Source organism: Agarivorans sp. 2_MG-2023, assembly GCF_030548085.1.
In the GTDB taxonomy this organism is placed as follows: Bacteria; Pseudomonadota; Gammaproteobacteria; order Enterobacterales; family Celerinatantimonadaceae; genus Agarivorans.
This window is the reverse complement of the sequence record NZ_JAUORQ010000014.1, coordinates 56807-107708: the sequence shown is the minus strand read 5'-3', so window position 1 is coordinate 107708 and position 50902 is coordinate 56807. Positions and strand designations below refer to the sequence as shown.

The 50902-nt window shown below is 44.4% G+C and carries 54 protein-coding genes; 34 read left to right on the top strand and 20 right to left on the bottom strand.

Annotated elements, in window-relative coordinates; translation table 11 throughout:
• The first annotated feature begins 86 nt into the window (after window positions 1–86).
• The 3 genes from Q4549_RS18780 (at window position 87) to Q4549_RS18770 (ending at window position 1389) form a co-directional block, all read left to right on the top strand.
• Window positions 87–467: a hypothetical protein gene (locus Q4549_RS18780; RefSeq protein ID WP_303553863.1), complete on the top strand. Its 381-nt coding sequence runs from the start codon at window positions 87–89 to the stop codon at window positions 465–467.
• Window positions 468–584: 117 nt separating this feature from the next.
• Window positions 585–965 carry a hypothetical protein gene (locus Q4549_RS18775; protein ID WP_303553864.1) on the top strand — a complete coding sequence of 127 codons (381 nt, stop codon included), beginning with the start codon at window positions 585–587 and terminating at the stop codon, window positions 963–965.
• 133 nt (window positions 966–1098) lie between these two features.
• The gene (locus Q4549_RS18770) at window positions 1099–1389 is read left to right on the top strand and encodes a hypothetical protein (RefSeq protein WP_303553865.1); all 291 of its coding nucleotides are present in this window, start codon (window positions 1099–1101) and stop codon (window positions 1387–1389) included.
• A 110-nt stretch (window positions 1390–1499) separates the two neighbouring features.
• Here Q4549_RS18770 and Q4549_RS18765 read toward each other — a convergent pair whose 3' ends face one another.
• Window positions 1500–2696, bottom strand: coding sequence for an IS4 family transposase (locus Q4549_RS18765; RefSeq protein WP_303553866.1), 1197 nt, complete (start codon window positions 2694–2696; stop codon window positions 1500–1502).
• 147 nt (window positions 2697–2843) lie between these two features.
• Between Q4549_RS18765 and Q4549_RS18760 the strand changes: the two genes are divergently transcribed.
• The 3 genes from Q4549_RS18760 to Q4549_RS18750 all read left to right on the top strand — a co-directional run bounded on the left by Q4549_RS18760 (window position 2844) and on the right by Q4549_RS18750 (window position 4006).
• Complete coding sequence (locus Q4549_RS18760; RefSeq protein ID WP_303553867.1) at window positions 2844–3092, top strand: hypothetical protein; 249 nt, start codon at window positions 2844–2846, stop codon at window positions 3090–3092.
• A 104-nt stretch (window positions 3093–3196) separates the two neighbouring features.
• Window positions 3197–3574 carry a hypothetical protein gene (locus Q4549_RS18755; RefSeq protein ID WP_303553868.1) on the top strand — a complete coding sequence of 126 codons (378 nt, stop codon included), beginning with the start codon at window positions 3197–3199 and terminating at the stop codon, window positions 3572–3574.
• Window positions 3575–3667: 93 nt separating this feature from the next.
• The gene (locus Q4549_RS18750) at window positions 3668–4006 is read left to right on the top strand and encodes a hypothetical protein (protein WP_303553869.1); all 339 of its coding nucleotides are present in this window, start codon (window positions 3668–3670) and stop codon (window positions 4004–4006) included.
• A 180-nt stretch (window positions 4007–4186) separates the two neighbouring features.
• On the opposite strand, the gene Q4549_RS18745 is transcribed toward Q4549_RS18750, so the two are convergent.
• Window positions 4187–4363, bottom strand: a complete 177-nt coding sequence (locus Q4549_RS18745) for a hypothetical protein (RefSeq protein WP_303516336.1) — start codon at window positions 4361–4363, stop codon at window positions 4187–4189.
• Window positions 4364–4691: 328 nt separating this feature from the next.
• On the opposite strand from Q4549_RS18745, the gene Q4549_RS18740 reads away from it, so the two are divergent.
• Entirely contained in the window at window positions 4692–5252 is a 561-nt protein-coding gene (locus tag Q4549_RS18740; protein ID WP_303553927.1) for a DUF1287 domain-containing protein, read from the top strand.
• A 17-nt stretch (window positions 5253–5269) separates the two neighbouring features.
• On the opposite strand, the gene Q4549_RS18735 is transcribed toward Q4549_RS18740, so the two are convergent.
• A complete protein-coding gene (locus Q4549_RS18735; protein WP_303553870.1) occupies window positions 5270–6166 on the bottom strand; it encodes a LysR family transcriptional regulator in 897 nt (298 codons plus the stop codon).
• 106 nt (window positions 6167–6272) lie between these two features.
• Here Q4549_RS18735 and Q4549_RS18730 point away from each other — a divergent pair, with 106 nt between their 5' ends.
• Entirely contained in the window at window positions 6273–6842 is a 570-nt protein-coding gene (locus Q4549_RS18730) for an NADPH-dependent FMN reductase (protein WP_137672355.1), read from the top strand.
• 69 nt (window positions 6843–6911) lie between these two features.
• On the opposite strand, the gene Q4549_RS18725 is transcribed toward Q4549_RS18730, so the two are convergent.
• The 3 genes from Q4549_RS18725 to Q4549_RS18715 all read right to left on the bottom strand — a co-directional run bounded on the left by Q4549_RS18725 (window position 6912) and on the right by Q4549_RS18715 (window position 9785).
• The gene (locus tag Q4549_RS18725; RefSeq protein ID WP_303553871.1) at window positions 6912–7667 is read right to left on the bottom strand and encodes an isocitrate lyase/phosphoenolpyruvate mutase family protein; all 756 of its coding nucleotides are present in this window, start codon (window positions 7665–7667) and stop codon (window positions 6912–6914) included.
• Window positions 7668–7751: 84 nt separating this feature from the next.
• Window positions 7752–8552 (bottom strand): ABC transporter permease, encoded by an 801-nt coding sequence (locus Q4549_RS18720; RefSeq protein WP_303553872.1) that lies wholly within the window; start codon window positions 8550–8552, stop codon window positions 7752–7754.
• A gap of 108 nt (window positions 8553–8660) precedes the next feature.
• Window positions 8661–9785, bottom strand: a complete 1125-nt coding sequence (locus Q4549_RS18715) for a GGDEF domain-containing protein (RefSeq protein ID WP_137672353.1) — start codon at window positions 9783–9785, stop codon at window positions 8661–8663.
• Between the two features lie 289 nt (window positions 9786–10074).
• Between Q4549_RS18715 and Q4549_RS18710 the strand changes: the two genes are divergently transcribed.
• Window positions 10075–10722 (top strand): YceH family protein, encoded by a 648-nt coding sequence (locus Q4549_RS18710; RefSeq protein WP_303516324.1) that lies wholly within the window; start codon window positions 10075–10077, stop codon window positions 10720–10722.
• Window positions 10723–10779: 57 nt separating this feature from the next.
• Here the strand turns inward: Q4549_RS18710 and Q4549_RS18705 are convergent, their stop codons facing one another.
• Window positions 10780–11922: an HlyD family secretion protein gene (locus Q4549_RS18705; protein WP_303516322.1), complete on the bottom strand. Its 1143-nt coding sequence runs from the start codon at window positions 11920–11922 to the stop codon at window positions 10780–10782.
• The gene (locus tag Q4549_RS18700; RefSeq protein ID WP_303516320.1) at window positions 11922–12308 is read right to left on the bottom strand and encodes a DUF3302 domain-containing protein; all 387 of its coding nucleotides are present in this window, start codon (window positions 12306–12308) and stop codon (window positions 11922–11924) included. Before Q4549_RS18700 ends, Q4549_RS18705 begins: the two co-directional genes overlap by 1 nt.
• A 183-nt stretch (window positions 12309–12491) precedes the next feature.
• Between Q4549_RS18700 and Q4549_RS18695 the strand changes: the two genes are divergently transcribed.
• Window positions 12492–13418, top strand: coding sequence for an exo-alpha-sialidase (locus Q4549_RS18695; protein WP_303553873.1), 927 nt, complete (start codon window positions 12492–12494; stop codon window positions 13416–13418).
• Window positions 13419–13477: 59 nt separating this feature from the next.
• On the opposite strand, the gene Q4549_RS18690 is transcribed toward Q4549_RS18695, so the two are convergent.
• The 4 genes from Q4549_RS18690 to Q4549_RS18675 all read right to left on the bottom strand — a co-directional run bounded on the left by Q4549_RS18690 (window position 13478) and on the right by Q4549_RS18675 (window position 16623).
• Window positions 13478–14482: a DUF2860 domain-containing protein gene (locus Q4549_RS18690; protein WP_303553874.1), complete on the bottom strand. Its 1005-nt coding sequence runs from the start codon at window positions 14480–14482 to the stop codon at window positions 13478–13480.
• A gap of 278 nt (window positions 14483–14760) precedes the next feature.
• Window positions 14761–15219: an aspartate carbamoyltransferase regulatory subunit gene (gene pyrI, locus Q4549_RS18685; RefSeq protein WP_137674851.1), complete on the bottom strand. Its 459-nt coding sequence runs from the start codon at window positions 15217–15219 to the stop codon at window positions 14761–14763.
• Window positions 15219–16151 carry an aspartate carbamoyltransferase gene (gene pyrB, locus Q4549_RS18680; RefSeq protein WP_303516311.1) on the bottom strand — a complete coding sequence of 311 codons (933 nt, stop codon included), beginning with the start codon at window positions 16149–16151 and terminating at the stop codon, window positions 15219–15221. The genes pyrI and pyrB overlap by 1 nt, the downstream gene beginning before the upstream one ends.
• A 112-nt stretch (window positions 16152–16263) precedes the next feature.
• On the bottom strand, window positions 16264–16623 hold the full coding sequence (locus tag Q4549_RS18675; protein WP_137674849.1) for a TraR/DksA family transcriptional regulator: 360 nt from the start codon (window positions 16621–16623) through the stop codon (window positions 16264–16266).
• A 318-nt stretch (window positions 16624–16941) separates the two neighbouring features.
• On the opposite strand from Q4549_RS18675, the gene Q4549_RS18670 reads away from it, so the two are divergent.
• Entirely contained in the window at window positions 16942–18024 is a 1083-nt protein-coding gene (locus tag Q4549_RS18670) for an extracellular solute-binding protein (protein ID WP_137674857.1), read from the top strand.
• Window positions 18025–18089: 65 nt separating this feature from the next.
• Here the strand turns inward: Q4549_RS18670 and pckA are convergent, their stop codons facing one another.
• The 3 genes from pckA to hslR form a co-directional block, all read right to left on the bottom strand.
• The gene (gene pckA, locus Q4549_RS18665) at window positions 18090–19715 is read right to left on the bottom strand and encodes a phosphoenolpyruvate carboxykinase (ATP) (RefSeq protein WP_137674848.1); all 1626 of its coding nucleotides are present in this window, start codon (window positions 19713–19715) and stop codon (window positions 18090–18092) included.
• 179 nt (window positions 19716–19894) lie between these two features.
• Window positions 19895–20776, bottom strand: coding sequence for an Hsp33 family molecular chaperone HslO (gene hslO, locus Q4549_RS18660; RefSeq protein WP_137674847.1), 882 nt, complete (start codon window positions 20774–20776; stop codon window positions 19895–19897).
• 12 nt (window positions 20777–20788) lie between these two features.
• The gene (hslR, locus tag Q4549_RS18655; protein WP_137674846.1) at window positions 20789–21184 is read right to left on the bottom strand and encodes a ribosome-associated heat shock protein Hsp15; all 396 of its coding nucleotides are present in this window, start codon (window positions 21182–21184) and stop codon (window positions 20789–20791) included.
• Between the two features lie 318 nt (window positions 21185–21502).
• On the opposite strand from hslR, the gene gspC reads away from it, so the two are divergent.
• The 12 genes from gspC to Q4549_RS18595 all read left to right on the top strand — a co-directional run bounded on the left by gspC (window position 21503) and on the right by Q4549_RS18595 (window position 32767).
• Window positions 21503–22327: a type II secretion system protein GspC gene (gene gspC, locus Q4549_RS18650; protein ID WP_303516306.1), complete on the top strand. Its 825-nt coding sequence runs from the start codon at window positions 21503–21505 to the stop codon at window positions 22325–22327.
• An 88-nt stretch (window positions 22328–22415) separates the two neighbouring features.
• A complete protein-coding gene (gspD, locus tag Q4549_RS18645; RefSeq protein WP_303553928.1) occupies window positions 22416–24458 on the top strand; it encodes a type II secretion system secretin GspD in 2043 nt (680 codons plus the stop codon).
• A 65-nt stretch (window positions 24459–24523) separates the two neighbouring features.
• Entirely contained in the window at window positions 24524–25996 is a 1473-nt protein-coding gene (gene gspE / locus Q4549_RS18640) for a type II secretion system ATPase GspE (RefSeq protein ID WP_161985205.1), read from the top strand.
• Between the two features lie 8 nt (window positions 25997–26004).
• Window positions 26005–27222, top strand: a complete 1218-nt coding sequence (gene gspF / locus Q4549_RS18635) for a type II secretion system inner membrane protein GspF (RefSeq protein ID WP_137674842.1) — start codon at window positions 26005–26007, stop codon at window positions 27220–27222.
• A 28-nt stretch (window positions 27223–27250) separates the two neighbouring features.
• Entirely contained in the window at window positions 27251–27691 is a 441-nt protein-coding gene (gene gspG, locus Q4549_RS18630; RefSeq protein WP_303553875.1) for a type II secretion system major pseudopilin GspG, read from the top strand.
• Between the two features lies 1 nt (window position 27692).
• A complete protein-coding gene (gene gspH / locus Q4549_RS18625; protein ID WP_303516302.1) occupies window positions 27693–28286 on the top strand; it encodes a type II secretion system minor pseudopilin GspH in 594 nt (197 codons plus the stop codon).
• Window positions 28279–28641, top strand: a complete 363-nt coding sequence (gene gspI, locus Q4549_RS18620; protein WP_137674839.1) for a type II secretion system minor pseudopilin GspI — start codon at window positions 28279–28281, stop codon at window positions 28639–28641. The genes gspH and gspI overlap by 8 nt, the downstream gene beginning before the upstream one ends.
• Window positions 28641–29360 (top strand): type II secretion system minor pseudopilin GspJ, encoded by a 720-nt coding sequence (gene gspJ, locus Q4549_RS18615; protein ID WP_303516299.1) that lies wholly within the window; start codon window positions 28641–28643, stop codon window positions 29358–29360. Before gspI ends, gspJ begins: the two co-directional genes overlap by 1 nt.
• Window positions 29360–30349 carry a type II secretion system minor pseudopilin GspK gene (gspK, locus tag Q4549_RS18610; protein WP_303516298.1) on the top strand — a complete coding sequence of 330 codons (990 nt, stop codon included), beginning with the start codon at window positions 29360–29362 and terminating at the stop codon, window positions 30347–30349. Before gspJ ends, gspK begins: the two co-directional genes overlap by 1 nt.
• Complete coding sequence (gene gspL, locus Q4549_RS18605; protein WP_303553876.1) at window positions 30346–31548, top strand: type II secretion system protein GspL; 1203 nt, start codon at window positions 30346–30348, stop codon at window positions 31546–31548. The genes gspK and gspL overlap by 4 nt, the downstream gene beginning before the upstream one ends.
• Window positions 31545–32015, top strand: coding sequence for a type II secretion system protein M (locus Q4549_RS18600; RefSeq protein ID WP_303553877.1), 471 nt, complete (start codon window positions 31545–31547; stop codon window positions 32013–32015). Before gspL ends, Q4549_RS18600 begins: the two co-directional genes overlap by 4 nt.
• Window positions 32012–32767 (top strand): type II secretion system protein N, encoded by a 756-nt coding sequence (locus tag Q4549_RS18595; protein WP_303553878.1) that lies wholly within the window; start codon window positions 32012–32014, stop codon window positions 32765–32767. Before Q4549_RS18600 ends, Q4549_RS18595 begins: the two co-directional genes overlap by 4 nt.
• A 36-nt stretch (window positions 32768–32803) precedes the next feature.
• On the opposite strand, the gene yrfG is transcribed toward Q4549_RS18595, so the two are convergent.
• Window positions 32804–33466: a GMP/IMP nucleotidase gene (yrfG, locus tag Q4549_RS18590; RefSeq protein WP_303553879.1), complete on the bottom strand. Its 663-nt coding sequence runs from the start codon at window positions 33464–33466 to the stop codon at window positions 32804–32806.
• Between the two features lie 75 nt (window positions 33467–33541).
• Here yrfG and nudE point away from each other — a divergent pair, with 75 nt between their 5' ends.
• From nudE to Q4549_RS18575, 3 genes are all read left to right on the top strand, one after another.
• The gene (nudE, locus tag Q4549_RS18585; RefSeq protein WP_303553880.1) at window positions 33542–34105 is read left to right on the top strand and encodes an ADP compounds hydrolase NudE; all 564 of its coding nucleotides are present in this window, start codon (window positions 33542–33544) and stop codon (window positions 34103–34105) included.
• A 4-nt stretch (window positions 34106–34109) separates the two neighbouring features.
• Window positions 34110–34925 carry a 3'(2'),5'-bisphosphate nucleotidase CysQ gene (gene cysQ, locus Q4549_RS18580; RefSeq protein ID WP_303516289.1) on the top strand — a complete coding sequence of 272 codons (816 nt, stop codon included), beginning with the start codon at window positions 34110–34112 and terminating at the stop codon, window positions 34923–34925.
• 136 nt (window positions 34926–35061) lie between these two features.
• Window positions 35062–35469, top strand: coding sequence for a cytochrome c5 family protein (locus tag Q4549_RS18575; protein ID WP_137674830.1), 408 nt, complete (start codon window positions 35062–35064; stop codon window positions 35467–35469).
• Between the two features lie 91 nt (window positions 35470–35560).
• On the opposite strand, the gene ylqF is transcribed toward Q4549_RS18575, so the two are convergent.
• Complete coding sequence (gene ylqF, locus Q4549_RS18570) at window positions 35561–36505, bottom strand: ribosome biogenesis GTPase YlqF (RefSeq protein WP_303553929.1); 945 nt, start codon at window positions 36503–36505, stop codon at window positions 35561–35563.
• A gap of 233 nt (window positions 36506–36738) precedes the next feature.
• On the opposite strand from ylqF, the gene Q4549_RS18565 reads away from it, so the two are divergent.
• From Q4549_RS18565 to Q4549_RS18540, 6 genes are all read left to right on the top strand, one after another.
• A complete protein-coding gene (locus tag Q4549_RS18565; protein ID WP_303553881.1) occupies window positions 36739–37437 on the top strand; it encodes a hypothetical protein in 699 nt (232 codons plus the stop codon).
• Between the two features lie 128 nt (window positions 37438–37565).
• Window positions 37566–38690 (top strand): M14-type cytosolic carboxypeptidase, encoded by a 1125-nt coding sequence (locus tag Q4549_RS18560; protein WP_303553882.1) that lies wholly within the window; start codon window positions 37566–37568, stop codon window positions 38688–38690.
• Between the two features lie 121 nt (window positions 38691–38811).
• The gene (locus Q4549_RS18555) at window positions 38812–39759 is read left to right on the top strand and encodes a LysR family transcriptional regulator (RefSeq protein ID WP_303553883.1); all 948 of its coding nucleotides are present in this window, start codon (window positions 38812–38814) and stop codon (window positions 39757–39759) included.
• A gap of 308 nt (window positions 39760–40067) precedes the next feature.
• Window positions 40068–40703 (top strand): hypothetical protein, encoded by a 636-nt coding sequence (locus Q4549_RS18550; protein WP_303553884.1) that lies wholly within the window; start codon window positions 40068–40070, stop codon window positions 40701–40703.
• A gap of 67 nt (window positions 40704–40770) precedes the next feature.
• On the top strand, window positions 40771–41442 hold the full coding sequence (locus Q4549_RS18545) for a hypothetical protein (RefSeq protein WP_303553885.1): 672 nt from the start codon (window positions 40771–40773) through the stop codon (window positions 41440–41442).
• 392 nt (window positions 41443–41834) lie between these two features.
• Complete coding sequence (locus Q4549_RS18540) at window positions 41835–42605, top strand: PEP-CTERM sorting domain-containing protein (protein WP_303553886.1); 771 nt, start codon at window positions 41835–41837, stop codon at window positions 42603–42605.
• Window positions 42606–42658: 53 nt separating this feature from the next.
• Here Q4549_RS18540 and gltS read toward each other — a convergent pair whose 3' ends face one another.
• From gltS to Q4549_RS18525, 3 genes are all read right to left on the bottom strand, one after another.
• A complete protein-coding gene (gene gltS / locus Q4549_RS18535) occupies window positions 42659–43882 on the bottom strand; it encodes a sodium/glutamate symporter (protein WP_303553887.1) in 1224 nt (407 codons plus the stop codon).
• A 198-nt stretch (window positions 43883–44080) separates the two neighbouring features.
• The gene (gene gorA / locus Q4549_RS18530; RefSeq protein WP_303553888.1) at window positions 44081–45430 is read right to left on the bottom strand and encodes a glutathione-disulfide reductase; all 1350 of its coding nucleotides are present in this window, start codon (window positions 45428–45430) and stop codon (window positions 44081–44083) included.
• A gap of 60 nt (window positions 45431–45490) precedes the next feature.
• Entirely contained in the window at window positions 45491–47494 is a 2004-nt protein-coding gene (locus Q4549_RS18525; RefSeq protein ID WP_137674824.1) for an ATP-binding protein, read from the bottom strand.
• A gap of 188 nt (window positions 47495–47682) precedes the next feature.
• Between Q4549_RS18525 and prlC the strand changes: the two genes are divergently transcribed.
• Both prlC and Q4549_RS18515 read left to right on the top strand, forming a co-directional pair.
• Window positions 47683–49716 (top strand): oligopeptidase A, encoded by a 2034-nt coding sequence (gene prlC, locus Q4549_RS18520; protein ID WP_303553889.1) that lies wholly within the window; start codon window positions 47683–47685, stop codon window positions 49714–49716.
• Window positions 49717–49781: 65 nt separating this feature from the next.
• On the top strand, window positions 49782–50864 hold the full coding sequence (locus Q4549_RS18515) for a mechanosensitive ion channel family protein (protein ID WP_303516274.1): 1083 nt from the start codon (window positions 49782–49784) through the stop codon (window positions 50862–50864).
• Window positions 50865–50902: the final 38 nt, after the last annotated feature.

Sequence of the window (50902 nt, the reverse complement as noted above, 5' to 3'; positions counted from 1 at the left end):
ACTAAAACAGTGGGTTAAGTTTCGCTTCGCTACACATTATAACCCACTATTTTAGTCCGCTTAGTGCGGCGTTATGTGAAAATCGTATGGAAGTAACTAATCCAACAATTGATGAAGTAAAAGTCTGGGCTTACTCAAAGGACGACTGGCCCCATGATGAGTGGGATTTGTTTCTATCATGGACTAGAGAAATCGACCTTTTTATAGAATTAGCTACAGATTATAAGTGCCCGAAGCAGGATTTTTTCTTACACATGCTCTATTACATAGTTGGCTCTACCTATGGAGAGCCAGCCAAATCTGACAAAGTCGAACGGATTAAGGGTTACTCTGATAAAGGGGTGGGTATTAAACACGGTGCAATTAGGTTGTGGCGTAAAAATGTCGATGACTTACTTAATAATAAAGTTAGTTACAGCTACGACAACTGGAGGGGTGGTGTCTTTGCCGAGTATAAGTTCACATAACAAGGCCAGTAAATCTGACCTCCGTAAACTGTCTTCTTTTTTGCAAAAACACGCAAAAAAGCAGCCAATTCACTCCGGCAGTTTCTGGCGGCGTTAGCCACACATAAAAGTATGAGCATGAATTCACTAAGAGAACAATTGATAGCGTCATTACATTCAGACAAAGAAGCAGAGAGTTTCTTTACAGAGCGCTTGAATGATTCAAAGTTGCTTTTAGAGCTATGTAATATTTGTGCTCCTCATGACGAGTACTCTAATGACCCAAGAATGGCAGCAGCGTATTACATATCTCAATATCCTGCGGAGCTACTGGCTGAGGTAATCCCGCTTCTCTTGGTTCTGGTTACATTACCATCGTGCGGCGGCGAAGATATGAATGGAAATATCGCCAGTCACCTGTTGGCGGCAATAAATAAGAGTAAGCACCTATATTCGGCAAAAATCTATCAAAATCTTGGCGAAATCGCCCAGGAGTATGGAGTTGAGGTCAATGGCTAACAAGGCCATCAACCATCGCCACTTCGTGGCTGGACAGTCAAAGCGCTGCTTCTTTTGTGCATTTGCTTCGCAAATTTTCGCATAAAAGCTTCATCACTTTGCCTGCCGGTTATGGCAGCGTTATACGTAATTTATGAATAATCTCAGCTCTAAGCAGAAAGCCTTCTATAAAAAGGTTGCCGAAATACTATGGGAAAAGTGGGATCCTATTGGTGTGAATGATGGCGATAATGAGTGGGATGATGAGTATGATAGTTATGTTCCGCACATATTCCGCTTAGCCATTGAAGATAACGATGCTTTTCGAATCGCAGCTTCACTAACTTCTTCTGTTGAGCAAAACATAGGGCTAGGCCCCGATAAAGAGCATGACCGAAAAGTTGCAGAGCTTATCGTGAAAGCAAAAATAGAAATGTTGGGATAATGCAAACGTATAACAAGCGCATGTTGCATCAACCACTGCGTGGATTGGACGGTTTTTCCGCTCGTGCCTCGCTACAAAACCGCCGCAAATGCGGGCGCTGGAGGATCCCCTCATAAATCTTTCAGTCCCGCAGAGTGAGTCAACCAGCGAAACTCGTTAATTGCCCAGCGTATTCGCTGCTCTGGTATGTCGAAGTCAGGCCGTCTTCGCACTTCTTTGCCTAGCCTCACGATTGATAGTACCGCCCGTTTTCGAATGGTATTTGCCTGAAAGTGTCGTTGCCAACCGATATGCTGAGCAACCAGCCCTAACCACCATAAAGTGATTTCAGCCAGCATCGCTATCAGCAGTAGCACGTCATACCTGCGCGGACAGCGCGACCGGCTATGGCGCAAGCCAAAGCCGTATTGGGGGCTTTTTAAGTCTCTAAAGGTTTCTTCTATTTGCATCCGTTTGGCGTATAACTTAGTCACTTGTACCGCGTTAAATAATTCAGGGGGTAAATTGCTGGCCAGTACCCAAGGCTCTTTGGCTGAGCGGTGATACAGCTTCTTGGCCGAATGATTATTGCCTGAGCGGCGTGAACGTTTATCTTTGCGTTGTTTATCCTTAGATTTAAACACATATAAGTGACAAGGCATGGGTTTCTTGCGGGCTATTTGTACTGCACCGATATAACGCGCTTTGTTGTTCGCTGACGCATAAAGGGTTTTAGTAAGCGCCCATTGTTCACTGAGCTGATAACAGACCTCACCACGTAGCCTACCCAGCCAATACCAACCGTAAGAGGCCACTTCTCTAAACCACGTGTTTCGGTATCCCGCATCGGTAACTATCAGCGGTGTACAGCCTTTGGGCAACACCTTCGCAAGTTCAGATAGAAACTGATTGTGACTGCGTGGAGCATTGTAATCTTTGAACTCGAAGGTGCGTTCGTACAGGGTGATAGAACGGCCCTTTATTGAAACAGAAGCTCGCAATGTCATCATCCGTAATTGCTCACGAACATCAGCCCAATCAACCAAGACCACTGGCATGGGGTTAGCGCCGCAAATCTGCCGAGCATGCCACTGGTATATCGCTAAACGTTCACTATTTAAATGGTGATTACCGAGCAAACGGTCGATACGTTTAATGCAGTGTTTGGGTGAGGTACGGCTGGTGATATTCCGCCCTAGCTCGGTGAGAGACAATTTATCGCCATCCAATAATGATGTGGTTGCAACCATCAGGGAGTTAAGGCGTTTTTTGTGAATATTAGGGCATAGCTCAATAAGCATTTGGTGTAGAATTTGAATTTCGCGCATCCCGACTGCCTCCGTGCAGGGTTAGATAGAAAAGGTTTTTGGCGAAATTAATTAGATCAAACCACGGGGTGCGCGTCTACTTATATGAATTCTCAGAGGATTATGAGGGGATTCGCTAGAGCGGGGCGTTAAGTTTCTAGGTTAATCATGGAATTTGAATATAAAAATTTAAATGGAGAGGTTTCGGAGGCAGCGTTCTCTGAATTAGTCGTTGTTGCCGAAGGTCCTATTAAACTGGATAGTGGCTGGCAATCCGATCGCGTTAACTATTTAAAATCTCTATCCATTTATATCGAGTTCCAGTCTGGTCCAGAAAACCCTCCAGGGGTTGTGCCAAGTAGAGCCATTGAAGTCACAAAAGAATATGTTAAACAATCTTATGGTATAAGTTTATAAATATGCATTTTATTATCAATCAAAACTTAACAAGTCAAAGCAGCAACGCCACTTCGTGGCTGGACGCGCTAACGCGCGCCGCTGTTTGAGGCGTTATGTTTCTTATGAAATCATGTACTCATAAAATAAGTTTTGTCGCCAATATCTTTTGTAGTGAAGCGATCCCTGCAAAGTGTTCTATTTGTGGTTGTAAAGTGATCAGGATTCACAATAACGTTGTGGATATCCTCAAAGGTATATTTGCATTCGGAGGTGTGTTACTGGTTGCACTATTATTCATCTTTATCGAATATGCAGGTGTAATAATATTTACAGGCGTTGCCTTATCCTTTTTGGCATATTGCAGGGGGATTGCTAAATCTCCTTTGGTAGTCTTTTCTCGCGAAGAACAATTAGAAAATAAACAGCGTTCTAAAAAACAATTGATTGGCTTGGTTATCTTTGTCATTGTTGCAATAAGTGCTGTGGTATCAGAAACATAACAAGCCATTCAAGCGGGAATTTGTAGTTGATCCGATTCAGTAGACACTCCATTAAAACAAGTTCAGGCGTTTAACTTCACCATAAGGTAGCCAATGAGACTTACTATCATAATATTCAGTATCGTGTTTATTTCGCTACAAACCGCTACGTCTATTCTATGGGTGCAAACTAAGGCTATTGAACAGTTTCGCAGTGCTTTTTTAGCTTTTTACAGCAGTGGTATTCCTATGTGGAGTGATTTAGCATTTTCGTTGGGTGGTTGGTGGTTTTTGCCGTCTTTTATTGCTTTGGCTTTTTTAGTTTTTGGCTCTATTTTTAATAAAACGTACTCCGTTACCATTCTCGCGTTGGTTATTTCAGGCCTTTCTTTTTTTGGAATGCTTTATGCGATGTACCCTGTTGATTTAATGCTAACTGATGTGATGTTCTAAAGGCTTTGTTGGTTTATCTGGCCGTGGTGGTTTACACAAGCTGAGTGTGTCACTGGTCTACTAGATTCCGCGGTAATTTTTTTGCTGAAATAAGGTAACCGTAGCCAGGTAAATAGCTAAGCGTTGAGTACGCGCCATATTGAGCGGTTCTACTTGGTTCTGTTGCTGGCTTAATAAATGTTACCTAGATAGTAATTCTATTAGCTCGTTTTCGGTTGCGGGAATACTTTGCAGCTCAATACCTGCTGGTGAACCACCTTTAAGCATGTAGGCGTTAGTGCTGCAGTGGTCGTAATGAAACCATTGGCCGTCTATGCATACGTTGGTGTAGCAACGTGGATCTTGTATTAATTCCATCTTAATTCCCTTACTGAAATTGTTAACACAGCTTTAACATAAACCATGTTGCTAGAAATTAAATATGATCTACATCAATTCAGCCTGCGAGCTACCTCTAAGGTGTAGTGAATTATTGTTTAAAGAGTGAGCTGGATCTGCTCGTGCACTAAATAGTAACAACGCGCTTGGCCATTTTAGGCCAACCAGCCAATGAATAGTGTTTACCCGCGGTTTCGCTGAGAAGGGGCTAATGATCATCTTCTGCTTATTGTTTATTATGTTTATTAATTTTGGCGAGTTTAAAGAGTAAATAATGAAAAAAGTTTGGTGGTTTTTGGCTGTGGCAATGTCGCTACAGGCTATGGGGCAGCCTTTTCCGCAAGATTTAGTTGAGGCCGCTTTAGCACGTACCGAACATACCGTTATTTACGATGGCTCCTATGTAGCGCTGGATTACCCAAACGGCGACGTACCTAAGCATCTGGGCGTATGCACTGATGTAGTGATTCGCTCTTATCGAGCAATAGGGGCAGATTTACAAGTATTGGTACACGAAGATATGCGCGACCACTTTAGCCTTTACCCCTCGCAGCGAATTTGGGGCTTGAGTGGCACCGATAGGAATATTGATCATCGTCGGGTACCTAATCTACAGGTGTTTTTTGCTCGCCATGGCGAGTCGTTCGCGCGTAGCCAGCAAGCTAGCGATTACCAAGCCGGTGATATAGTCACCTGGATGCTACCGGGCAATTTGCCACATATTGGTATTGTGAGTGACCAGTTATCAGCCGCTGGAGTGCCTAAAATAGTGCACAACATTGGTTTGGGGCCTCAACTAGAAGACATGCTATTTAGCTACCAAATTACTGGCCATTATCGGTATCAACCCAGTGAAAGTAACCAGTAGTATTCGCCACATTCTGGCTAATTGGCGTTTGTTAAGGTACTAAAACGTTGCTTTAAAAACTGAGTAAAGGCCTGTACTTTACTGGTGCGGTGGGTGTCTACGTGAGTACTGAGCCATTGAGGTATCGCCCACTGTGCAGGGGGAGAAATAAGTGGTTCTAGTTCTGGATGCAATTGCGCTAAGCGACAAGACAAAGGCGCTGCGCCAAAGCCTGCCTTTATAGCAGGAACAAAGGCATTAAAGTCATTCACCTTCAAAGCAATTTGCTGCGGTTCGACTTGGCTATTCAACCAATGAATAAAGCTAATTTGCGAATAAGGCTCGATGGTTGAGATAAACTTATGACCAACCACCTGCTCTAGTGACGCAATTTTCCCGTACCGTTTTACATAGTCTTTAGAGCCATACAAAGTGACGGGTATTTCCCCCAGGCTTTGCACCACATAATCAAGATCTTTAGGTTTTTTACCTGGACGAATGCTTACATGGGCTTCGCCATGTTCCAGTTTTAAAATGCGACTGTCGGCCGCATATTCCAGTTTTATTTGCGGGTACAGTGCTTGAAACTCGGCCAATATTGGCAACAAAATATCTGCCATATTGTTCACGGTGGTGAGCGCCAAAGTCCCCGACAGTTGGTTGTCGGTGCCTGCTAACTTACCTAACAAGCGGCTAAAGTCGTTTTGCGTACTTTCCGCGGCTTGGGTTAGCATTATGCCGGATTCGGTTGGCTGATAACCGCGAGCATGGCGATGAAACAAGCGGGTGCCTAGCCGCTCTTCTAAGGCATTAATTCTGCGCAGTACCGTACTGTGGTGAACATCCAAGGCTTCTGCCGCGGCTGTAAGTGTGCCTAGCTTAGCCACTTGGTAAGCAATATGGATGTCGTTCCAATCATTCTTATGTGCATTCATGCACAGAAGTGTTGCACGTATGTTGTTTTTCTTCAAATTTGCTTATGCAACAATGTCCTCAAATCGACAATAACTTCATCTAGAAGGCAATGCTGAGGAGCATAAAATGACTAAATTAATCGCACTTGCAGGTAGCTTACGCGCTCAATCATTTAACAAGAACTTAGTAAAAATTGCCGCCCAAGGCGCCGAGGAAGCTGGCGCAGAAGTACGCTACGTTGATTTAGCCGATTTTGCTATTCCACTTTACTCAGAAGATTTAGAAGCCGAAGGCACACCGGCATCGGTAAATGATTTAAAGCACTTATTCGCCCAAGCCGATGGTATTTTGTTGGCTAGCCCAGAGTACAACGGTTCTATTTCTGGGGTATTAAAAAATGCCTTAGATTGGTTGTCGCGTCCGTCTAAAGACGCTGATATTGGGTCTGCCTTTCAAGGTAAAGTTGCCGGTATTATGGCTACCTCGCCGGGCGGTTTAGGAGGCATTCGTGGCTTAGCCCATACGCGCGATATTTTGTTCAACTTAGGTGTGTTGGTTAGCCCTAAACAAGTGGCGGTAGGCTCGTCTTACCAAGCTTTTAACGCCGAAGGCCAGTTAGCCGATGCAGATATGGAGCAACGGGTAAAAGCGTTAGGGGCTGAAGTGGCTGCAACCGCTAAAAAGTTAGCCAACTAAATCTGCAGGCATTGGCTATTAGTTTTGTTTTCACATGGCTAATAGCGCTGTTTAGTGGAGAGGGCTGGTTTAAAATAAGCTCGCAAAAGATTGCTGTAGCGTAATGCGATTAAGCTGGGTTTTGAGGTGCTGCTGCATATTCTCAAACAAAAAGTTACCCATGCTGATTCGCTTCACTCCCCACGCTTGTAATTGAGTAAAGTCGGCTAGATGCGGCATGCACATAACATTAATGGGTAGTTCACTAAACTCGCAAATGGCTTGTATATCCTCCGCTTTTTCTAGGCAGGGCAGAAAGATACCGTTAGCGCCTGCTGCGGTATAAAGCGCGATGCGTTGTTTAGCTTGTTCGATAGCATCTTGAGTGTTTAACAAAAACACATCACTTCGCACATTAATAAATACATCTATTTTCTGTTGGCTAAGTTGTTGTTTTACATGTGAAATGGTCGCTGAAAACGCATCAGCGTTTAATAAGCTGCGTTGCTGAGTTACCACGCTATCTTCAATATTGATTCCTACTACACCTGCATCACTCAGTCGTTTTATGTTCTCAGCTATTTGCTTTGCTTCGCGGCTATAACCAGATTCGATATCGACAGTGAGAGGAAGTGTTGAATGTTGGCGGATTTGTTTAACTATCGAGTAGAGGCTGTCAAAAGGCATTTGCTCGCCGTCGACAAAACCTTGCGAGGCCGCAATGGCTGCACTTGAGGTTCCAATAGCCTTAAAGCCTAGCTGCTCGGCGAGTTGGGCGCTAGCGACATCCCATACATTGCAAAGTAGTAATGGTGCAGTTTGGTAGTGTAAGTCTTTGAATGTCATAGTTATGCTCCTTGCGGTAAAGCTAAAAGTTACTATGAACACTGACTTAGCCACAACCGAAAACTTAACAAGTATGTTGATTGATTAAGTTGTTGAAGCATTGGTTTTGTTGATACCAAACTTTACCAAGCCCGTTTGGCCAATGGCGACACGAATACTCAAGCTAAGGGTGGTGGCGATAGAAATGCTGAGCATGACAAAAATGGCGATAAGGATCACCAGTTGGTACTTAACAGCCACCATTGGGTCACTACCTGCGAGGATTTGGCCAGTCATCATACCGGGTAGGGTAACCAACCCAACGGTACTCATAGAGGCTAAAACCGGGGCAAATGCTTGTTGCATAGCCGATTGCAAGAAACCTTGGGTGGCTTGTTGGCGGCTAGCACCAAGTGCTAGGTAACCTTGGTACTCACTGGTTTTTTCGTTTAAGGCGCTAAATAGCCGTTGTAAGGCCACAATGTTGCCACTAAGGCTGTTGCCTAAGAGCATTCCGGCTAAAGGAATGAGGTATTGAGCGCTATAGGCTGGGGCGGGTTTGAGTAGCGCCAGTAGCAAAATTACCAGTAGTGGGCTTAAACCCAATATTAAGCCACTTAATACCGGAAAAAATAAGGCTTTGCGTGGTAATTTGGCTTTGCCAATAATGGCGCTGGCCCCTACTAGCAACATGACCGTTAACCATAGTAGGTTTACCCACAGGCTGTTTAGCTCAAAAAGAAATTGCAGATACACACCAAGCAGAGCAAGTTGCAACAGCATGCGCATTAGACTGATGCCAATGTCTTTACCCAAGGCTAAATTAAAGCGCCAGTTAATAAACACTGGAATAAGCAATACTAGGCAAAATAGCCCTAGGGCCGACCAGCTAATGTCTATTGTCATGAGGAATTCCAGCGTTAAAACAAACCATCGAGCAAGCCCTTAGCCCTGCATGCTATTAGTGTAGCGCGGGGCTTTGGTAGAGTCTTGTGCTGATTAAGGTCTAGCGGCTTAACAGGCTTGTTTGCTGGTGCTGTGTTTATACAGTCTTACGCAGTTTTTACCCTCGGCTTTGGCTTGGTATACCGCTTTGTCGGCTGCTTTCATCATGGCTTCGTGGTGTGGCATTTTGGGGCTGCGACTGGCCACGCCAACACTCACACTCACCTGATATTTTTGATGATTTAGTTGCATATTCTCGATGCGTTCGCGAATTGATCCACCTAAGCGATATGCACCTTGCTCGTCGGTATTAGGGCAAATAAGCAAAAACTCATCGCCCCCTAAACGAGCTACAACGTCGTCGTTACGCACCGATTCGCGCAAGGCTCTTGCTAGCAGCATTAATACAGCATCACCAGCATCATGACCGTTGCGGTCGTTAATCTGCTTAAAGTGGTCTGCATCAATCATCATGCAAGCTAAAGGGGTATCGTTAGCCACTGATTGTTTCCATAGCTCCATGAGTTGGATCATGGCATGGCGGCGATTAGGTAAGCCAGTAAGCACGTCGGTATGTGCTAAAGACTGTAAATGCTGGTTGGTTTTTTGCAATGCAAGGGTGCGCTCTTGCACTTTTTGCTCAAGGTTTTGATTTAGCTTTAATAGCTCGTGGTTACGCACACTCACTTGATGAAACAAGCCACGTAACGCGGCAATGAGCGGTTCGGTCGCTAAATCATTGGGTTGCTCTGTTTGGCAGTAGGCGTGCTCTGGGCTATCGCCTTGTTCAATAAAGTGCAGTTGTTTAGCCAATACTTGGTCAATGCCGAGAATGTGGTAAGCCAGCCATTGAATCAAGTAGTCGAGTAGGTGTTTTACTTTGCTTTGTTGGCTGTTGTGGTTGAATTGGCTGAGTTTAGCCACTTCACCTAGAAACTCCTGATGGGCTTTTACATGTGCGCGGCGATGGCGAGCATCTACCTTATGCTGAGCCATTAGCATTTCTTCTTCTTGAAAATGTTCTTTTACGTAGGTATCCAACTCTTGGCTAAGTTGTTGAATAGCACCTTTTGGAGCTTGATTTTCGGTAAGTAAATCGCCAATTTGATTAATAAGATCAATCAAATGCCGATGTTGATCGTCAACAACAGAGATACCTGTTTCAAAGTCTGCAGTCCAACGAAATGATTCCATACTATAGCGTCCAGCAAGTCCCTACTTAAGCGTTTCACGTGGTGGCAATGCGCGTTTAATCGCTCTTGTGGAGCGGACGCCTACCTTAGCGGGTAATCAGACCTGTTAAGCTAATCTACATCAAAAAAACATCAAATAAGAGGCTTTATTAAAAGAAATTTTAACGCTGAAAATTTTGTTTAATTTAGCGTACGAAAATGTGCGAGCAAGAGCTGCTTAAGCAAGCCATTTAACGTATTCTAAATGTCATAATTCTAGCGTAAGCCTAGTTGATAATAAGAGGTGTAGAGTGGAACAAAATTTAAGTGTAGAACAAACGCGAGTGATAGGTGCGTTGTTAGAGAAAGAAACCACCACGCCTGACCAATACCCTCTGTCGTTAAACGCGCTCACCTTAGCGTGTAACCAAAAAAGCAATCGTGAACCGGTAATGGCTTTAAGTGAAGCCGAAGTTCAAGATATTTTGGTGGAGTTACAAGATTTACGAATTGTTACCGAAGCGCCCATGTCGGGGCGAGTAGTCCGTTACCAACACCGTTTTTGTAATACCCAATTTGGCGGCTTACAGCTAAGTGAAGGCGAGCGCGCTATTGTGTGTTTAATGTTTTTACGTGGCCCACAAACCCCCGGCGAACTGCGTACTCGCAGCCAACGCTTAGCTAATTTTGCTAGCGTGCAAGAGGTAGAGCAAAGCTTACAAGCACTTGCTGATCACGAAAGCGGTAAGTTGGTTCTTAAGTTAGAGCGAGAACCCGGTAAACGTGAGTCTCGTTATGCGCATTTATTCTCTGGTGAGCCTTCGTTCGCCGCCGCAGCGCCAAGTGCTGCTAGTGCCGCTGTTGCACCTGTGCAACAAGCTGAACTACAACAGCAAATTGATGAGCTACGCCAAGAGTTGGCTGCTCTCAAACAACGCGTTGTTGAGTTAGAACAATAAAGAAATCTAGTCCCAAAAAAGGCCAGCAATTTGCTGGCCTTTTTTGTTAGCGGGTCATTAATGGAAGGGGAAAATGTAGTTCACCCAACCTTGCATACGTAACAGTACTTTTCGAATCACCGATACATGATGGAAATGTTCGGTATAAATCGCCACTTGGCCGCTGATCCCTATTGGAAAGTCGAAGTCGTCAAAGCGCGGCTCTGGATCAATTATCACTAAACTACGGCTGTGTTTAAACAAGGCATCTGCACCACGCAAGCTGCCATTGGCTTGAAACTCACCCTCGGCAATGGTTGGCATAACTTGGCGAACGGTACCTTTAAACACAATACCTGGTTGAGCGGTAACGATAAACTCGGCCTCGTCACCTGCTTTTAAACGCTTGATAGAGTTTTCCCAAAAAGCCCCTACAAAAATACTTTCTTCTTTAGGAATAAAGGTCATTACTGGGCGCAGCGGCATGGGAACTGCCACCATGCCTTTACGTAAACCTACTTGGGTTACATAGCCGTCGGTAGGGGCGTGCACCACCGTTTGCTCTAGGTCGAATAAGGCTTTATCTAACTGGCTTTGCAAGCGAGCTACATTGGTATTTACCCCGTTTATTTGCGAGTCGTAGGCCAAACGTGCATTGGTTTCATTGGCTTCGGCTACTTGCAGTTGCGCCTCGGCCGCTAAATAAGCTTGTTGGCGGTTTTCTACTTCTAACTCGGTAAAGGGGCTGTTTTTACCGCCTTTTTTGCGGCCTTCGGCATAACGTTGGTAGGCCTTTTGAGTGCGGTCTCGTTCGGCTTTAGCGGCATTGGTGGTGGCTTGTGCGCTGGCCAATTGTGCTAATAGTTGTGGTACTTGTTGTTGCGCTGCTGCAACTTCCGCTTCACGTTGTGCTACTACCGCTTCAAAAGGTTCTGGGTCTAACTTAAACAGTATATCGCCTTCTTTAATCAGCTGATTTGGCACTACCGGTACATCAATAACCTTGCCTCTTACTAGGGGCATAATTGGCACCGAAGTATATATTTGTCTCGCTTGGGCGGTAAACGGATGGTTGTAATTCATTAATATGAGCAGCACCCCAATAATAACAATGCCGCCAAGCACTGCGGTAGGTACTGTCCATTTAGTGAGTGGGATATTGAATATTTTGAACACCGCAATGCAAATGCCGGTGTAAGTGAGAATGAGCAATAAATCCATTATTGATTCTCCTGTTGTTCTAGCTGCTGTACATGTTTGCTAATAATGGCAACTTGCCGTTTTAGCTTGGCCACTTCTGCAGCAAGTTCATCTTCGCGAGATTCTAGTTGTTGTTCTTTTTGCTCTATGGCTTGTTCTTGTTGTTCGAGTTGCTTAAAGCCCCAGCCACGATCTTCTCGATATAAGGTGGCCCATATCCATAAAAAGGGCCAAATAACATGTAAGGTAAACAAGCTTATCCAGCCAGCTACGTGAATGGCGTCTTGATGGGGGTGATTACGGTGTTTAGATATTTCATAGGGAATATCGTGAATGGCGATAATTCCGTAAAACAGCGTGAGGCCAACAAAAAACAGTAGCCCTAAAGCGAAAAAATCCAAAAACATAGTCCCTCCTTGGGATATTTTTGCGATTAACTAAAACTGTTATTCAGCTTAAACGATATTCGTCGATAAAGGTATTAAGTCACGGCGCTTTAACTTGGTGTGCTTGTTAAGTTACTTTGCCATTTAAATCATTAGCTTAAAATTGTCAGCTTAGAGGCTGGATTAATCACTCAGAGGGTGTTTATGAAGTTATGTTCGGTAGAGCGGGTTTGGGATGAAGGGGAACACAATGCCTTTACCGATCTCTGCGAGTTTAAACAGGCCCTGTGGTTATGCTTTCGCGAAGCCGAAGGGCACGTGAGTGATGAAGGCGATATTCGTATTCTTCGTCGAGGCTATGATGAAAACGATTTTAGCTCAGCAGCCTTGATTCACATTGATGGCATAGACCTACGTGACCCAAAGCTAGTGCAAAGCCCCGATGGCCGATTATTATTAACCTGCGCCGGAGTGAATCGTAGCAGCGAAAGGTTTGACCTACAAAGCTTCACCGCGTGGTCTGATGATGGTAGTACCTGGTCTAAACTATGTGCCCAAGGTGATGCCAATATGTGGTTGTGGCGAAGCCGCTATTTAGCCGATGGTGCTTACTCGGTGGCGTATAACTACAGCTTAGATAAAGTGAGCTTATATAAAATGGATGCTGCTGGTGATTACCAAATGCATTTAGACCCGCTATTTAGCCTAGCCCAAAACGGCTTGGCTTATCCTAACGAGCACGACTTGAGTTTGTTAGACGACGGCGCTGCTTTGTGTTTACTGCGTCGTGACAAAGACAGTGGCACCGGCCAGCTAGGTTATGCCAAACCGCCTTATTTGGATTGGCAGTGGCAGGATCTAGGTGTTCCTATTGGTGGGCCAGCCATGCTTAAATTAGACGATGGGCGTTTGTTATGCGCGGTACGTTTATATCAACCGGTGCGTACCAGTTTGTGCTGGTTAGATGCCGACCAAGGAAAGTTGAATGAGGTACAAGTGCTGCCATCTGATGGCGATACTAGTTACCCCGGCTTGGTGCAGCAAGGCAATGCGATATATTGCAGTTACTATTCTAGCCATGAGGATAAAACAGCCATTTATCTGGCCGAATTAGATTTAAGCCAAGATTAGCGCTGACCGCAATGAACAAAAAAAGGCAGCCCTAGGCTGCCTTTTTAATGCTAGTTTGCTTAAAAAGTATAACCGAAACCAAAGGCTGCAATACCACCTTTGCTGTCGTAAAAGGTGATGTTTGAGTCGGTATTGTTATAACCACCTAATACGTTGAACATGGTGTTCTTCCAACCAAAAGGTTCGTTGTAAACGTAAATACCAAACAAGGACACTTTGTCATCTTTTTGGGTTTGATTATCAAACACTGGATTAGCACCAGAAAATTTAGTTTGGCCGTATTCAGCATTTAAGGTGAATACATTAGGGCCAGAGCGGTAAATACTGGTTAAACGTAGAGTGTATTGGTCGAAGTCGTTAGCGTCACCGTCGGCTTTGGCGGTGGTGTAAGCCACCGCAGGTGCTAAGAACCACTTGCGAGACAGCGGAACAAAGGTTTCGGCAATGATACGGTGCAGGTTGGCATTTCGTCTAAGCGAAGCAATTTGAGTGTCAGACAAGTTTAAGGCGGAATTTGTACCACTTTGCTCGTTGTCTACAGTACGTTTTGCGTACACGTATTCAAGCGTTAAGGGGCCATCGGCTATGGCTTCATATCGAACTCGACCACCTTGGTAGTTCTCATCGGTTTTTTGGCGAGCTGCGCCAACCAAATAAGGGTCTGCCCAAGTGTCGTTAAGTAAGGGAAGTTCTGGGAAGTAGGCGGCAGTAATTTTGCTGCGGTCGCTAATTGCGCGGGTATACCCTAATTCGTATTGGAATTGAGCTCGGCCCAAATTCTCGCGGCTGTTACCTAAGAAGAATTGGTTCTTTAGATCTTCGGTGGTGTATTCCACTCGTAATAGCGGATAAACAATTGCCGAGCTAGAGCTCTTACCATTGTTTGTTAAATCATCGGTTATTTGATTGTCGTCATCAGTTGAGAATTGGTTCTGACCGCTAACATAACCCACGTTGAGGTTAATGGTGGCAGACCAACCCGGCTCTTCAGCTAAAGGGCGAGCATCGGCAGTGAAACTAAACAACATACTACAACAGAGCAGCGAGCTTACTCGTTTAAACATTAGTCACATCCTTGTATCGGGGCATTAGAGTTAATTCATCAATGTGGATTAACTCTGTCTACGCGTCAAACCGTTAAATAGATCAGTAATTTGTTACTCTACAATAACTTAAGCTAACAGCTTTGTAACAGCAATATTTGTTGAGCTTGTTATTAGTGTATTAAATATAGATGAACTGCCGTAGCACGTTGGCTTTTTTATTACGGGGTGAGTCACTAAGCGCAACAAACAAAAACAGAGCGGCTGGCGCTCTGTTTATTACGGATGATTAGCGGAGGTTAGTCGAGTTCTGAAAACAAGCCGCGGTCGAAGGTTTTTTCACAGTAATGGCATTTTAACTTAATGTCTTGCTGCTGATGGCGCACATAAAAGTTACTGTCGATAGGCTCGTTATGGCTAATGCAATTGCTATTAGGGCAGGCAAACACACCTTTTACTTGCTCAGGTGTAGAAACATGAAATTTACGTACTACTTCAAAATCTTCAATTAAGTTAATGGTCGCGTTGGGCGCAAACAAGGCTAGCTGATTGGCTTGGTTCTCATCAAATACGGTGTTCTCTACCTTAATTAAGTCTTTTTGCTGCTGCTCGCCGCTTGGCAGGTTAAGCCCTACGGTAATTCGTTCTTGAGCGGCCGATAGTTGGAAAAACTTAAGAATTTTGATGCCTTGACCGGCTGGTACGTGATCAATAACGGTGCCGTGAGCAATGGCTTCTACTTGCAACTTCTTCTTCATTATTGAGCTCCAAATTCGTTAGTCATCACCAAGGCGAGCAGCGCTTGTCGAGCATAAACACCGTTTTCTGCTTGTTCAAAGTAGTAAGCGTAAGGAGTGGTGTCTACATCGGTGGTGATTTCATCCACGCGTGGCAATGGGTGCAAGATTTTTAAGTTGTCTTTCACTTGTTTCAGCATGTCTGCGCGCAAGATGAAGCTTGATTTCATATGCTGGTATTCGGTTTCGTCAAAGCGCTCTTTTTGTACTCGGGTCATATACAAAATATCGAGTTCGTCTACCACTTCTTCAATGCTGTCGTGCAAGCTGTATTTGATTTCACGGGCATTTAATTCTTCAATAATGTAGTCAGGCATCGCCAGCGCTTTGGGCGCAATAAAGTAAAACTCGCAACCAAATAGCGATAAAGCTTGAGTGAGGGAGTGTACAGTGCGGCCATATTTTAAATCGCCAACAAAAGCGACTTTTAAGCCTTCTAATGACCCTTGGGTTTCGTAAATGGTGAATAGATCGAGCAAGGTTTGCGTAGGGTGCTGGTTAGAACCGTCGCCGCCATTAATTACCGGAACACTGGAGAATTCACTGGCTAAGCGTGCTGCGCCTTCTTGGGGATGGCGCATGAAAAAAGCATCACTATAAGAAGAAATTACTTTTACTGAATCAACCAGGGTTTCGCCTTTTTTACCCAGCGAGGTATTTCCACCATCGGCAAAGCCGATTACGCTGCCGCCTAAACGTTGTACTGCGGTTTCAAAAGATAAACGTGTACGAGTCGAAGCCTCAAAAAAACAGCTAGCCACCACTTTGTTTTTTAGTAGCTCGGGACGGGGTTGTTGTTTAATGCTTTGGGCGGTGTCGACGATTAACTCAAGTTCCTGACGGGAAAAATCAGGGATAGAGATAATGTGCTTTTGATAAAGCGGGTTGTTCATGCTCGCAGATCCTAATCCGATGTGAAATCGGAACGGAATTATATCAGCGAGCAGAGCCAGTGAATATGATCTTAATAAGGAATACTAAGATTATTTGCAAATAGCGCCTAGATTAGGCGTATTGGCTGCTTTTACGCTCGCGATAATCTTGACAATCAATGCAGTAACGCGATTCTGGTCGTGCATTTAATCGAGCCGAGCTAATGTCTTCACCACAACCTTCACAAAAGCCATAGTCTTTTTCTTCGATACGGCGTAGCGCATCTTTAATGCTTTTAACGTGGGCGATGTCGTGCTGACGACGATTTAGCTGCAGTTGCTGAGACTCTTCTTGGTTGGCTCGATCGACATCGTCGCCAGAATCTTCTTTGTCTTTAAATAGCTGACTGTCTTGCTCTAGGCGCTGTTGAGTTTCGTTAAGTTGCTCGACGAGCTGCAGACGAATGGTCTCTATTTGTTGATCGCTAATCATTGTTTTGAATGTCTTCCTTCCTATTGTGTTAAACGCGGTCCTTACCTTGTTGCCACGTGATTAACTCAAAAAATTAGTTAATCGCCAATTTTACCGAGGTGTAAAGGCTTTTCAAAGAGCTTTTTTGGATAATTGTTAGCCAGCTAGCACTTGGGTTTCAATTAATTACCCGTTACTATCGCGCTCAGTTTCTTTACTGAGCAAAATCGAGTGTTTTGTCAGTGATAAAACGGCATCTGCACTAAACTAATAAATAGATAACCACAGTGATTTAAGTATCACGCCATAATGAGGATTGCATGAGTGAATAGAATAAACATGCTGCTAGTTAGCCTATTAGCTTTGGCCACCAGCGGAGTAATAGCTCAAGAAGAGAAAGTACTAAATGTTTACAATTGGACTGAGTACATTGCTGAAGACACTATCGCCGAGTTTGAAAAAGAAACTGGTATTAAGGTGGTTTACGATGTATTTGATTCCAACGAAGTATTAGAAGCCAAGTTGCTATCGGGCAGCACCGGTTTTGATATTGTTTCACCATCGCATGACTTTTACGGTCGCCAAATTACGGCAGGGGTTTATCAAAAACTAGACCGTAGCAAGTTAAGCAACTGGGACAATTTGGATCCTAAGCTACTGGCCACGCTAGAAAGTTTTGACCCAGGTAATCAATACGGTATTCCTTATATGTGGGGAACTACGGGTATTGGTTACAACGTAAATAAAGTAAAAGAGATTTTAGGTGAAGATGCCGACCTTAATTCTTGGTCTTTAGTCTTTGACCCAGAGAACGCCGCTAAACTTAGCCAGTGTGGCATTGCTTTCTTGGATGCTCCTAGCGAAGTTGTGGCCGCGATGCTTAATTACATGGACAAAGATCCAAACAGTGCTAAGCAGAGTGATTACAAAGGCGAGATTGAAACGCTGATGGAGCAACTTCGCCCCAGCATTCGCTACTTCCATAGTTCGCAATACATTAATGATTTAGCCAGCGGTGACATTTGTGTGGCGATTGGTTGGTCTGGTGATGTGTTAATGGCCGGTGATCGCGCTGCTGAGGCCGACAACGGCGTAGAGCTTGAGTACATTATTCCTAAAGAGGGCGCTGGCGTGTGGTTTGATATGTTTGCCATTCCAAAAGATGCTAAACACCCAGAGAACGCTCACGCTTTTATTAACTATGTATTGCGCCCAGAAGTGATTGCTAAGGTGACTGACTTTGTTTGGTACGCTAACCCAAACACTAAAGCTACCGCTTTAATTGACCCTGAGATTGCCGCTCACCAAGGGATTTACCCTAGTGAAGAAGCTTCTGAGCATTTATACGGTTTTGTGGCTGTGCCACCAAAAGTAGAACGTACTCGTACGCGTTTATGGACCAAGTTTAAATCTGGCCGTTAAGTTTTAGTGATTTGTAAGTATAAAAAAACCAGCCCTTAGGCTGGTTTTTTTATTGCGGGAAGTACTTAGTCTAGCTGAGGGCCAGCAGCAACCAGTGCTTTACCTTCGGCATTATCAGTGTACTTATCGAAGTTATTGATAAAGCGTTGGGCTAGGTCGTCTGCTTTGCTTTGCCATTGCAGAGGATCTTGGTAAGTATCACGAGGATCCAAAATCTCTGTGTCTGCGCCGGGTAGGCTAGTAGGGATTTCCAAATTAAATACTGGCAATTGTTTAGTTTCTTGTTGCTCGATAGAGCCGTCAAGAATGGCGTCAATAATTGCGCGAGTATCTTGAATGGAAATACGTTTGCCTGTGCCGTTCCAACCCGTATTCACTAGGTAAGCTTCTGCGCCGGCTGCTTCCATGCGTTTTACTAGTACTTCTGCATACTTAGTAGGGTGCAAGGTAAGGAAGGCCGCTCCAAAACATGCTGAGAAAGTAGGTGTTGGCTCGGTAATGCCACGCTCAGTACCGGCAAGTTTGGCGGTAAAGCCAGACAAGAAGTGGTACTTAGTTTGCTCAGGCGTTAGCTTAGCAACGGGCGGCAATACGCCAAAGGCATCAGCGGTTAAGAAGATCACTTTTTTAGCATGACCCGCTTTGGAAACAGGCTTAACAATGTTTTCAATGTGATTGATAGGGTAAGACACCCGAGTATTCTCGGTTTTAGACCCATCATCGTAGTTCACACTACCATCATTGCGAACGGTGACGTTTTCTAATAATGCGTCACGTTTAATGGCATTGTAAATGTCAGGCTCAGCTTCTTTGCTTAGTTTAATGGTTTTAGCGTAACAACCCCCTTCAAAGTTAAATACGCCTTCGTCATCCCAGCCGTGCTCATCATCACCAATCAGCTCGCGCTTAGGATCGGTAGACAGGGTTGTTTTACCTGTACCAGATAAACCAAAGAAGATAGCGGTGTCACCGTCTTTGCCAACGTTGGCAGAACAGTGCATTGACGCCATGCCATTAAGAGGAAGGTAGTAGTTCATCATGGCGAACATACCTTTCTTCATTTCGCCGCCATACCAAGTACCACCAATCACTTGCATTTTTTCGGTCATGTTGAAAACGGTAAAGTTTTCTGAGTTTAGACCCTGTTCTTTCCATTTCTTGTTGGTGGTTTTAGAACCGTTCATTACTACAAAGTCAGGCTCATAGTCTTCTAACTCTGCGGCAGTAGGACGAATGAACATGTTGGTAACAAAGTGAGCTTGCCAAGCAACTTCAACAATAAAACGTACTTTTAAGCGAGTATCAGGGTTAGCACCACAAAAGGTGTCTACCACAAATAAACGTTTGCCAGAGAGTTGATCCGTAACGGTTTTTTTAAGGTCGGCCCAAACCGAAGGATCAATGGGTTTATTGTCGTTCTTGGCTTGTTCAGAGGTCCACCACATGCTGTCGCGGGTGGAATCATCAAGCACAATGTATTTATCTTTTGGGGAACGCCCAGTAAAAATCCCGGTATCAACGGCAACGGCACCTGATTCGGTGACAATTCCACGTTCGTAGCCGGTGAGTTCGGGGCGAGTTTCTTCCTTGAAGAGTTGTTGGTATGAGGGGTTGTACACCACGTCCGACACGTCTTTGATGCCGTATTGAGCCAGGTCGATAACCTGATCTTTTTCTGCAACGTCAAGCATAGCAGTCTCCTGTAGGTAGAGAGGTAAGATTTAATTTTATATTTTTATTGGTGTTGGCTTCGATTCTATCCCTTTAGTGGTACCAAAAAGAGAGGGTCGTCAAATTACCAGTACTTTTCTTATGGTTATTAGAGTTGTATCTAGGAAATGCGATTGACACCGCATTTCCTGAGGTCAGTTTAATGAATTTTGGCAGGGTTTGTCGATATATTGCGCGTGAAAATGTTTTCAACGTCGGCTTCGTTAAATTTATAGTCATGTCCACAGTAGTCACAATGCATCGAAATATGGCCGCGTTCATGGCAAATTTCGAGCAATTCTTTGTGGTCGATGTTACTTAATGCTGTTTCACAGCGCTCTTTTGAACAGCTGCATTTAAATATCACATCTTGTGGTTCATACACACGTACTTGATGTTCGTGGTAGAGGCGATACAGCAATTGCTCGGCGTCTAATTCAAAGCTTTCTTGGGCTGTAGTGGTTTCACTGAGGGTTTTAATTAACTCAAAGTGTTCTGCGTCTTCATCTTTGCTGGCTGGCAGCGCTTGCAGGAATAAGCCACTGGCATGTGGGCGGCCATCAAACATGCCGGTGAATAACCAAATGCGGGTATTTAACTGCTCTGATTGCTGAAAGTAACTTTCGATACTGGCCGCAACACCTTGTGGGTCAATTTCTACAATGCCTTGGTAACGTTCGCCCTTAGCTGGGGTAATCGTAATGACAATATGGCCATTGCCCACTAAGTCGGTAAAGCTGATTTGTGGGTCGATGTTATCGCTGTAACGCGCTACGCCACGCATCTCTTGTTGGTCGGTGCCGCTGACTGCAAGCACACTTAGCGGACCATCGCCTTGCAGTTGTACGGTAATGTCGCCTTCAAACTTAAGAGTGGCGGTCAGTAAGCAAGTTGCCGCGAGTAATTCACCTAATAGGTTTTGGATTGGCGCTGGGTAGTTTTGTTGTTCGACGATTTCTTGGTAGCTTTGCTGCAACTGCACGAGTTCGCCACGTAGATTGTAATCTTCGAATAAGTAACGATTGAGTATGTCTTGCTTCATGTTTAGGCCTGACTATTGTTGTTTAAACTGAATGATCTTCCGACGCTGTTTTTTATCAGGTCGACGTTCTGGGCTAGTATTCTGCGCCATGAGTTTTCGTTGCATTGCAAATTGTTCGCGTTTTTTAACGCTGTCTTCGGTTTCTAGGTAAAGCAATTGTGCTTGTGGCGCGGGGCCTCGTTTGTCACTGAGTTGCTGTACTAGCACTTCTATTTGTTGCTGGCCTTGCCATAAAGTTATGGTTGCGCCAACTTCTACGCTGCGGCTGGGTTTACAACGTTGCTGGTTATAGTGCACTTTGCCACCCATCACCATGTCGCGTGCAAGCCCTCGAGTTTTGTAAAATCGAGCGGCCCATAACCACTTGTCAATGCGCGGTTGTTGCTTGTTAGAGTTTTGTGAATTCATGCTAAGTCTTAGCTGGCTTATATATTATCTATTAAATTATATCAGTTTTATGCGGGCTAGCTATGTCTTGGATTAGTGCGTTATCCAGCAGAAAACTGATAAAAGTGCAATTAAATGCAAAATTTACACTTGCAGCACTTGTTCTACGCATAACTCCCTTTAGAATGAAGAACCCTCTAAATGAGGCGGTTTGCCATAGTTTTTTCATAAGGATGATCGAGAATCGGTTAACGATGACAGATGTATTATAACGAATAAATGGATATTAACTCTTTTTCAGCTCAGTTTGCTCGATACGTTCCTTCTCAAAAGAGCAGCGTGTTTATCACATTATTATTGATGTGTTTAGCCGCTTATCAGTTGGCTTCAATTACGTGGTTATTAGTGCCAACTAAATCGCAATCCTTTCGCTGGGTTCCGCAGCCAGTTGATACGGTTAGCACTCAGTCTAAAGTTGATCTGGACAGCTTAACTAAACAGCATTTGTTTGGTGAATACCAAGCAAAGAAAACGGTTAAGAAGGTGGTTACGCCGTCTTCGACTGATGCACCTAAAACCTCATTAAAACTTACCCTTTCTGGATTGGTGGCGAGTAGCGACCAATCAAAAGCCTTAGCGATTGTAGAGCACAAAGGCAAGCAGCAAACCTACGGCATCGAAGAGTCGATAAAAGGGACTCAGGCTGTCATAAAAGAGATCCAAACCGACCGTATTATATTGTTGCACCGTGGTGTCTATGAGAGTTTGTTACTTGATCCTGAAATCAAACGCTCGCAAGCCCGTGCAAATGCAAATAATGCCAAGCGCAACACCCGTAAACCTAGCGATGAGACTGCCAAGGTTGATGTGAAAGAAGTATTAAAAGACCCTTCTAAATTAACCGATTACATTCGTATTTCGCCGGTTCGTAAAGATGGTGCCTTAAGCGGTTACCGGGTTAATCCTGGTAAAAATGCTGCCTTATTTAAACAAGTGGGTTTAAAAGCTAATGATTTAGCGGTTGCCCTTAATGGATATGACCTGCGTGATAACGCGCAAGCAATGCAAGTGATGCAAGAAATGGCCGAGTTAACGGATATTACGGTAACCGTAGAACGTAACGGCCAGTTGCAGGATGTGTTGTTCAGCCTGCCAGATGAATAGTACCGGAGATTTATTTAACATGAAGTTGCAAGCATTACGCTTTGTTCGCCGCAGCCTTGTTGGCCTAATTGGATTAGGTCTTTGCGGAATGGTGAGTGCCACCGAGTATTCGGCAAATTTTAAAGGCGCAGATATAAGTGAGTTCATCACCACGGTTGGGCGTAATCTCAATAAAACCATTATTGTCGATCCGGCGGTGCGCGGTAAGGTTAACGTTCGCAGTTACGACTTACTTACCGAAGAGCAGTACTATCAATTTTTCTTAAGTGTTTTAGATGTTTACGGCTTCGCGGTGATTGACATGCCTAATGGCGTCACCAAAGTTGTTCGTGCTAAAGACGCTAAAGCTGGCGCGATTCCGGTTGTTGATCGAGACGATCAAGCCATTGGCGATGAAATGGTGACGCGTGTTGTTGCGGTTAAAAATGTATCGGTACGAGAGCTCGCTCCGTTATTACGTCAGCTAAACGATAACGCGGGTGGCGGTAACGTGGTGCATTACGACCCTTCCAACGTCATTATGCTTACCGGTCGTGCCGCAGTAGTAAATCGCTTGGTGGAAATTATTCGTCGCGTGGATAAAGCTGGTGACCAAGAAGTTGATATTATTCGCCTTAAATTCGCCTCAGCCGGTGAGCTTGTGCGAATTATTGAATCATTAACCGCGAGTACTGGCGGCAAAGGCGCAGCAGCCAGTTTGCTGATTCCTAAAGTTGTCGCCGATGAGCGTACAAACAGTATAGTTGTTTCAGGTGAGCCAAGTGCCCGTGCCCGCATCGTCCGTTTAGTCGCTAAGTTAGATAGCGAGTTAGAAACCTACGGCAATACACGGGTGTTTTATCTGAAATATGCCAAAGCCGCCGACCTTGTGGACGTACTAAAAGGTGTGAGTGAAACTGTGGCTGCAGAAGCCGCTGGTGGTGGCAAGAAAACCAATAGTAGTAGCTCGCGCGGCAATTTCTCTATTGAAGCGCATGAAGACACCAATACCTTGGTGATTACCGCTCAACCTGACAACATGCGTACTTTGGAAGGGGTAATTAATCAGCTTGATATTCGCCGCGCCCAAGTCAACGTGGAAGCGATTATTGTTGAAGTGGCCGAAGGCGACGGTATTAGCCTTGGTGTACAGTGGGCGACTAAAGCTGGTGGTACTCAATTTAACGATGCTGGTGTATCAATCAGTGAAATTGGTGCTGGTATCTACGATGCCCAACCTACAGAGGGTACAACCATTATCAGTGGTTCTGGTGACAACCAAAACACCACCATTAACCCTGATACTCCAGGAGATATCTCTGGTCTAGCCAGCGCATTGGCTAAAATCTCTGGCGCAGCCTTTGGTTTTTATGGCGCCGATTGGGGAGTGTTAGTCCAAGCTGCGGCAAACGATTCTCGCTCTAACTTGCTAGCAACGCCGTCTATTACCACTTTGGACAACAAAGAGGCCTTCTTTACTGTAGGTGAAGAGGTACCTGTACTAACAGGTTCAGCGTCAAGCAGCAGTAACGATAATCCTTTCACTACGGTTGACCGTAAAGAAGTGGGTATCAAACTAAAAGTAACCCCACAAATTAACGAAGGTAATGCGGTTCAACTTACCATTGAGCAGGAAGTCTCAAAGGTACAGGGTCAAACTTCAGTAGACGTTGTATTTGCTAAACGCCAATTACAAACCACAGTGTTAGTAGACAGCGGCGATACGATTGTTTTAGGTGGATTGTTAGACGACCAAATTGAAGAGAGTGAATCAAAGGTACCACTATTGGGTGATATTCCAGTATTAGGGCACTTGTTCCGTTCAACTAACTCAAAGAAAGTTAAACGCAACTTAATGATTTTCATTCGTCCAACCATCATTCGTGACTCAGTGACGATGCAAAATATTAGCTCGCGCAAGTACAGCCAAATTCGCGCTCAGCAGTTGTTGCGTGAAGAGCTAGGTGTAGCGCTAATGCCAGAAACCAAAGTACCGGTATTACCAGAGTTCAATTCAACTGACGATGTATCTCCTGAAGTACAAGAATACATTGACTTTTTGAAAGAAAAGAATGAGCGCTTAAAGAAAGAAGAAGCCGATAAAGCCGCTAAAGAGGCTGAAGCAAACAAAGAGCAAGTGAGTGCCGAGTAATGGACTTAGATGCTGAGCTAAATGTATTAGAAGATGAGAAAGCGCTAGTGTCAGACACCCCGCATATGGAGGGTGTTGAAGGCTGGCAGCTGCCTTATGTATTTGCTAAGTCTTACGGTGTAATGCTTGAGAAACAACAAGATGCTTGGCGGGTTTATCATAATTCTAAGGTTGAGCTTGAAGCTTTGCTGGAGATCCGCCGAGTATTAAAGCAAGAGTTTGCCTGTGAAGCCTTGTCTGATGATGATTTTGAACAGCGCCTTACCGAAGGTTATCAACGAGACTCTTCGCAAGCACGTCAGTTAATGGAAGATATCGGCAACGATATGGACTTTTATACCTTGGCGGAAGAGCTACCAGAAAACGAAGACTTGCTAGAAACCGAAGACGACGCGCCAATCATTAAATTGATTAACGCGATGTTAGCCGAAGCGATTAAAGAAGGGGCCAGTGATATTCACATTGAAACCTTTGAAGCGGCTTTAGTAATTCGATTCCGTATCGATGGTGTATTACGAGAAATTTTGCGCCCTCATCGTAAACTAGCGGCTTTGTTGGTTTCTCGTATCAAAGTAATGGCGCGTTTAGACATTGCTGAAAAACGGGTGCCGCAAGATGGCCGTATTTCTTTGCGTATTGCTGGTCGCGCTGTTGATGTGCGTGTATCTACCATGCCATCGAGCCATGGCGAGCGGGTAGTACTGCGTTTATTAGACAAGAATAACTCGCGACTGAAATTGGAAAGCTTAGGTTTAGCCGAGAATTACCGCGATATTATTAGCGATTTATTGAAAAAACCGCACGGCATTATTTTGGTTACTGGGCCTACCGGTTCCGGTAAAAGTACCACTTTGTACGCTGGCCTCAACGATATTAATACCAAAGACCGCAATATTCTTACCGTAGAAGATCCGGTTGAATTTAACATTGAGGGTATTGGTCAAACTCAGGTAAATACTAAAGTTGATATGACCTTTGCGCGTGGCTTACGCGCTATTTTGCGTCAAGATCCCGATGTGGTAATGATTGGTGAAATTCGAGATTTAGAAACCGCGCAAATTGCTGTTCAAGCCAGTTTAACCGGTCACTTGGTATTATCGACTCTTCACACCAATACCGCGATTGGGTCGGTGACCCGCTTACGCGATATGGGTGTAGAACCGTTCTTGTTATCTTCTAGTTTATTAGCTGTATTAGCTCAGCGCTTAGTGCGAACCTTATGCCGTGATTGCTGTGAAGCTCATGTAGTGAGTGAGCATGAGCATCAGCTGTTAGGCATTGCTAAAGATGCCACGGTTTATCGTCCAGTGGGTTGTGAAAGTTGTAACAATACTGGCTATCGTGGTCGAACTGGTATTCATGAGCTATTGCCCGTCACTGACGATGTTCGTGACATGATTCACTCGGGCAGTAGTGAACAAGAAATTGAAAATGCAGTGCGCTCATCTTGTCCTAGTATCCGCCAAGATGGGGTAAACAAGGTATTGAAGGGCATTACTAGTCTTGAAGAAGTATTGCGTGTTACCCGCGAAGGATAGTTAAAGTAATGCCAGCATTTGAGTATCAAGCCTTTAACCCAAAAGGCAAAAAGTCTACTGGCGTTCATGAGGCCGACACCGCGCGTCAAGTGCGGTCTTACTTACGTGAACAGGGGCTCACTCCGCTTAAAATTGAGCCCGTGGCAGAAAAAGCCAAAAAAGAGAGTAGTGGATTTCGCTTTAAGAGCAAAGTTAGCACCTCAGATTTGGCGCTGCTTACTCGCCAACTCGCCACCCTTGTTGCGGCAGCAATGCCTATTGAAGAATCGCTGAAAGCGGTAGGGCAGCAATGTGAAAAGCCCAAACTTAAAAGCATTATCTTAGGGGTTCGCTCTAAAGTTGTGGAAGGTTACAGCTTGGCCGACAGTATGGCTGAGTTTCCCGATGTCTTTGAAAAACTCTATTGTGCCATGGTGGCTGCGGGCGAAAAGTCGGGTCACTTAGACAAGGTACTTGATCGCTTAGCCGACTATACCGAGCAACGCCAAGCCATGCGTATGAAAACCATGCAAGCGCTTATTTACCCTGCGGTACTCACCTTTGTATGTTTAGCCGTCATCGCCATCTTACTCGTGTCGGTAGTACCAAAGGTGGTAGCTCAGTTTGAACACATGGGACAAGAGTTACCCAATGCTACTAAGTTCCTCATTTACGTTAGTGAATTGGTGAGTGACTACGGTTTGGTGTTTGTTTTGGGCAGCATGTTTGCCATGGTTGTGTGGCAGCGAATGCTGCAAAAAGACAAAGTACGCATGAAATGGCATCAGCGTATTTTAGGCATGCCAGTTGTGGGTAAAGTTAGTAAAGGTTTAAACACCGCGCGTTTTGCTCGTACTTTAAGTATTCTAAATGCCAGTGCAGTACCGTTGTTAGAAGGTATGGGCATTGCGGGCGAAGTACTGACTAACGATCATGCGCGTGCTCAAGTATTAGACGCAGCTTCTAAAGTTCGAGAGGGCAGTAGCTTGCACTCATCCTTAGAAGCCACCAAATTGTTTCCACCGATGATGTTACATATGATCGCCAGTGGTGAGCGTTCTGGCGAGTTAGAGGGTATGTTGGAGCGTGCTGCCGACAACCAAGACCGTCAGTTTGAAATGCAAGTAAACATAGCATTAGGGATATTCGAGCCTGCCTTGATTGTTACCATGGCAGGTATCGTGCTATTTATCGTAATGGCAATTTTATTGCCAATTTTGGAACTCAATAACATGGTTGGGCTATAGGCTTAACTGGTATTTCGGAGTAAGAACAATGCAAAAATCGATGCACACACAAGCAACTAGCAAAGGTTTCACCTTGCTGGAAGTGATGGTGGTGATTGTTATTTTGGGTATTTTAGCGGGTTTGGTGGTACCAAACCTACTGGGTAATAAAGAAAAAGCTGATATTCAAAAAGCCAAAACCGATATCATCGCCTTGGAAAACGCCCTCGACATGTATCGTTTAGATAATTCACGTTACCCAACGACCGATCAAGGCCTAGATGCTTTGGTTAGTAAACCAAGCTCAAGCCCAGAGCCGCGCAATTACCCTGAAGATGGCTACCTACGTCGTTTGCAAAAAGACCCATGGGGTAACGACTACATTCTTATCAGCCCGGGTGAAAAAGGCCGCATCGACATCTTTAGTGCGGGTTTTGATGGTGAAGAAGGCACTGCCGATGATATTGGCAACTGGAATTTAGACCAGTAAATTGCTCAAGTCTCACTTAAGTCTACGCTCACGCCAGCAAGGTTTTACCTTGCTGGAAGTGATTTTAGTATTGCTGTTAATGTCGATAGGGATTTACTCGGTCGTCATGTCAGTGTCAGGTTCAAGTGAGCAAAAAATAGTAGAGCAACAAGCCAAGCGTTTAGCGGCCTTGGTGCAATACGCGCAAGAGCAAGCCTTGCTCACCGGGTATGATTACGGCATTTATAGCGATGCTGAGCGTTACCAATTTGTGCGTATGGAGAAACAACGTTGGATAAAACTCGACGATAGAATTTTTAAAGAGAAAGTATTTGAACAACCTTACTTTCTCGAGCTAAGCCTTGAAGATGCCGAGCTAGAAGAGCAAGGCTATGGCAGTGGTAGTTTAGGCTTTGAAGAAGGTGATTTGTTTGAAAAAGACTTTATCACCGAAGAAGTTAAACAAAGCATTGTTCCACAAGTGTTGCTGTTAAGCAGTGGCGAAGTGACTCCCTTTAAGTTGATATTTGCTTACGAAGACAGCCAAAATCGCTGGCAAGTAAGCAGTGACGATCTTGGTCAGCTTACCATTGAAAGGGACGATGAAGATGAATAAGCAGCGCGGTATGACGCTGCTTGAAGTAATGGTGGCGCTGGCGGTGTTAGCCATTGCGGGCACCGCTGTTATGAAAAGTGCTTCAGAGAATTTACGCAGCCTCAGTTATATTCAAGAAAAAACCTTTGCCCTGTGGATAGCCGACAACCAAATGGCTGAGCTTAAACTCAGCAATACATGGCCTGGTACCTCTAGCCGCAAAGGCACTACCACATTTGCCGACACCGAATGGCAGTGGCGCTCGCAAGGCGTTGCAACGAGTGATCCTAATTTTGTGGCGGTCACCATTTCGGTCTATCGCAATGCCGAAGAAAAAGCCGCCTTGGCCGAAATCACCAGTTATGTGAGCCGCTAATGAAGCAACGCGGTTTTACCTTATTAGAAATGCTGGTAGCGATTGTTATTTTTGCTTTGCTTACCATGGCTGCTTATCAGGTACTGCAAGGTGTTATGCGTAGTGATGAAATCTCCCAAAAACACGGAGAACGTTTACGCGAAGTGCAACGCGCTATGTTTTTAATGCAACGTGATTTTACCCAACTCGCACCACGTTCAGCGCGTGATGAAACAGAAGAACAGCGCCCTTTAATCATGTCTGAAAAGTACTTGCTGGAAAGCGATGATATGGGCATTGAAATGATGGTGTTGGGCTGGCGTAATCCGCAATCAGTGATTCGCCGTTCACAGCTGCAGCGGGTTGCTTACCTCGTGAAAGACGAGAAATTGATTAAGCGTTTTTATGCTCATCCTGATGCGGTGGTAGGTTACGAACCACGTGAAATGGTGATTTTGAATGACGTTGAAGAGCTGAGTTTTCGTTTTCATGGCTCTAGTGGATGGAGCGACCAAGTCTCAGACAGTAATCAATTACCACGCGCCATTGAAGTAAAACTCACTCACAAAGATTTTGGCGAATTGCGCCGAGTGTTTTTAAGCCCTGAAGGCAGCAGAGCGCCCGTGGCTAGCCAAGCGCAAGAAGATGCAAACAATAATACCAACCAAGGTGATAGTAGCAATAGCGGTAATAGTGGCGGTAATAACTCTGGCAGCCAGCCTGATCCGGATGCTTCATAATGGTTAACTTGCCTCGCTCTCTTCAGCGTCAACGCGGCGTAGCCTTGCTTACTGTGATGCTTATTTTGGCTGTAATGGTGGTAGTAGCCGCGCAGTTTAGTCAGCGTTTACAACTCGATTTAGCCCGCGCCAATAACTTGCAGCATTCGTTACGTGCCAATTGGTTATTGTCTGGTGCTGAGGCCTTTGCGATTAAAGTAATCAAACAAGATCTGGAAGATGACGATCGTGTGCACCTTGGTCAATACTGGGCAACCGAGGGCATGGTTTTTCCACTAGAAGATTCTATTATCAAAGGCCGTATCCTAGATATGCAGGCCTGCTTTAATTTGAATGCTTTAGGCCAACCAAATAAGCGCGATGGTCAGCCGCCTAAAGTTGCCGATCAATTTACCGGTTTGCTAGTGGCCTTAGGGGTTGATGCTTATACCGCAGAGCAAATTACTGACGCGACTCGAGATTGGATTGATGCCGATACTATTCCTCTGCCACAAGGTGCAGAAGATGGGGTGTACGAAGGCTTAAATCCAGGCTATCTGCCGGCGAACATGCCAATGGCAGATCGCAGTGAGTTTAGAGCGGTTTATGGGGTTACTGCTAGCATCTACCGCAAAGCAAAGCCGTTTATATGCGCATTACCCGAAACCAGTTTGGCGGTTAACGTGAATACCATTGCGGTTGACCAGCCCCAGTTATTAGAAGCACTGTTTTATCCTGATCTGGATAACACTGGTGCACAGCAGGTCTTGAATGACCGTCCCGATGAGGGGTATCGTTTGTTGGATGAGATGATGACTCACCCCGCGTTAGCCGGTATTCCTTTAACTCAAGCGGGTTTACAACAAACGCTTGCGTTGCGCTCTAATTATTTTAAAGCGCAGCTGTTAGTAGAAAATGAACAAGGACAAGCACAAATGACTAGCGTTATTCAGCGCAGTGGTACTTCTGATCTTAAAATGATCCGCAGAAGTTTTGGAGACGAACTGTGAACGAACAACTCATTATTCGCCTACCCAGCACTGGCAAAGAAGTCATTAATTGGATGGTATGGTCTGACAACGAGCAAGAAGTTATTGCCGCTGGTGAGTTAGCGGGCAGTGCCGAACTGGAAGTATTGCAAGACAAAGCCGAACATCGCCGAGTGATTGTATTGGTACCCACCAGTGATGTAAGCCACCATCAGTTAGAGTTACCAAAAACTGCACAGCGTTCATGGCAGCAAGTCGCTCCTTTTATGCTAGAAGAGCAACTCGCCCAAGACCCAGATAGTTTACATATTTGCTTATTAGATAAAGGCAAAGAGACTATTGATGTGGCTTGCGTGAGCCATCAGCAGATGGACAGCTGGCAGGATATGTTAGAAGCCGCGGGTATTTACAGCCAAACCTGGTGTGTAGAGGGGTACTGTTTACCCGAGCCGGAAGAAGGCCAAGCGTCAGCGTTGCAAATAAACCAACAATGGTTGTTTCGTTTTAGCGATGGTCGAGCCATGAGCATTGACCAAGCGTGGTTAAGTGTTGCACTTCCTTTGTTAGCCAAACAATATCCAGAATTAGTGGTTCAGCATTACAGCCCATCACCGAAGATAGATATTGAGGGCATTGAGTGGCAAGCTCGTGCGCCAGAGTTAGCCATGAAATTGCTGGCCGACGGCGCTAAAAAAGCCAAGCTTAATTTGTTGCAAGGCCAATATGCTAGTGCTAACCCGCTGACTAAAATTTGGCTACAGTGGCGTAAAGTCGCCATTGCTGCCGGGGTGTGCTTTGCATTAGCGCTCACTTATCAGGTAGTTGATACCTATAAAACAGAGCAGCAAATTGCCGAGGTAGATAGCAATATTCGCACGGTGTATAAAAAAGTATTTCCTGAAGTATCGCGGATTCGCGATAGTCGAATCCGTAGTGATTTTCGTAAAGCTTTAGCAGGAATTGGCCAAGCGCCAGAACAAGATTTCTTGATGATGATGGTACACCTTGCGTCAGCCATGGATAAAAATACTGGATTCCAACCGGTTAGCCTGCGCTTCGATCAGAAAAAAGGCGAAATTCGTTTGCAAGCAGAAGCCAAAAATTTCCAGAGTTTTGAACAATTTAGGCAAGCTGTTCAGCCCTTTGAAACCGAGCAAGGTACGCTAAGCAATAAAGCGGGTGCGGTAGTTGGCACTGTGGTAATAAGGAAAGCGTCATGAAGCAATGGTGGCAAAGCTTAAATAAGCGAGAGCAGAACTTAGTAATGGCTGCCGCTGCGGTGATGGCCTTAGCGATACTGTATTGGGGCATTTGGTCGCCGATTGCTAATGCGAATGAAACCGCCAAGCAGCGTTTGCTTAATCAGCAGCAAACCTTGATATGGGCGCAGCAGCAGGGTGAGTTAATTATTGCTAGTGGCCCATCGCAAAAAAATGCTGGTAAGGTGAATGTTAGCCAGTCAGTAAGCAGTAGCGCACGCCAACAACGTATTACCATTAGCCGAATTCAGCCTAAAGGCGATGAAGTGGAAGTATGGATTGAAAACGTGCCGTTTAACCAATTAATGACTTGGCTAAAAATGCTGAGTCAGCGCTATGGCATAGTGGTTGAAAACGTAGATTTAGATGAAGGCAAAGAGCCAGGCATTGTAGGTGTGCGTAGGTTACGTTTAGGTAAAGCAGAATGAAGAAGTACATTGGTGTAGCACTGTTATTAGTTGCCGTTTACCTTGTGAGTTTGGTGGCTACCACGCCACTAAGTGTTGCACTTAATTATTTACCTATACCAAAGCAGCTAAAGTTAAATCATCCAAGTGGCTCAGTTTGGCAAGGTGAGTTATTGAGTGTAGACACGCCTAACCTTACCTTACATGACGTGAGTTGGAGCTTTAAACCAGCCTCTTTATTGTTAGGCCGACTGGCGGTAGATATTAAGCTAGGAAAAGGACAACAATTGCAGGGCCAAGGCCAGGCAGGTTTGAATTTTTCGGGTTGGTTTTTGAAAGATTGGCAGCTTGAAGCGCCGGCTAGCTGGGTGGTTGAGCAAGTACCTATGCCTTTACCTATTTCGGTTGAAGGCGATATTCAACTCGCATTGACCGATGCTAGCCAAGGCAGCCCCTGGTGTGAACAGCTACAAGGGCAGTTAATGTGGTTAGGCCCGCTAGTGGGAACACCACTGGGCGAACTAGATTTAGATAATGCCAAGGCAGACTTAAGCTGTAATGAAGGCCAACCAAGCATAGCGCTAAAACACAGTGATAAACAATTGGAGTTAGAGTTACTGGCTTCAGTTGGTCAACCTAATTGGCTTGCCGAAGGCAAGATAAAGGCCGGGGCAGACATGCCAAGTAGCTTAAGTAACAACCTTAAGTATATTGGCCGACCTGATCCGCAAGGCTTCTATCGCTTTAAACAGCAAGGCCGCTTGCCGCGATAAACCGACCAAAGCTAGCGACTCCGCTAGCTTTTTTATTTATCCCAACAGCTCTTTAGTGAAGTGATGGTAATCGTCAATGGAAGGGTAATGAGTAAACTCTTTGCTGGCTTGTTTTGAATCGGGGTTACGAATACCCAACAAATACTTAATGCCAAATAAGTGTGCTTGCTCTAGTACATGTTCATTGTCGTCAATAAACAAGGTGCGCTCGGGGTCAAAGGGATGATGCTCAATTAAGGCCTGCCATAGCTTTGGGTCTTCTTTGGGGTACCCAAATTGATGGGTACTAAACAAGGTATCTAAATATTGGTTTAGCCCAGTTACTTTTATCTTTGTTGCCAAACCATCGGGATGGCAATTGGTTAGTAACACCCGGTTTTTACCCGCAACGGCGAGCGCTTCAAGAAAGGGTTTAACGTCGTCTCGCCATTGAATTTTATGCTCTACCTCGGTTTTTAGATGTCGAATATCGATATTGGTTTTGTTGCTCCAATAGTCAAAACAGTACCAATCTAAGGTGCCCGATACGGTTTCATAATCTGCAAATAAACGCTCGCGCGCTTCATCTAAACTTAAGCCATTTTGATGAGCAAAAGAGATGGGAAGATAATGCATCCAGAAGTAATTATCGTAATGCAAATCTAGCAGCGTGCCATCCATATCCAATAAAACGGTGTCGATTTTAGTCCAGTCAAACATTCTTGGTCTCTAGTCCTTGAGTGCTTCTAACAGCAATGTAACAATGACAATAACTTAATGATAGCAGGAAGATAGATGAGCAAGCATCATCCGCCTCGATTATTAGACAGCGCCATAGCTGCCGAAAGTCGCTTCTTCAAAATTGAAGAGTTACATCTGGAGTTCAGTAATGGCGAAAAAAGAATTTATGAACGTTTAGTTGGATCAGGCCAAGGCGCGGTAATGATTTTGCCGGTCACTGAGCAAAATGAACTGCTGCTTATTAGTGAATATGCCGCCGGAACAGAACGTTATGAACTAGGCTTTGCTAAAGGCTTGGTAGATCGTGGCGAAACAGCCCTTGAAGCAGCTAACCGCGAGCTGCAAGAAGAAATTGGATTTAAGGCCAATAGCTTGCAGTTGCTTACCGAGTTGTCGGTAGCCCCCGGTTACTTTTCTAGCCATATGTCGGTGTTTGTTGCCCAAGGTCTAGAGCCAAGCGTATTAGAAGGTGATGAGCCCGAACCGCTTGAGGTGATTAAGGTTCCCTTAAACCAAATAGACAGTTTATATGCCCGCAAAGAGTTTTCTGAAGCCCGCAGTGTTGCGTCATTGTTGCTATTAGAGAAATGGTTAACGCAGAACAAAGTGAGAAAGTAATAGGATGTTTGACCCTGCTAGTGTGTTACCTGAGGTAATTGAAATAGCCCGCGGTGCTGGCGAGATTATTCGTAATATTTACGAAAAAGGCGATTTTGTTAGTGAGACCAAAGACGACGCTACACCAGTAACGTCGGCAGATTACGCAGCCCACCATTTTATTATGGATGCCTTAACTGCGCTCACGCCTGACATTCCCATTTTATCTGAAGAACAAGCCGATATAAGCTTGGCTGAACGCGAAGGTTGGACGACTTATTGGCTGGTCGACCCTTTGGATGGCACCCAAGAGTTTGTCTCTGGTAGCGGGGACTTCGCCACTGAAATTGCGTTGGTTGACAATAATCAACCGGTACTTGGGGTAGTTTATGGGCCTATCGTACAAATTCTTTACGCAGCGGTTAAAGGGCATGGCGCATTTAAAGAACAGAATGGCGTACGCAGCGCTATTCAGAGCCGTCACTATCCTGAGAAGCCAGAACATATTCGAGTGGCGACTAGCCGAGTACAACGTCCTGCTTTACTGCAAGCCATATTAAACTGTAATTACCATTACAAACTTTACCCATTGGGGAGTGCTAGCTTAAAAAGTTGCATGGTGGCCGAAGGCGCAGCCGATTGTTACATTAGGGTTGGGCCAACAGGGGAATGGGATACGGGTGCTCCACAGATTATTTTACAAGAAGCTGGCGGTACTTTGCTCGATTTACATCTGCGTGAATTAAGCTATAACCAGCGAGAGTCTTTAGAAAACCCCAATTTTATCTCATTGGGCGATCCGCAATTACCGTGGCGCGATATTCTAAAAAATCCTAGCTAACTAACAACTCGGATACATCAATCTAATATTCGTTTTTACAATGGTTTAACCTCAAGGTAATAGCGGGTATAATTTTGCCAATAATGACAAGGATGCCTAATACTGCGGTCAGTAGGCACGACGAGGAGAGATAAGGGTGAAGCTTTTGAACTGGAAAACACTGGTACTATCTATTTGCTTAACAATTGTGCCTAACGCGTTTGCGGCAGACATGTCTGACGAAGCCATTGCTGAGCGTATTAAGCCAGTGGGTGAAGTTTACCTAGATGGTGAATTAGACGTCGCCAAAGCGCCAGCAGCTTCAAGTGGCCCACGTGATGGCGAAACGGTTTACAATACATTCTGTACTGCTTGTCATAGTACAGGCGCGGCAGGCGCACCTAAGAAAGGTGACAGCGCAGCTTGGGCTCCGCGTATTGCTCAAGGTGAACAAACCTTGTTTGACCACGCCTGGAAAGGCTTTAACGCTATGCCAGCAAAAGGGACTTGTGGCGATTGTAGCGAAGATGAAATTAAAGAAGTTATTGCTTACATGATTAAGTAAGTATTTGGCTTTATAGAAAAACACCACGCCTTTGCGTGGTGTTTTTAGTTGCGGACTAGCAAAACTCGTTCACTCAATACTTAATCAAGGTTTAACTGTTTTTACGACGGCGCTGGCGTTTTTTAGTTTTCTGCAACTCTTCCACCATTTTTTTTCGCTCTTCTTTCTCAGCTACAACCTTAGCGGTTTCGACTTTCTCAATCGCAACCATCGCGGGCGTTTCTAAGCTTATTTTCCCAATCGTTGCATCGCGTAATTCGTTGAGAATAATAGTGGCCACTTTTACATAATCAACGTGTCCACCACGTACTAAACAGCCGCGACGACGGCCTATTTCTTCCATCAAAACCACTTCTGAATCAGGCAATTCTTCAAGCTTGTAACGGGATTTTAGTTCTTCTGGGTAAGCTTGTAGCAAATACTCACAGGCAAAGGCTGCTACGTCATCGTAATCCATAGCCGTATCTTTAACTGCGCCGGTAGTGGCTAAGCGGTAGCCGCTGGCGACATTATCAAACTTTGGCCACAAAATTCCAGGAGTATCGGATAAGATAACATTGCCTTCTAAGCGGATCCGCTGTTGAGCTTTTGTCACTGCCGGTTCGTTACCGGTTTTAGCAATTTGTCGGCCGGCCAAGGCGTTAATTAAGGTGGACTTACCTACATTTGGAATACCACAGATCATGGTATGAATAGGTTTATCTACACCTCCCTTGTTAGGCAGCATACTGCGGCAAAGCGCTAACAAATCTTGAGTTTGATTACCTTGAATTGTACACAAAGGAATCGCCTTAACTCCTTGCTCTTGTTCAAAATATTCTTGCCACAAAGCGGTTACTTTAGGATCGGCTAAGTCGCTTTTATTGAGTACCTTAATGCAGGGTTTATCACCACGTAAAGTGGCTACTAAAGGGTTTTCGCTACTGTAGGGGATCCGCGCATCCAATACTTCGATAATTAAATCGATTTTTGGCATCACTTCTTTAATCTGCTTTTGGGCTTTGTGCATATGCCCTGGATACCATTGAATGGCCATTTCATCCCCACTTATTTGTGCAATTTGGCGCTCATTGTACTCACCACACGGGTAAAGTGTAGTGCTTTGTAGTGTGAACAAACTATTTACACTACCAATTACAGTACATTTATTAAGCATATAGATGATTCTTACGGTAGAGTTTGCATCTAGCTGCTATGTTGATAGGGTTACAAAAATATTTAGTGATGACTTAATCACTAAATCAATACTTAGACAATCTTAGGGAAGAGATGATGTCTGCTCATGATATCGAGAGCAATATAGTGGCAGAGCCGCCTCAAATCACTGAAGCCAATGCTTCCAATCAGCGAATGAGTCACTCAGGCGTGAGCCTACAGGCGCGCTACGAGCACCATAAATCACGCCATCAGTATTATAAAAAAGCCTATAAACATGTGCGTAAATACCGCTGGATAAGTGTCGGCTTAGCCATAGTAGCCTTTAGCGCAGTGTTTTTTCTTATCGCCTTATTACCTTCGTATAATCAGTTAAAAGATGATTACGCAGATATGCACACCGACGCGCAAATTACTCAGGATCAAAATCGTCAGCTAAAAGATGCGCTACTGATTGAGCGCAGAAACAACTTTGACTTAAATAAAGAAAATCACCCCGAGTTACGCGTGTTTGCTTTTGATACCTTGATTGCTACCGATCAAGCTCAAATTCGCTCGGCTTTTTTTGAAGCATCTGACCATATTGGTAAGCATATGGAAGTTAGTTACCAATTGTTGGCCGAAGGGCCTATTAAGCAGCCATTAGCGATTGTATTGGTGGATCAAACGGGCCAGCAAGTGCATCAGCAAACCATCGATTTTGGCGAGTTACAGCTAAAAGAAGGCGAGTCGAGAACGGTAGAGAGCACGATGTCTTTAGCGAAAGACTTAGACGTGCGTTACTTTAAGGTTATGGCCTTAAAAGAAGATTAACGCTGTATTTACCGTTGTTAGTGAAAGGAGCCTAAGGCTCCTTTTTTAATCCAACAAATTGTTGTTTAGCGACTTAGTTAAAGCGCTATACTGGCTGCATATCCATTTATTATACTGGTGAGAACACAATGTACATTACAGATCGTTTTGATAGTGGCAATATTCGAGTGATTTCTTTAGAGGAACCGCAGAATATCCAGTTAGAAATAAAACATGACAATCAATCTGAGTTTTTCCAGTGGTTTCATTTTCGCTTTGAAGCGTCACTTGAGCAACATTATCGTTTTAGCATCACCAATGCAGGGAAATCTGCTTATGCTAAGGGTTGGAAAGACTATCAAGTAGTGGCTTCTTACGATCGAGAAGAATGGTTTAGGATTGATACTGAATTTGATGGAGAACAGCTAAATTTCTCATTATTGTTAGAGCAACCCAGTGTGTATTTTGCTTACTTTGCGCCTTATAGCTACGAGCGCCATCAAGACTTGTTACATACTATGCAACAAGATTATCGAGTAAGCCTTAATACGCTTGGACAAACCATAGACGGGCGCGATATGAGCTTGCTTACCATTGGCGACCCTGAACAGGCCAACAACAAAGTGTGGGTAATGGCGCGGCAGCATCCAGGTGAAACCATGGCAGAGTGGTTTGTGGAAGGCATGTTGGGTAACCTACTGGACCAAGACAACCCCCTGTCGATGAAGTTATTGGAAAATACCGCTTTCTACGTAGTACCAAATATGAATCCCGACGGTTCGGTACGCGGTCACTTACGTACCAACGCGGTAGGTACAAACTTAAACCGCGAATGGCAAAACCCTAGTATGGAACGCAGCCCAGAGGTGTACTTGGTACGCCAAAAAATGTTGGAAGTGGGCGGTGATGTATTTCTAGATATTCACGGAGATGAAGATCTCCCCTACAATTTTGTTGCAGGCTGTGAAGGCGTACCCTCGTACGATGCTCGCCACAAATTGTTAGAAGATACTTTCAAGCAGGCTTTTATGGCGATTTCACCTGATTTTCAAGACACTCATGGTTACGAGAAAGATCAAGCTGGCCAAGCCAATTTAAGCATTGCTGCCGCTTGGTTAGGTGAGCAGTTTAAATCCTTGTCTTACACCATTGAAATGCCTTTTAAAGACAATGCAGATATGCCTGACGAAGCGTTTGGTTGGTCACCAGAACGTGCTATGCAACTAGGCTGCGATGTACTATTCCCGATTAAGCAGGCCTTAGAAAAGCTGTAAATAGACAGATAAAGAGGCTAACAAACGGCAGCCTCTTTATCCCCTGCCCAATTTTAAGCTGCTAGACTTTGCTTGATGCTGCTTCTATGCTGTGAATATATTCAAATACTTAGCAGTTTTTATGGCCAAAGATCTTTTCGCTAGTCTCGATTTAAACCTTCTCCGCACTTTTGTTGTGTTATCTCAAGAACTGAATATGCGTAAAGCTGCTGAACGCTTGTTCGTTAGCCAACCTGCAATTAGTCAGGCTGCTCAAAAACTACGTAACCACTTTGATGATGAGTTGTTTGTTCGTACTCGCCATGGCTTACGTTTGACTGCTTATGCAGAGGAGTTAATTGATAGTCTTGGGCCGATTATTGATGATCTAGAGTCAGCACTAAATGCGACTCAAGATTTTGACTTATCTGAGTTAGAGGGCACCGTTAAAGTTGCCATGGCACCGCATGTTTTAGCGTATCTATCTAGCCGCCTGTTTATGGCCATTCGTGAAGTTGCTCCCAACGTAGATGTGCACCTGCTTAATTGGTCTCCGTCAACCTTAGATGATTTGATGAAAGGTGAAATTAGCCTCGGTGTTAATTTTGAAATTGCTCATGCGCCAAAAGAGTTAGCCAGCCACAAATTGATTGATGAGCAATTTGTGTTGTTTATGCGTAAAGGACACCCGCTAGAACCTAGAGTGCTTGAAACGAATAGTGTATTAACACTTGAAGATGTTAAGGACTATGAATTTGCCACGTTGATTGTTACCGACTGGAATTCTAATGTTTCTTATGCGGAGCGAATTATGAATGCGCATGGCTTAAACATTCGAGTGGGTTTTCGTACAGAACTGCCAATGGCCGTATTAGAGGTGGTAAAAAACACCGATATGATTTACCCCTCAGTGTCTTACTTGCCAGAAAGTCAGCGTTCATCGTTGATCAGTACAGGTTTTTCTATTGCTGATACACCCGCTAAGTACTCTTTATGTAGCTACTACCACCAAAAAAACCGTAGGAAGAAGACCATTACTTGGGTTAACAGTGTGATTAAACAATTACTTTCTGAAAGTGGAAGCCAATAAAAACCCTTTATATATAACCAATGCTTATTTAACGATTAGCCTAAGCTAATAAATAAGAATGACTTATCTGCGATATTTACACTGCTAATTGGTCTAATTTAGGGCCATCTATTATTCTCTTGTCCGTCGCCAGGATAGCAACTAACTAGCTAAAATAAATAGTTTTTAGCTTTGAAGGGCTGTGATGCTCGAGTTCATTAAAGCTTATATAAACTCTACTTATGCTACCTGCTGGACAACAAAGCACGGGTATAAGAACCGAGTCTTAGGCTTAAAAATTAATATCCGACAACTTTGAGAATAGCATTATGAAAAACAAATTATTAGTATCACTTATCGCTGCAGCTTTCTTATCAGGCTGTGCTTCTTCTGGCTCAGAATCAAATGACGCGCCGCAAGTTAGCAATCCAATTGAAGCGGTACCAGAAAACCCGATAGCTAAAGATGACGGTGCCGATATGCCGCAACAAGATCACTACAGCATTAACGCAAATGGTGAGGTAATGGTAAATGGTGAAATTATTGGCGCTGTTAACGAGCTGGGTGAAGTGCGAGTTGACGATGTAGCAATTGGGCGAATCTATACTGATGCAGACGGTACACGATATTTCCAAGCTTATGGAAGCGACAATAAATATTACGGTGATATAAATAGGTCGGGTGTAATTACTATTGATTGGGAGCGTACTGAGGTTGATGGTGGCTGGGGGTATGAAGCCCCGGAGAATCCAATTATGGGAACGCCAGTTAACCCTATTGAAGGTCAGCCAAGTAACCCAATAGCAGGTACGCCAGAAAATCCAATTGAGGCGAGCCCTTCTAACCCGATTGAAGATGGGACGCCTGAGCCAATGAATAGCTTGAGTGCCGAGCAAAAATCTCAACTACGCTCTAATGCCAACGAACTGCGCGCAACTATTAAGGCTCGTTTAAACCGCTCTTAATTAAAGTACCCAAACTATCTCTAGCAAGGAGCCGCTTTTAGCGGCTTTTTTTATGAGCGAGAAGACAATGAAAACTAAATTCCTTACCGCTGCGCTGCTTCTATTATTTGTTGGTTTTGTGCAGAAGTTGAGTGCGGAGCCACTGTTGGGTTTTAAGGTATCTAAAACTGGCGAAGATTGGATAGGAACCGCTAACGCCACTTTTCAAGTTAACGACAAGGTAAACGTTAACGCAGAATTGGATTCAACGGGTTACTTAGAGCTGGGCGCGGGTTATGGTCAAATGCTTGGTAGGGTTTATGCCGAAGCATTCACTAGTTACGGTCGTGCTGAAAATGTAGATATCTACGATTTGGGGATTTTTGCTGGCACAGCGCTTAGCGCGAAAGTATTGGTTTTTGCTAGTAGTTCTCACCAGTGGCGTGAAACTAAAGGTTTCCCTGTGATGGAATTAGAATTGTTTGATCAGCGCGAATGGAAGAATTCTATTGGTGCTAGCTATGATCCCATTGGATGGTTAAAGCTTTCTTATACATTTAAACATGACCGACTACTGGAAGGCGGTGGTTGGTTGCTAGTAGAGAACGACAACATTAGCAGTCATGAGTTTATGATAACGGCTAAGCCCAAGTGGGTAGAGCCTTACCTTAAGTATGTTTATGGTGAGCACCGAGTGCGTCCTGGCGAGCCTGTTACGAATGAAAGTACCGTTGAACTCGGTGTGAACTTTAAGTTTTAGCATTTTGTTACTCAGAATATTGATAGCAAGTTTGATTACCGTTGGTGCTATTCCCCTAGCTTTAAGTCTTTCGAGCTAGGGTCTTTTTTCGTTGAAAGACTGGGGCAGGATATACATACGTCTGATGACCTTTGTGTAGATGTCGAATTTCTTTACAAATCTTTAGAAGGGAAAATCGTTAAACGCGGTACTTTTTCTCATTGCTATGGAGATTAGAAGGTATTATCCACCTCTCGACAGGTGGGGTTGTCAATTATTTATACAATTTTTCGCTTATTGTTCGTAAACATAATTTGCCATTTATCATATGCTTTTGAAATAAAGGATTATTTCCATCAAGGAATGAAATATGCACGCTTTTTGAGCGACTAGACAAGCGCATGGAGTGCTAAATGAGAATAATAAAAGCAAAATCAGTGTTGGCAGGAGTTGGGTTACTAATGGTAGCCACAACAGCATCAGCAACTATTATGTATGATCAGAACGTTACTGGAGATGTGATTTTTGGTAGTGGTAATGCTAATGGTGGATTCACCACCGATCGCCAAAATGGCATTGAACTCGGTTTAAGAGCCAAGTTACGTTTTGATGAAACTAACCAGCCGCAAAATGTGTTTAATAGTAATAGTGATGGAACCTATCAATTTGATAATATCCTCCCTCCTTCGGGCTTTAGTTATGCACCCAATTCCCCATCAACAGCTATTTGGAACTTTGAGTGGTCGGTAAATAGCAACTTTGATGGTAGCGGTGGATTCTTAGATAACTTTTCTTACCTGCTTGAAATTGATTTTGATCCTAGTGCGGGTACTAATTTCATTGGCCTTGATCCAATAAATGTACCGAGCTCCGACAATGCTTTAGGTAACAACAGTACGCCTAATGGCGGTGGCTTGGTTGATGAAGCCAACTACGGTTCTAACATTGGCGTGAATAACTTAGCGCAAAATTCTTGGAATATGGAATTTGCTCCTTTTGACTTTAACGCATTAGATGTTGGTATTTATGATTTTGTATTAAGTGCCTTTGACTCGCAACAACAGCTATTGGCCAGTACCTCGATTCAAGTGATTAACGCCCGAGTACCTGAGCCCCAAACCTGGATTCCCTTTAGCTTCGCACTGATAGGTTTAGCTTGGTTAAGGCGCAGAGCTAAGAAATAGTAGCCAACTGGCTTTATCAAGAACGGCGCTTTCTGCGCCGTTTTTATTTAGTGTTAATTTAAAAAGCTAATGTAAGTTTGCAGTACAATTAAATTCACAATGTCGATAAAAAACGCCCCCACTATAGGTACCACCATAAAAGCGGGCGGCGAAGGCCCGTTTCTAGAGACTAATGCGCTCATGTTCATTACTGCTGTGGGGGTTGCTCCTAAACCAAATCCACAATGGCCACCTGCTATCACCGATGAATCGTAATCTTTGCCCATTAATCTAAAGCTCACAAGACTGGCAAAGACCGCGATCATTAGGGTTTGGCATAGTAAGATGATGATAAGAGGAAGGGCCAAATCGAATATCTCCCATAATCTTAAACTCATCAAAGCCATGGCTAAAAACAGTGACAGTGAAAGCGTACCTAATAGATCAACACATTCGTGGTTAATCTCGTAGCGTCCGCTAAGTTCGCAACTGTTAGCAATAATTACCCCAAAAAACAGCGCGTAAACAAAGTCTGGCATTTTTAGCCAGCTTAATGCGAGTTCTACTTCTAACTGCTTAGTAAATTTTGCTGCAACGACGCAAAGCAATAATAAAAATAGCACTTCAATTACTGAGGTAGGGGTAACTAAGTCTTCCTCTTTACGGCTGTAGGTGACAATGTCTGGATGCTTTTTATGATGATCTTTACCTTTTGAGAAAGGTGATTTCAAATTATGTTTGTTAATCAACCTCTGGCCAACCGGGCCGCCAATTATCCCTCCCATTACTAGGCCAAAGGTGGCGGCTGCCATGGCAAACTCCAAGGTTTGAATATTGTATTCTTCAGCAAAAATTTGTGACCAGGCTGCGCCGGTTCCATGGCCACCAGACAAAGTGATAGAGCCGGCAAATAGTCCCATCATGGGCTCTAAACCTAAGGCGCTGGCGAGCATAACCCCAAGACCGTTTTGCAAAACGATATACAGTGAAGCTATCCCTAAAAATACAAATACCTTTTTACCGCCTTTCACTAATAACTTGTAGTTGGCTGCTAGCCCTACGGTGCTAAAGAACATCAGCATTAAGGTGCCTTGTAAGGGCAGCGCAAAGGTGAGTTCAATACCACGGAATTTGAGTAGGGTGATAACAATGGCTACCACTAATCCGCCCACAATAGGCTCGGGTATATTGTACTTTTTAAGTATTGCGACATACTTGCAAATGATTCTGCCGATAAACAGCACTGTTAAGGCGATAAGGAATGATTCGAGCTCAGCAATCGCATACACCGTATCCATACTCATGAGATCCTAAGAACTAAAGAAGACTGATTTATTGAGTGTAGTTGGCGTAGAGCTAAGCGTTAAAAATATAATGAAAACAAGGCTGTTTAATTTTGACTGAGGGGGAGCTAGGAAGCTTAACTAGGGGCTGTTTAAAAGAGAAGTGAAAGAAAAAGCAACTAAACGGGTATCCATCTAGTTGCTTATATCTGACTAGCGTAGAGTTACAAACTCCTCGCCGCTAGTTGGATGAATGGCGACACAAGCATCGAAATCTGCCTTGGTTGCGCCCATCTTCATGGCAACGCCAAAACCTTGTAGGATTTCATCCATGCCTAAACCAATACCGTGCAAGCCAACTACTTTTTCATCTTCGCCAGCACAGATAAGCTTCATTTTAGTCACTTGACGATGTTGAGTCACTGCGGTGTACATCGCGCCAAAGCTTGAGTTATACACTTTAACATTGGCTTCACCATATTGCGCTATCGCTTCTGGCTCGGTTAGGCCAATGGTGCCGATGGCGGGGTGACTAAATACTACGGTAGGAATTAAGTCGTAATCCATTTTAGCGTTGGTTTGGCCATTAAATAGACGTTCAGACAATAAACGTCCTGCTTTAACCGCTACCGGCGTAAGCTCTACCTTACCGATATTGTCGCCAACCGCGTAAATACCTGGCGTTGAGGTATTTGAGTATTCGTCGACTTTAATGTAACCCCTGTCGTCTGTGTCGACACCAACAGCTTCTAAGTTGATGTTATCGTTGGCTGGCTCGCGGCCAATGGCCCAAATAACAGTGTCTACTTGTAGGCTATTTCCATTCTCAAAACTAACGACCAAACTGTCATCACTTTGTTTTTCAATGGCTTTAGGTGTGCTTTGTGTATGCAAAGTAGGGCCATCTTCAGCCATGATCTCTACCAAGGTTTCACTTAGCATAGGGTCGAAGTTACGCAGAGGAGCGTGTTTACGTACCGCTAAATGCGTTTCACTACCTAGTGAATGTAATACACCGGCTAATTCTACTGCGATGTAACCTGCACCAATCACTAATACACGTTTAGGCTGCTCGGTAAGTGCAAAGAATCCATCTGAATCTATGCCTAGCTCTGCGCCAGGAATATTTGGAATGCTTGGGCGACCACCAGTGGCGATAAGAATGTGCTTGGCACGGATTTGCTCGCCGTTTACCTCAACCGTATTCGCATCTACAAATTTTGCAAAGCCGTTTATTAAGGTAACGCCATTGTTACCCAGTACACGGTCGTAAGAACCATGAATGCGCTTAATGTAGGCTTCGCGGCTGGCTACTAAGGTAGACCAATCAAATTTATTTACTTGTACATCAAAGCCGTAATCTGGGGCGTAACGGTGAATAGCTTCTGCAACTTGGGCACCAAACCACATTGCTTTTTTAGGGACACAACCCACATTCACACAAGTGCCGCCAACATGGCGAGCTTCAACTAAGGCCACTTTCTGGCCATGCATAGATGCACGGTTTGCAGAGGCAATACCGCCGCTGCCTGCGCCGATGCAAAGGTAGTCAAATTCTTTCATTAAGGTACTCCGTAAAGGGCCGAAAACTTGCAGCAGTATAGCCTGTACTAGAGACAGATGTTAATCAGCTTTTTGCGCTTGGTAGGGCAAGCGAATCGAAAAGTGCACCCCTTCGTTGGGTTTACTGTCGAAGGCGATATGTCCTTTAAGCAGTTGTACCACCAAGTTGTAAACAATATGGGTGCCTAGCCCGCTGCCACCTTGGCCGCGTTTAGAGGTAACAAAGGGGTCAAAGATGCGGTTAGCAATCTGGCTATCTACGCCTCGGCCAGAATCTTGGTAATCGATATGCAACTGGTCGTTTTCTCGATGAATTGAAATGTCGATACGTTTAACACCATCCCAATCATCAAAACCGTGTTTTACCGAATTAAGGATAAGGTTGGAATAAATTTGGGTAAAGCTGCCAGGGAAGCTATATAGCTCTAAGTCGTCTGGGCAATCTACAACAATTTCGCAGCCAGAACGGCGTACTTTGTGCCCTAGTGAGGTGATCACTTGGTTTACATTTTCTTGTAAGTTAAAGGTGTAACATGCTTCGGAGCTTTGATCTACGGCTACCTGTTTAAAGCTACTGATAAGGTCAGATGCGCGGCGTAAATTACTTAGGAGCAAGTCGGTAGACTGATTAAGATTTTGAATCAAATCTTCCATAAACTTACGGCTTAGCTTGCCGCTTTCAATGTTCTTCTCTAGTTGATTACCTTGTTCTTGAAGATAAGACGCGGCGGTTACACTAATACCAATGGGCGTATTAATTTCGTGAGCTACACCGGCCACCAAGCCACCGAGTGAGGCCATTTTCTCGGCTTCTACCAAAGATTGCTGAGCATTTTTTAGTTTGTCGAAAGCACTAGCCAGTTGTAGGTTACTTTCCTCTAAACGTTCGGTACGCGATTGCACTTTTTGCTCAAGTTCGTCGTTGAGGGTTTTAATCTCATTCTCTACCCGTTTAAGGGGGGTAATGTCGTAACCAAACGCAATCATGCGGGATACGTGGTTGCCTTCGTAAAAGGGCACGAACGTCCACAATAAGGTGTACTGGTTATTGGCTTGGTCGGTAAGCGTAAGCTCTTGATCTTGAATCACCCGCAGTTCACGTAAATCGGTTTCGATTTTTTGGCGCATATCGTTATCAATAAATACGCTTAACCAGTTCTGTCCCTCTAGCTCTTCTTGATGAAAACCGGTGAGCATTACCCCTGCTGGATTGGCAGTGAGTACGTTTAACTGGTTATCTAGGGTGACAATAACCGCATTACTGGCGTTAATTACGGTGGCGGAAAAGTCTCGCTCGTGGGCTAATTGTTCGGTTGCTTTGAGTTTTTGGTCGAACTCGTGATCAATCTTTTGGGTCATTTGATTAAGGGTATTAACCAATTCCCCCAGCTCATCGTTACGCTGTTTAGCGCCAGTATCTATTTTAAGGGGGGCACCTAAGTTATCTAGATCTAGGTTACGGGTGTACTCCACAATGGTGTTTAGGTGGCGCACAATCACATAATAAATGATGAACAAGATGCCGATAGAAACAACGAGGGTTTTAACGGTTTGGCTAATTAGAATTAGCATGGCTTTTTGCCACAATCGCTCGTAAACCTGCTCTAGAGAAGCGGCTACAAACAGTTTACCTACCATCTCTCCTTGGTAAATAAGTTCAAATTCTTGGGATAAGTCGTAGCGATCTGCTGAGCGCCCACGGGCTAACAAAGGCACTTCAGATGATCCTAGGATTTCTTTTACCAGCACATATTGCATATTAGGCAGGTTCATAATGCCTTCTATTTGTACTTCAACTTGTTCTTCGTCGAGGTTCCAAAGGCTGGCAGCAATAGGCTGCAAGAAGCTGACTTCAATTTGATCGATGCTTTTTTCAATCACTTGTACGTCTTGCTTGTAGTCGTAGCGTAATTGAATAAGGGTGATAATTAAGGCAAGTAAAGTGGAACAGATGAGAATATAGGACAACATGCGCAAGGAAAGGCTATTAGTGCCTTTGTTTAGAGCTAATTTTTGCCACAACCCTGGATTATCATTAACCGGGGTATTGTTGTTATTGTCCATTAATTAACGAGTCCTGTTGGTCTAGGTTATTGATAAACCGAGAAACCAAAATAATCCCTAAGGAAATCATAGTCTAAATCAAGGCTATGTAAACTGCCCAAATCACTAAACGTGGGTTGATTTACAAAATTTTAGCCCCAGATTATGGTATTCATAGATATCGTTTCTTCAGTCTTTAAGGATTCTGTATGAGTAACCCATTACTTGATTTACCCGGATTACCTCCGTTTAGCAAAATTAAGCCAGAACATGTGCAGCCTGCGGTAGAGCAAGTGATTGAGGAATGCCGCACGACGATTGATGAAGTGCTTAAACACAGCACCGCGACTTGGCAAAACTTCATTCTGCCTTTAGATGAAGTGAATGATCGTCTCGGCCGCCTATGGTCACCGGTCAGCCACTGCAATTCGGTCATGAATAGCCCAGAGCTGCGCGAAGCGTATGAAGCCTGCCTGCCAATTTTATCTGAATACAGCACTTTTGTGGGTCAACATAAAGGTTTGTATCAGGCCTACAAGCAATTGGCCGAAAGCGACGCGTTTGGTGGCTACAACCTTGCCCAACAAAAATCAATCAGTGATGCCTTACGTGACTTTGAGCTTTCAGGTATTGGCCTAAAAGCTGAACAACAAGGCCGCTACGGTGAAATTGTTAAGCGTCTTTCAGAGTTGTCTTCTCAGTTTTCAAATAATGTATTAGACGCCACGTTAGCTTGGCAAAAGCACATTACAGACAAGAGTGAACTAACAGGCTTACCAGAGTCTGCGCTAGCAGCAGCAAAACAAGCGGCTGAATCTAAAGAGTTAGATGGCTACTTATTAACTTTAGAGTTTCCAAGTTACTTGCCAGTCATGACCTACGCGGATAAACGCGAACTACGCGAAGAAATGTACCGCGCATTTAGTACTCGCGCGTCCGAACAAGCCAATACTGAACAAAAATTTGATAACACTGCGATTATTGATGAAGAGTTGGAACTGCGTACCGAGCTAGCCCAACTGCTTGGGTTCGACAGTTATGCCGATAAATCGTTGGCTACCAAAATGGCTGAGTCGCCAGCACAAGTACTGGGCTTTTTGAATGATCTTGCGGGTCGCTCTAAACCACAAGCAGAGCGCGAGTTGGCCGAGTTGGATGCTTTTGCTAACGAACATTATCAAGTCGCCGAATTGGCTGCGTGGGATATGGCGTATTACTCAGAGAAGTTGAAACAACATACTTACGCGATTTCAGATGAACAGCTGCGCCCTTACTTCCCTGAAGATAAAGTGCTGAGCGGTTTATTTGAAGTCGTTAAGCGCCTGTTCAATGTTAGCGTTACCGAGAAACAAGGCATTGATACCTGGCACTCAGACGTACGCTTTTTTGAGATTAGCGATGATAGCGGTGAGCTGCGAGGCTCGTTCTACCTAGATTTGTATGCTCGTGAGCACAAACGCGGTGGTGCCTGGATGGACGGCTGTATTGACCGTCGTGTAGACGCCGATGGCAAACTGATTAAACCAGTCGCTTACTTGACTTGTAACTTCAATAAACCGATTGGCGATAAACCTGCGCTGTTTACTCATGATGAAGTGATTACTTTATTCCACGAGTTTGGCCATGGTATTCACCATATGTTAACTAAAGTGGATGAAGCGGCTGTGTCTGGTATTAATGGCGTAGCTTGGGATGCAGTAGAGTTACCGAGTCAGTTCCTAGAAAACTGGTGTTGGCAGAGTGATGCCTTAGCCTTTATCTCTGGGCATTTTGAGAGCGGAGAACCTCTACCGCAAGCCTTGTTAGATAAAATGCTGGCGGCACGTAACTTCCAATCTGCAATGACCATGGTTCGTCAGCTGGAGTTTTCTATTTTTGACTTCCGCTTACACCATGAAGCAGCCAATGGCCGCAGCGTGCAACAACGTTTAAACGAAGTGCGTGAATTAGTATCGGTAATAAAAGCGCCAAGCTTTAACCGCTTCCAAAACAGCTTCAGCCATATTTTTGCTGGTGGTTACAGTGCAGGATATTACAGCTATAAATGGGCAGAGGTATTGTCGGCTGACGCTTTCTCAAAATTTGAGGATGAGGGTATTTTCAACGCGCAGACTGGCTTACACTTCTTGAGTAATATTCTAGAGAAAGGTGGCTCACAAGAGCCAATGGAATTGTTTAAAGCCTTTAGAGGAAGAGAGCCTAAAGTGGATGCTTTGCTGCGTCACTCTGGCATTGCTGCGTAATGTTACGCGCGTAACTCACACTTAATAACGCGGCTTAGGCCGCGTTTTTTATAAGAGATGGATCGATGTTTGAAGAATTTTCCCTGTGGTTAGAGCAAGAGCAAGCTCAGTTAGCCACATCTAATTGGTTGTTTGATGTATTTGTAGTGCTAAGTATTACCTTGGTTGCGTTTATTGTGTGGCGATTACTGGCCTCACGTTTAAGCCGTTTAACCGAGAAAACCAAAACCGTATGGGACGACGCCATTTGGTTTTCCCTTTGGAAACCGATTAACTGGATGATTGCAGTGGTGGGTTTGTCATTGGTGGCGGTGGCCTTTGCCAATGCTCTCGATTCCGAGTTTAAACCCTATATCGCGGTTATCCGCCAGGTAATGATTGTATTCATGCTAGCGTGGGTAGCGATGCGTTTTGTACGCCGCGTAGAAGAGCAACTTATAACTGTGGGTAAAGACAAAACCACTGTGCAAGCAGTGGCTAAGCTATGCCGGGCGGCGGTGATTATTTTGTTTTTGCTGGCCGTGTTTCAAACGCTAGGTTTTAGTATTTCTGGCGTATTGGCATTTGGTGGTATGGGCGGGCTAATAGTGGGGATGGCAGCAAAAGATTTGCTGGCTAACTTCTTTGGTGCTTTGTTGGTGTATTTTGATAAGCCCTTTAAAGTGGGCGATTGGATCCGTTCCCCCGATCGCAGCATTGAAGGCACAGTAGAAAACATTGGCTGGCGAGTGACTAAAATTCGTACCTTTGATAAACGTCCTTTATATGTGCCTAACTCTATTTTCTCGAGCATTGCGGTAGAAAACCCAAGTCGCATGAGTCATCGACGCATCAAAGAAACCATCGGCATTCGTTATGACGACGCCAGTAAAATGAGCAAGGTAGTAACAGAAGTCGAGCAGATGCTGCGAAATCACCCTGAGATAGACACCACTCAAACCTTAATGGTGAATTTTGATAGCTTTAATGCCTCGTCGTTAGACTTCTTTATTTACACCTTTACCAAAACCACTAACTGGGTGAAGTACCATGAAGTGAAGCAAGATGTGCTGAACAAAGTGGTGGAAGTGGTTGAAGCAAATGGTGCTGAGTTTGCATTCCCTACGCGTACTTTGCACATGACCTCTCAAGTGGAGCCTAGTGTTTAGTTAAACAAAAAAAGCTGGGGTAAGTATTGTGCTTACCT

What these genes read in the sequence shown, in the direction of transcription:
- Q4549_RS18780 (WP_303553863.1), top strand. Translation starts at nt 87, where the DNA reads ATGGAAGTAACTAATCCAACAATTGATGAAGTAAAAGTCTGGGCTTAC.
- Q4549_RS18775 (WP_303553864.1), top strand. Translation starts at nt 585, where the DNA reads ATGAATTCACTAAGAGAACAATTGATAGCGTCATTACATTCAGACAAA.
- Q4549_RS18770 (WP_303553865.1), top strand. Translation starts at nt 1,099, where the DNA reads ATGAATAATCTCAGCTCTAAGCAGAAAGCCTTCTATAAAAAGGTTGCC.
- Q4549_RS18765 (WP_303553866.1), bottom strand. Translation starts at nt 2,696, where the DNA reads ATGCGCGAAATTCAAATTCTACACCAAATGCTTATTGAGCTATGCCCT.
- Q4549_RS18760 (WP_303553867.1), top strand. Translation starts at nt 2,844, where the DNA reads ATGGAATTTGAATATAAAAATTTAAATGGAGAGGTTTCGGAGGCAGCG.
- Q4549_RS18755 (WP_303553868.1), top strand. Translation starts at nt 3,197, where the DNA reads ATGAAATCATGTACTCATAAAATAAGTTTTGTCGCCAATATCTTTTGT.
- Q4549_RS18750 (WP_303553869.1), top strand. Translation starts at nt 3,668, where the DNA reads ATGAGACTTACTATCATAATATTCAGTATCGTGTTTATTTCGCTACAA.
- Q4549_RS18745 (WP_303516336.1), bottom strand. Translation starts at nt 4,363, where the DNA reads ATGGAATTAATACAAGATCCACGTTGCTACACCAACGTATGCATAGAC.
- Q4549_RS18740 (WP_303553927.1), top strand. Translation starts at nt 4,692, where the DNA reads ATGTCGCTACAGGCTATGGGGCAGCCTTTTCCGCAAGATTTAGTTGAG.
- Q4549_RS18735 (WP_303553870.1), bottom strand. Translation starts at nt 6,166, where the DNA reads ATGAATGCACATAAGAATGATTGGAACGACATCCATATTGCTTACCAA.
- Q4549_RS18730 (WP_137672355.1), top strand. Translation starts at nt 6,273, where the DNA reads ATGACTAAATTAATCGCACTTGCAGGTAGCTTACGCGCTCAATCATTT.
- Q4549_RS18725 (WP_303553871.1), bottom strand. Translation starts at nt 7,667, where the DNA reads ATGACATTCAAAGACTTACACTACCAAACTGCACCATTACTACTTTGC.
- Q4549_RS18720 (WP_303553872.1), bottom strand. Translation starts at nt 8,552, where the DNA reads ATGACAATAGACATTAGCTGGTCGGCCCTAGGGCTATTTTGCCTAGTA.
- Q4549_RS18715 (WP_137672353.1), bottom strand. Translation starts at nt 9,785, where the DNA reads ATGGAATCATTTCGTTGGACTGCAGACTTTGAAACAGGTATCTCTGTT.
- Q4549_RS18705 (WP_303516322.1), bottom strand. Translation starts at nt 11,922, where the DNA reads ATGGATTTATTGCTCATTCTCACTTACACCGGCATTTGCATTGCGGTG.
- Q4549_RS18700 (WP_303516320.1), bottom strand. Translation starts at nt 12,308, where the DNA reads ATGTTTTTGGATTTTTTCGCTTTAGGGCTACTGTTTTTTGTTGGCCTC.
- Q4549_RS18695 (WP_303553873.1), top strand. Translation starts at nt 12,492, where the DNA reads ATGAAGTTATGTTCGGTAGAGCGGGTTTGGGATGAAGGGGAACACAAT.
- Q4549_RS18690 (WP_303553874.1), bottom strand. Translation starts at nt 14,482, where the DNA reads ATGTTTAAACGAGTAAGCTCGCTGCTCTGTTGTAGTATGTTGTTTAGT.
- pyrI (WP_137674851.1), bottom strand. Translation starts at nt 15,219, where the DNA reads ATGAAGAAGAAGTTGCAAGTAGAAGCCATTGCTCACGGCACCGTTATT.
- pyrB (WP_303516311.1), bottom strand. Translation starts at nt 16,151, where the DNA reads ATGAACAACCCGCTTTATCAAAAGCACATTATCTCTATCCCTGATTTT.
- Q4549_RS18675 (WP_137674849.1), bottom strand. Translation starts at nt 16,623, where the DNA reads ATGATTAGCGATCAACAAATAGAGACCATTCGTCTGCAGCTCGTCGAG.
- Q4549_RS18670 (WP_137674857.1), top strand. Translation starts at nt 16,942, where the DNA reads ATGCTGCTAGTTAGCCTATTAGCTTTGGCCACCAGCGGAGTAATAGCT.
- pckA (WP_137674848.1), bottom strand. Translation starts at nt 19,715, where the DNA reads ATGCTTGACGTTGCAGAAAAAGATCAGGTTATCGACCTGGCTCAATAC.
- hslO (WP_137674847.1), bottom strand. Translation starts at nt 20,776, where the DNA reads ATGAAGCAAGACATACTCAATCGTTACTTATTCGAAGATTACAATCTA.
- hslR (WP_137674846.1), bottom strand. Translation starts at nt 21,184, where the DNA reads ATGAATTCACAAAACTCTAACAAGCAACAACCGCGCATTGACAAGTGG.
- gspD (WP_303553928.1), top strand. Translation starts at nt 22,416, where the DNA reads ATGGTGAGTGCCACCGAGTATTCGGCAAATTTTAAAGGCGCAGATATA.
- gspE (WP_161985205.1), top strand. Translation starts at nt 24,524, where the DNA reads ATGGAGGGTGTTGAAGGCTGGCAGCTGCCTTATGTATTTGCTAAGTCT.
- gspF (WP_137674842.1), top strand. Translation starts at nt 26,005, where the DNA reads ATGCCAGCATTTGAGTATCAAGCCTTTAACCCAAAAGGCAAAAAGTCT.
- gspG (WP_303553875.1), top strand. Translation starts at nt 27,251, where the DNA reads ATGCAAAAATCGATGCACACACAAGCAACTAGCAAAGGTTTCACCTTG.
- gspI (WP_137674839.1), top strand. Translation starts at nt 28,279, where the DNA reads ATGAATAAGCAGCGCGGTATGACGCTGCTTGAAGTAATGGTGGCGCTG.
- gspJ (WP_303516299.1), top strand. Translation starts at nt 28,641, where the DNA reads ATGAAGCAACGCGGTTTTACCTTATTAGAAATGCTGGTAGCGATTGTT.
- gspK (WP_303516298.1), top strand. Translation starts at nt 29,360, where the DNA reads ATGGTTAACTTGCCTCGCTCTCTTCAGCGTCAACGCGGCGTAGCCTTG.
- Q4549_RS18600 (WP_303553877.1), top strand. Translation starts at nt 31,545, where the DNA reads ATGAAGCAATGGTGGCAAAGCTTAAATAAGCGAGAGCAGAACTTAGTA.
- Q4549_RS18595 (WP_303553878.1), top strand. Translation starts at nt 32,012, where the DNA reads ATGAAGAAGTACATTGGTGTAGCACTGTTATTAGTTGCCGTTTACCTT.
- yrfG (WP_303553879.1), bottom strand. Translation starts at nt 33,466, where the DNA reads ATGTTTGACTGGACTAAAATCGACACCGTTTTATTGGATATGGATGGC.
- nudE (WP_303553880.1), top strand. Translation starts at nt 33,542, where the DNA reads ATGAGCAAGCATCATCCGCCTCGATTATTAGACAGCGCCATAGCTGCC.
- cysQ (WP_303516289.1), top strand. Translation starts at nt 34,110, where the DNA reads ATGTTTGACCCTGCTAGTGTGTTACCTGAGGTAATTGAAATAGCCCGC.
- ylqF (WP_303553929.1), bottom strand. Translation starts at nt 36,505, where the DNA reads ATGGCCATTCAATGGTATCCAGGGCATATGCACAAAGCCCAAAAGCAG.
- Q4549_RS18565 (WP_303553881.1), top strand. Translation starts at nt 36,739, where the DNA reads ATGATGTCTGCTCATGATATCGAGAGCAATATAGTGGCAGAGCCGCCT.
- Q4549_RS18560 (WP_303553882.1), top strand. Translation starts at nt 37,566, where the DNA reads ATGTACATTACAGATCGTTTTGATAGTGGCAATATTCGAGTGATTTCT.
- Q4549_RS18555 (WP_303553883.1), top strand. Translation starts at nt 38,812, where the DNA reads ATGGCCAAAGATCTTTTCGCTAGTCTCGATTTAAACCTTCTCCGCACT.
- Q4549_RS18550 (WP_303553884.1), top strand. Translation starts at nt 40,068, where the DNA reads ATGAAAAACAAATTATTAGTATCACTTATCGCTGCAGCTTTCTTATCA.
- Q4549_RS18545 (WP_303553885.1), top strand. Translation starts at nt 40,771, where the DNA reads ATGAAAACTAAATTCCTTACCGCTGCGCTGCTTCTATTATTTGTTGGT.
- Q4549_RS18540 (WP_303553886.1), top strand. Translation starts at nt 41,835, where the DNA reads ATGAGAATAATAAAAGCAAAATCAGTGTTGGCAGGAGTTGGGTTACTA.
- gltS (WP_303553887.1), bottom strand. Translation starts at nt 43,882, where the DNA reads ATGGATACGGTGTATGCGATTGCTGAGCTCGAATCATTCCTTATCGCC.
- gorA (WP_303553888.1), bottom strand. Translation starts at nt 45,430, where the DNA reads ATGAAAGAATTTGACTACCTTTGCATCGGCGCAGGCAGCGGCGGTATT.
- Q4549_RS18525 (WP_137674824.1), bottom strand. Translation starts at nt 47,494, where the DNA reads ATGGACAATAACAACAATACCCCGGTTAATGATAATCCAGGGTTGTGG.
- prlC (WP_303553889.1), top strand. Translation starts at nt 47,683, where the DNA reads ATGAGTAACCCATTACTTGATTTACCCGGATTACCTCCGTTTAGCAAA.
- Q4549_RS18515 (WP_303516274.1), top strand. Translation starts at nt 49,782, where the DNA reads ATGTTTGAAGAATTTTCCCTGTGGTTAGAGCAAGAGCAAGCTCAGTTA.